Genomic DNA, 57,671 nt, shown 5'->3' on the forward strand with positions numbered 1-57,671 from the left:
GATTCAACGAATGTATAACATCATGTGCGGTAAGTCGTTTTCTATTATGAAGATGAACGCCTTTTCTTAAATAAAATGTCCAAACCTTTTCAGCGTCATTATATTGCCAGTGAAAAGCAAGTCTTGGCTCTATAGAATTTGTTTCCTCATTCACATATACGAGTGTATCAAAAATATGTTTAACCATATGACATTCTGAGCGCATCGTAGCGTAGACCGGATCTAAAGCGATGTCTAGATTCATTTGTACTTGCAACCGAAGGACATCTTTTCTTCCTTCAGGTGTCCGTTCTATTTGATGACCAAATATGGAGTCTACCCAAGCTTCATACTCTTTCTTTACTGATGGAAATTGTGAGCTGTAGCGTTCTACAAATGAGATTCCACTTTTCACATCCCCTTTTTTCGTTAGTTCTTTTCCTCTGTCTAAAATTAATATCATCGGTTGCTTTTGAAATATTAATTTAGAGCGATTCCCTCTCCCCCGCCCTGGAAACCAAGCGATCCAATTTAACTCTTCTAATTTTTTTATTATTAATTTACTATTACGCTCCGTACAAAATAATGTTTCTGCTATCATTTGTACGGTAACTTCTAATTGTTCTCCTTCTTGTCTACCTTTACCGTAGACACACCATAGTTCAATATATTGATTTAAAATAAACATCATAATCCCCCTAAAAGGTGAAAAATAACCCCTTTTGTTTCTACCCTTTTTCCACTTCTCCTTTCATCTTATCATTTCAATATAGAAAGGAGGAATTGATATTGAACAATCTCATACTACGTTATAATAAACCCATTATTATTAGACTATGCGGCGAATTATTAACCCGAACAACTGAATCTATGTTAGCTCTCATTATGATTATTTACGTTAATAAAATGTTAAACGGTAATATAATAATAACTATGCTCATTTTCGGACTACAACCTCTCTCAGACATTGTATTTACACTTATTGCTGGAGGAGTGACTGATAAATATGGGCGAAAGAAAATTATGTTACTCGGCTTATTGCTACAAGGCGTTGCAATCGGCGGCTTCGTCTTTGCTCAATCTGTTTTTATATTTGCTTTGCTTTACGTCATAAATGGGGTTGGCCGTTCCTTATATATTCCCGCTCAACGTGCACAAATTGCTGATTTAACAAAACAAAAACAACAAGCAGAAATTTTTGCTCTTTTGCATACGATGGCTGCAATTGGTTCCGTAATCGGTCCAATAATTGGTGCTATATTTTATCATACTCACCCTGAATATTTATTTATAATGCAAAGCATTACACTTATGGTATATGCAATAGTTGTATGGACGCAGCTTCCAGAAACCGCTCCAGTATTTACAAAGCCAAAGCAAAAAGTTGAAGTATCATCTTCAAAACAATTTGTAAGCAAGCATTACGCCGTTTTAGGACTTATGATTACTACACTCCCTATTAGCTTTTTTTATGCTCAAACTGAGACAAATTATCGCATTTTCGCTAAAGATATATTTCCAGATTTCGTATTCATGCTCGCTTTTATTTCAACATGCAAGGCTACAATGGAAATCTTCCTGCAAGTTTTCCTTGTAAAATGGTCTGAACGATTTTCTATGGCGAAAATTATTCTTATTTCTTACACCTGCTATACAATAGCTGCAATTGGCTACGGGATTTCAACAACAATCACGTCACTATTCTTCACATTACTCTTTTTAGTCATTGGGGAAAGTATCGCCTTAAACCATTTACTTCGATTCGTTTCAGAAATCGCTCCTACAGATAAGCGTGGATTGTATTTTTCAATTTACGGGTTACATTGGGATATATCTCGTACGTGCGGTCCTTTTATTGGTGCGGTTTTATTAAGTAAACTTAACGGTAGTATACTATTTTATATTTGTACTTGTTTCTTAATAATTGGGGGCATTATTCAAGCTCTTTTTGTTCAAAATTTAGAGCGTAATAAAATAAAAAAAGATATTTCAGAACATACTCCCCATGTTTTATAGGTTGCTTCCCTCATCCTTTTAACAGTAAAAAGAAGAATGTCACAAAAGTCTCGATGACCTTTGTGACATCCTTTCTTTATTACCCTGCCATTTTATTAATACTATCTTCAGGCGAAAATACCGAAATATGATTTATCTTACCAGTCGATTTTGGAATAATAAATTTTAGCTCAAACTGATTGTTTACTCTATATACATATATTTTATCTTCGCCATTTACTTTAATTGAAGCTGGTTTTCCTAATGCTTTCTCTATGTCTTGTAATGTAATTGATTTTAGTTCTGCATGATAGGAGCGTACATCAAAAACTTGTGATCCTTTATTAAAACCGAAGGAAACATTTTTATTTGTAAAAGTAGCATATATTCCATTTCCTGCTTGTTCCGTTTTATCTGCTTTCCCCCACGCTTTTTCTATTTCTTCAATATCTCCTGTATGAGCTGCGAACGGAACGTTAGGTACTTTTCCTTCTTTCGCTAATTCAAATAACTCTTTAACATAGTTAATTGATTTTTGATTTATTACTGTATCTTTCGGGCGTGAGTCAGTGTCTGATTTTGTTGATCCTTCACTATTTGATTTTGCATCAGGCTCTTTCTTTTCTTCAGAAGAATTATTCTGTTCATTTTTACTATTTTCTGATGTTCGGCTTGTTTCCTTTTGTTCATCGGTCCCTTTACATGCTGCTAATGCAAATAGGCACGTAAAAGCGAGAAATAACATAGCTATCTTTACATACACTTTCATATATTTCAGCCTCCTATTGTAATCCTATTCATTTTAATAACCAATCCATTACGCTACTTTTCAAATTATATTTGTTCCAAAAAGTAAATGCTTCACTTTCTCCTAGTGCTAGTACAACATCCTCTACAAAAGCTGTTCCTAAAAAATAACCAATTCGGTTGTATCCAAAGTATTGTCCGCCAGATAACCGGAACCACTCTTTCTCTTTTTCGAACGTCCATCCTTCTATATAATCTTCCAAAAAACGATTCTTTATTTGTTTTTCATTTTCTATATAGCATTGTAACCAACGTTCACCATCATTATTATATGAGTAGTACACTGATTCATTTACGCCTTTTATAATTTGCTTTGATAAATATGTTGCAACACCTTCACGATACAAAGTAACTGCCGCGTCAGTCCACTCAGCTTTTGTCCAATCCATTCCATCATTTTGTAACATAACATTATGATATATATGTCCTATTTCGTGAGCGACAATAACACGAAGGTGATTTACATCTGGAGATAATTTTTCTGCCGCAAAAAAGATGTCTCCAATAATTTCCCTTTCTACAAATGCATTAGAGCCAAAAGCTCCAACAAATAAATGAAACTTCATATTTACATCAAGATTATATTTATTATGATATTCATTCGTTATCTCTTGAATAATACTCGGTAATGTTTCTGCAATGATACGAATTTCTTCTATTTTTGCGGGATATCGTTTAATGGCATTAGAAACTCGTTCTCTCGTATGTGGACAATGATACTTAAAGTATTCTTCAAATATCTCTGGATGCGAAGTAAAGTATTGGTTGAGGACTGCTAATTCTACATCGTTACTTTCCCATAATTTTAAAAAACTTGGAATTGTATTATTTATCATTTTTTCCATCTCCTTATATATCCCTTCTCGCCATTTACACTGCAATCCTTCCTGAAACGTAGAAAAAGCAACAAAGAAAGATAAGTCTTCTTTGTTGCTTTTTCTGTTTAATCAAACCATTTATCACCATCAGAAATCCATTTACCATTATTCAAACCATAACATTCATCATAATAATAAAAAAAGCTGTCCATAATGGACAGCTTTACATATGTATTTTTACACTTCGATTGACTTACCATCTTCAACAATATGATAAAGTAAGTGAGCTAAATGATGAATTGGGCCATACTCTTCCTCTTCCTCATCTGTTTCACCGTGGAATTCAAGATCATTTAAGTATAGTGCTAAAAATTGATAGTATAGTTTTAAATCAAATCCGTAGCACGCAGTTGGCTCTTCATGATCCCCTTCGTATTGTAACATTAAGTATTGATCATTACCTTCTGCATCTTCTGCGTCAAAGAATACGAAGAATCCAACGTTTGTATCTAAATCAAATAGATGACGAGTGCCTTTTTCTGTTGCTTTATTGAAGTCCTCTTCACTTAATTTATGTACTGTTGTCGCTTTAGCATTATCTTCTTGATGGAAATTTACTGTAAATGTTTTCAATGCTGACACCTCCTGATTGTATAATACTAGCATAACATATAAAAAGGACTGCTTACAAATGTAAACAGTCCTTACATTCATTTTCGCATTGCTCGTAATAAGAAGCTTACGATGAAAATTAAAACGATCGCACCGATTAAAGCTGGAATAATTGCATATCCACCAATGACTGGACCAAAACTACCAAGTAATTTCGAACCAATCCATGAACCGATAATACCAGCAATAATATTACCAATTACACCACCAGGTACGTCCTTTCCAGTAATTAAGCTCGCAAGCCATCCTAATATACCACCGACGATTAAAGACCAAATCATATGATAACCTCCTTTATATTTTACCAATCAAAATATAATTAGAAACAATTGCTTACCATTAGTTATGTTACATTTTTCAATAGTTATTCATACAGATCAACTATTAGATTATTTCAAAATAATGAACGGCCAGTTTTTCGACTCGAGGTTGATGTTATTCGTAATACACATATTAAGGACAGTCAGGCTTTAATATTGTCCGCATAAACTCTTCTTTAAATGCAGGATAGTTAAAACCAACTGCAATTTTTTGAATTGGTCTATTATCAAATGTTGTTGGCTCGGCTATTTTTCTAAAGTCTGCCACACTTTGTCCTCTTGTTACGTCATTTGTCTTACTGATCCAAACTGCTGACTTTTTATATTCAAAAATATCATCATTAATAAAGGAAATGAACGGAAGTAAATCGTGAATCGGACTTCCAGCAATACCCGGGTATTCTTTTTTATAAAAGTTCTCATAATAAAAATCGATCATTGGTTTAATAAGCTTCGCCTGTCCTGTTCCTTCTTTATTAATAATATCCACCATTTCAGGAGTAATGAGGGCTGCTTGCGTTACATTTAACGGATAAATAGTCGCATTCTTTGCGTACTTCATCACAATATTTGCGGCGATTGGATCTCCATAAAAATTAGCTTCTGATACAGGAGTAACGTTACCAGGAAATAAAAACGCACCGCCCATAATATAATATGAACATACCTTATCCATTACATTTGGATATAATAAAAATAACGTTGCCAATGTTGTTAATCGTCCAGTCGCTACGATAATAATATCTTCTGGACAAGGCTCGATTAATTTAATTAACTCACAAAAATTTTCCCGTTTACAAATCCTCATATCAGGTGGAATAATTGGGCCTAGGCCGTGCTCCCCATGAATTTCAGGAAAGAACAAAGGTTCTTCAGCTGTCATTGGTCTAGCTGCACCCTCAATGATTTTCACTTCTGTAGCATAGTATCTTTCTAAAAAATACACATTTTCTGTTACGATTTCTCGCGATACATTCCCATATTCAGCAACAATACCTATAATATCTAATTTACATGTTTTATTTGCATAAATTAACGCAACAGCATCGTCAATACCAAAGTCTCCAAAAAAGATGATTTTCTTTTTAACTATCCTCACCCCTCTTCAACATAATCTACTATTATTATTATGTAAAAAAGACAAGGCTGTGAAACAGTGCAAACTAAAAAAGCCGCCTATTTATTGGCGACTTCAATCTTTTTATAAGATAAATATGCTAGTACATTTTTACTTGAATCGTATTTTGGATTATTTCCTTTTCTCGGTTCTCTCATATGTGTTTTTTCAAATCCAGGAATATCCGGCATTTTCTCCATAAATTCAAGCATTTCTTCTTCAGTTCCTTCAATACGTACGCGAATCATTATTACTTTTCCTCAATTCTCATTTTCTCTGTACTAAGTATAACGTACTTTGAAAAGACTGCAAGAAATTTATCTTTTTAATGTCGCGCTTTTTTTGCATACAAACAATGCCATTTCAGTATAAAACGAATTTATTTTATTATTTTCAATTTGAATATTAAAGAATTCTTGCATTTCAACTGGTGTTTTCATCATACACTCTATTAATTTCATACGTTTCTGCAAAGGTACATTCATCATATCGCACCACCAGTCAAATTCAAATTTCTTGTCAAAAGTAAGACATGACTGCATTTGCAAACCGTTTTTTTCTAACAAGGTAATCCATTCTGTTTTTTTCAGCGCTCGTTCATGACTCGGATCCCGCTTTTTTTCTATAAAATTATAAAATGTATCGTATTCATTATTTTCCGGTGAAACATTATCTATTAAAATAAACAATCCATTATGTTCTAACGTACGATTTACTTCATATATAAACTGTGGTGGATTCGTAAAATGATGTGCTGCAATTCGGCATGTAATCGTATCAAAAAAACCATCAGCATACGGTAAACTTTCAGCGTTTCCAGCAACAAAAGATACATGTTCATGTCCATTACTGATAATAAAATTTTTCGCATTCTCTAACATTTTTTCTGTTAAGTCTAAGGCAACTACTTCTTGAAACAATGGAGCTAATATATTCGCAACATGTCCACCGCCAGTAGCAATATCAAGAAGACGATTATTATGACGAGACTCAACTTGTTGAACTACATATTGTAAGTCTGGTCCATTAGCATGAATTTTACTTTTTACATATTTTTCCGCATTATTACCAAACTGTTGTTTCACAAGCTCTTCTTTACTCATTTTATCATCTTCTTTCTATCGTTATTTACATATAGAATTCATATAATAATTAAAGTTCTCTTTATGTATTTTCAAATCCTCTTTTCAGCTTACTTCTTATCATGCTGTCCTATCATCAATATAATATTAATTTTACGTTTTATTACGAAACAAAAAAGGCTACGGGAACTTGTCCCCTAACCTGACTAAATATTTATTACATTTTTACTTTTTCATATACATCTATATAATATAAATCCTCTTTCAACTTCATAATAACGTCTACTTCGTTATAAGTAGCCTCACGAGCATGTAAACCAAATTGATCCATACCAATCCATATCCATTCAGGTGTATGCTGTAGAACATCTATGTTAAAATAATCTAATTTAATAAGCTCCGATTTTATAAATTTATCTTTATTAGCGATTTGTTTATCCATTAAGCCGTATTCTTTTCCATTTTCAAGTAGCGATATAATTTTCCCTAAAATCGGATGTTCACGTATAATAAAATGATATTCCCTTTCGTCTACATTCGCCATAATTAAACGAGAATTAGATAAATCTAATCCCAAACTCGGCATATTTATTTTAATCACCTCCAATATTGATTTCATCTCCATCCTAACAAACAAATATTTAAATAATATTAATATAATGTAAAAATATAAAGGCTGATTTCCCTTTAGAAATCAGCCTTTATATTTTTATATCGTTTCTTTTTCCTCATTATTTCTAGAAACTAAATTTCCAATAGCATCTGCCGTTACTTCCACCACAAATTCACAAATACCTGCTACTACTTCTCCAATCACTTCATCCATCTTTTTACCCCCTTATTTTATGTAACCTATTTGTAGTATAGAAGAGATTGGTTATTTTTAACTATCGGAAAACGTGACAACAACATTACAGTTTTGTAAGCTTTTTTATTTTGTTTAGCTTCTATCCTTTGAAACTTCAAGTATGATTCATATGCATATAGGTCATCATAATATTAAGTAAATACTAATTTTGCTAGAGGAGGCGTGTAAAATATACTACGTAAAATTAATTAAAGGTCAATCCTTCTATGCTTTTGATCATCGTTTCTTAATGTCTGAAGAAGAAGAGGTTTCCGAGAAAGTTTATAATTACTTACGTCGTAATGAATTTTTCGAAGTACGTAAAGAAGAATATTCTGCTTAATTACAAAAAGCATCAAGAAAAATCTCACTTTATTGTAATATTTTCTTGATGCTTTTTTATGAATTACTCCTTTTAAATAATTATTGTCGACTCTATTAAAATATTCTATTATTTGTCCAAGCTATTTCATTGCCATTTTCATATTTTAGTATATGAGGAGGTGACGAATATGACTCATATCATTGATTACCAAGCTACTCAACCTATAAGTAAAACGGGTGAAACCACTTTTGCAATCCCAGCTTCTCCAAATAAAGCAATTCTAGCAAATTTGAAAGTAAGAATTTCAAGTAGAGATTCACGTAATAATCGCGTAGAATTAATCGCTACAATTGGTGTAGAAGGTATAACTGGGACTTCACAAGTTTTATTCCGAATTTTCCGTGATAACATTGAAATTTTTAATGCACAAGTAGGTATTGAATCTACAGATTCTGAACAATTCTACGTACAAACATTTCAAGCTATTGATCAAAACGTTAGCAGTGGAACACACGAATATTCATTAACTGTAGAAAACCTTACTAGTGGTGCAAGCGCAGAAGTTGTTGGTCCTCTATCTTTTAGCGCTTTAGCTATTGGACAAGAGCGTAAATACTGCTAAGTGAATCTAATGTTTAATTTTGCTATTGAGAAAAGCGAGACGTAATTATACGTTCTTGCTTTTTTTATTTTTGCGATATTTACCCCTACTTTCAGTTAGTTTTCAATCATCTCGTATTTACATTTTGATGCGCTTATTTTATCAATTAACGAATCGTTTTTTTGACAAATCAAAAAAATTGAAATCCACTCATGAAACACGTAATATAGACTCTGACTCTAAAAAAGTTCGTTATAAATTATACATAAAATAAGGAGGTTTTATATACGAGTTTTTCATTTTAAAAGACGGAGAGGTTTTATATTATGTGGCGTAATAAAAATGTTTGGATTGTTTTAATTGGGGAGTTTATTGCTGGTTTAGGGTTATGGCTTGGTATTCTTGGCAATCTGGAATTTATGCAAAAATATGTCCCTTCTGATTTCATGAAATCAGTTATATTATTTATCGGACTATTAGCTGGTGTTCTAGTGGGGCCTATGGCTGGTCGCATTATTGATCAGTATGAAAAGAAAAAAGTTCTTCTTTATGCCGGGTTTGGTCGTGTTATTAGTGTTATTTTTATGTTTTTCGCTATCCAATTTGAAAGTATCGCCTTTATGATTGCATTTATGGTTGCTCTTCAAATTTCAGCAGCATTTTATTTCCCTGCATTACAATCTGTAATCCCACTTATCGTACGTGAGCATGAGTTATTACAGATGAACGGTGTACATATGAATGTAGGTACAATCGCTCGTATTGCAGGTACTTCACTAGGTGGAATTCTTTTAGTTGTAATGAGTTTACAGTATATGTATGCCTTCTCAATGGCAGCGTACGCTTTATTATTCCTCTCAACTTTCTTCCTACAATTCGAAGATAAGAAATCAACAACACCAAGTAAACAAGCTGCAAAAGATAATAGCTTTATGGAAGTATTTCGTATATTAAAAGGAATTCCTATTGCTTTTACAGCACTTATATTAAGTATTATCCCTCTATTATTTATAGCTGGATTTAATTTAATGGTAATCAACATTAGTGAAATGCAACATGATCCAACGATTAAAGGCTTTATATATACCATTGAAGGTATCGCATTTATGTTAGGTGCTTTCGTTATTAAACGTTTATCTGACCATTTCAAACCTGAAAAGTTACTATATTTCTTCGCAGTTTGTACCGCTTTTGCACATCTATCATTGTTCTTTAGCGATATAAAATGGATGTCTCTTACATCATTTGGTTTATTTGGTTTTAGTGTCGGTTGCTTCTTCCCTATTATGTCGACAATTTTCCAAACGAAAGTGGAAAAAAGCTATCACGGCCGTCTATTCTCATTCCGTAATATGTTTGAGAGAGTTATGTTCCAAATTGTCTTACTTGGCACAGGCTTCTTCTTAGATACAATCGGATTGCAATATATGGTTCTCATTTTCGGTGTTATTTCATTATTAATTATTTTCATTTCTTTATCTAAACAGAAACAATATGAAAAACAGCCTTCGCAATCTGCGAATTTATAACATAAACAAAGACGCATGGATCCTATTAGATTAATCCATGCGTCTTTGTTATATAAAAACTTTTTTATTACGCTTATTGTAATTATTTAAAGGAGTACCCCTTTCGCTTTTGAATACAGTATACTAACATGATATATAGGGGGTTCGCAATTGTCTGATGGTATGCAGTTATTTATTATCTTTATTTTTGTATTAGCTCTGTTTAGCATCATAAACTTTTTAGCTATTTCCTTATCTGGACATAGCATAGACTATAGTACTCGGCATAAATCTGACTTTACACTAGATTCATGCTTTTTCAATTCCTTCTAAATTTTTATATGAAATTAAATAATTCTTTATAAAAATTTAAACTTTATTTATTACAATATTCCTATCGTATTCGCACGTTTATTGAAAGTAAAAAGAAAGGAGTACAAAATGAAAAAGGTTCTATTAATTATTCCATTATTCATTATACTACTTAGCGGATGTAGCAATAATGACATATACGGTACTTGGGAAGTCGTTGACAACAAAAATGGTCTTTGTCCTGTATCGTATAAATTTGAAACAGTTGTAAAAGAAGAAAAGAAAGAAAAAATTATTCAATATTTAGTAGAGATGCAAACAACAAAGAAAAAAGAAGATTTATACAAAGGCTCATTTGTAAAGGATTCTAATGTGTATCACATTGATTATGGTAACTCATTTACATCAGATCAAACTATAAAAGTTGTCGATGATAGATTAAATGTATACTTTTATGCAGTGGAAAGATTATGTACATATAAAAAGAAATGATGACACTTCATATGAGACGCAGAAATTATTTTCTGCGTTATTTTGTATTCCTCCTTATTATCCTCCCTCTAAATTTGTCAATCATTTTAATTTTCATAAAAAAATGATAAAATGTACTCATGTGTTTTCAGAATAATTAAAAACGCAGAAAGAAAACACTGTTTTTAGGAGGGGTTTTGATGACTTACACGTTAGCAACTAGAATGAAAGCATTCCAATCTTCTATATTTAGTGAATTAGGGGCCTATAAAAAAGAAAAGATTGCAGCAGGCCACAAAATGATTGATTTAAGTATCGGGAATCCTGATATGCCGCCTGCTGACTTCGTAAGAGAAGAAATGGTACATACAGCAAGTGATAAAGAAAGCTATGGATACACATTAAGTGGTATTCAAGAATTTCACGAAGCTGTAACTGAATATTACAACAACACTCATAACGTTAAATTAAATGCAGATAAAGAAGTTTTATTATTAATGGGTTCACAAGACGGACTCGTTCATTTACCTATGGTTTATGCAAATCCGGGAGATATTATATTAGTTCCGGATCCAGGATATACAGCTTATGAAACTGGAATTCAAATGGCTGGTGCAACATCTTACTACATGCCATTAAAGAAAGAAAATGATTTCTTACCTAACTTAGAGCTAATTCCTGAAGAAATTGCCGATCAAGCGAAGATGATGATTTTAAACTTCCCAGGGAATCCGGTTCCAGCAATGGCTCATGCAGATTTCTTTAAAGAGGTAATTGCATTCGCGAAAAAGCATAACATTATTGTTGTCCATGATTTTGCTTATGCTGAATTTTATTTTGATGGCAATAAACCAATTAGCTTCCTCTCTGTACCTGGTGCTAAAGAAGTTGGAGTAGAAATCAACTCTTTATCAAAAAGTTATAGTTTAGCAGGTAGCCGTATTGGATATATGATTGGAAACGAAGAAATTGTTCGTGCACTTACTCAATTTAAATCAAATACAGATTATGGTGTGTTTTTACCAATTCAAAAAGCGGCATCAGCGGCACTAAGAAATGGCGCTACGTTTTGTGAGAAAAATCGCGGTATTTATCAAGAACGTAGAGATACTTTAGTTGATGGATTCCGAACATTTGGTTGGAATATTGATAAACCAGCTGGTAGTATGTTCGTCTGGGCCGAAATTCCGAAAGGCTGGACTTCTATAGATTTCGCTTATGCATTAATGGATCGTGCGAATGTCGTTGTTACACCAGGTCATGCATTTGGACCACATGGAGAAGGCTTTGTACGTATTGCACTTGTTCAAGATAAAGAAGTGTTACAACAAGTTGTTGAAAACATTAGAAATAGCGGTATTTTTTCTCTTGAAAAAGTAAATGAATTAGTTAAGAATTAATGATAACTCCCCTGCTTCACTGTAGCAGGGCTATTATTTGTTGGAGGTACTTTCATATGCATATTCAAGACACTCTTCCTCATCGTTATCCTTTTTTAATGATTGATAAAGTAACAAATGTAAAACATGGTGAATCCGTTACGGGATATAAATTGATTTCAAATAATGAGTGGTTTATAAATGATAATCAAAAACATATGCCTCATATGTTAATTGTAGAAGCACTTGCTCAGCTTAGTGCATTTGTACATGCGATTGGCTCTGAAGGACTAGGCTTCCTCTCCTCATTAGATGGGGTTGAATTCCACGGAAAAGCATATCCCGGTGATAAACTGGATTTACATTATGAGCTAACTCGTAATCGCCGAGGTTTTATTCTAGGCAACGGCACCGCAACTGTTAATAATCAACCGATTGTAGCGATAGAAAAGCTATTAATATATCAAGCAGAATAGAGACGATGTAATTCGTCAGGATATCTCCCTCCTACAAATTCGTCTCACCAACATGAACAGAGTAAACAAATTACTTGGATAGGAGCAGGAAAATGGAAAGTACGATCGGTATCGATGCTGGAGGAACATTAACGAAAATTGCTTATTTGAACGAACAAAAGCAATTAGCTTTTGAAAAATTTTATTCAAATGAACAAGATAAAATAATAGATTGGCTTAAGAAAAGCACTCGTATAAAACAAATATGTATTACAGGTGGTAAAGCAAAACAATTACAGCAACTACTTTCCCCCTCATATAAAATAGTAGAACTAAACGAATTTGAAGCTACTCTTGTAGGTGTACGATACATATTAAAAGAAGAGAAATATGATATAAATAACTTCATTTTAACAAATATTGGTACAGGTACTTCCATTCATTACGTGTATAATGACAAATATGTTCGTGCCGGTGGAACCGGTGTTGGTGGTGGTACTATTATGGGGCTTTCAAAATTGTTAACAAATATAGATCATTTTGAAGATGTGATTCCTTTAACAAAATTAGGTTCTAGAACAGATTTAGATATTACGGTTGGAGATATTTATGGTGGTATTCTCTCTCCTATTGATAATAGCTTAACTGCTAGCAATTTTGGTAAAGCCGCTATTTCGGAATCAAAATATAATAGCTCAGACATACTTGCTACTGTGCAAGGACTTGTCGGTGAAGTTGTTACTGCATTAAGTCTTCAATTCGCCGAAACAAAAAACATAAACCATATTATTTATATTGGTTCGACTCTATGTAATAACGTACACCTTCAAAATATTATTAGTAGCTACACTAAATATCAAAATAAAATACCTATTTTTTTACAAGATGGTGGTAATAGCGGTGCGATTGGTGCTTTACTTCATGTTACGAATAAAAAAAGCTGACTTTTGTCAGCTTTTTTGCAACGGTACTTCAAATTCTATAATTGATTCCCCATTCTCTCCAATTCGCTCTACACTAACTCTATCAACTATACATTGTAACTTTTCAGGGAAATTATGAATATCCTTAGCTACTTCAGCAGCTAACTCAGTACGTTCTTTTCTCCCGACTGTTACATGCGGTATATACGGAATATCTTCTTTCAAAAATTGTAATAAGGCTCCTGTATATAGCAAGTCATGTAGTTCTTCTATTTGTTTTTGCCCCTTTTCAACTCGTAAAAATAAATATTCCCCTTCACCCGAAATTTGATTCGCAAATTCTATTTCTATCTCTTGTATCCCTTTTGATAATTTTAAAATATGTAATTTCAGCTCATCATTTGAAATCGAGCTTTCAAATGGGAATACAACTGTAATATGCGGTGGGATTAAGCCAAATAAAGGATCATGTTTTTTCCTAATGTTCTCTATTTCATTAATAGACATGTCGTTTAGAAAAAGTAAAATTGTACGCATTTTTATATCCCCTACTTTCTCTTTTTATATTCATCATATTGTATGGTAACTTGCACTTCAACAAATGATTTCAATTACATATAAAAAGAAAAAACTTCTCAAAAGAAAAGTTTTTTCTTATAAAGCATGATTACTATTTTCCCGCCAAACTTTCCTAAACTTTATATAACAAGCAATTCTCCAAGGGATAATATACGAGACAGCAACAACATAAAATAATAAACCAATTGTTTGTTGATCTAAGTCAACAATATATTGTCTTGAACCGTATCTCAAAACAACAAGTGCAATAAAAGTAATTAAAAAAGCTGCACTTTTTTTCGTATAAATATTCCCATCATCTCTTCGTTCATAATTTGTTAAAACTATAAGTGGTACGGCGAAAAGAACTCCAATGAATGCTGCTATTATAACTTGTAAGATAGCTGGATGCACGGGACCAAAAAACCATAAAACACCCGGTGTTAAAAATAGTAATGGCCACAAAATACGTAGCCCAGTTCCCTTTATAGGTTTATACATAGATCGATAACGACGCCAGAATATTATTAGTGCAATGCATAAAAAAACTGTAATGAGTGAAGATGTGTCTCCCATTTGCTACCCTTCTCTCTATAATAATCTAATACTATTTTAAATCGTTTTTTCGAATGATACTTTTCGAATAAATATACTACTAGTTATGATATAAAGAACAGTTAATCCAATTGAAATAACAGTAAAATATGGAATATCTACTGAGGATACATCACTCGTAAATAATAAACTGGTTACTCCCGCCTCTCCATAAAGCACACTATTTGTTGATAAGAAAAGTGTTCCACCAATCATAAGACCAATCCACTTAAATCGTTGCTTAAAAACTACTACCACTTGAAAGAAACATGCTGTTGTAACATAAAATAAAAATTGCAAAATAAATTGTTGTACCGATTGCTCCCAAAAATTAGCACTTACTACGTTATATTTTAAATCTTGTAAAAGCATAACTTGAAGAAATGAAAATAATGCAGATTGAAGTACAATGTAACAAATTGCTCCGATAAAATATTGTATTCTCGTTACACCGAATGAAACAGCTAAACGAAATAGCTCATCTTGTATGATGAAAACACTCCCTACTATAAATAACATAATTGCTATTGAAGGGTTATTTATAATTTTGGGTAAATAACCCATGTTCGCTCCATTTAAATGAGCAGCATTTAACGTCCCTTTTATTAATAAAGCTACAATCCAAAATATTATAATTGCTTTATAATGAAAATTTATATGTAACTTCAACTGCTTCATTAACATCGTCATTTCACTTCACCACCCGTTATGTGTATAAATAGTTTTTGTAATGTAATTCTATCAATTACTAAATCTTCTTTTTCAAGAGAGTAATAATCTTCATTAGAAAGTTCTTCCCATATAACCGCAATCCCCTTATTTCCATAAACTTCTCGATTTATTACTTTTTTATTGATTGAAAACTCATCTACTTTATCTTTTTTCCCTGAAATAACATGAGCTTGTTGCAATAAATCTTCTACCGATGATTGAACAACTAGTTTTCCTTCTTTTATGATGATTACATCTTCAATAACATGGGTTACTTCTTCTACTAGATGTGTTGATAATATAATTGTTCGTGGATACTCACCGTACTCTTCTAGTAGTAAACTATAAAACAACTCTCGATGTGCTGCATCCAAACCTGTAGTCGGTTCATCAAAAATTGTTATAGGTGCCCTACTTGCTAACCCTTGAATAATGCCGACGACTGTTTGCATGCCATGTGATAATTTATGATATTTCACTGTCATATTAAGCTGAAATTTATCAGCGAGTTCTTCAGCGTACTTTCCATCCCAGTTTTTATAAAACATGTTGCACATCTTAAAAATTTCTTTTACTTTAAAACTTAGATGTGCTTCTTCTTTCACTCTAACAAAACAAATATTTTGCATTGCTTTACTATTTTCAAAAACATGTTCGCCAAATATTGATATACTTCCACTACTTGAAGTAATTTGGCCTGCAAGTAAATTTAATAGTGTCGTTTTTCCTCCCCCGTTTCTACCGAGCAAACCATATATTTTATGCTCTTCCAATGAAATCGTTACTTCATTTACTGCTATTTTCTTTTTATATTTTTTCGTTACGGCTTTTGTTTCAAGTGCAATCATCCCTATTTCCCCTCCTTCGTAATTTTTTGAATCATATCCATCAATTCATTTTTGGATATTTCTAGTACTTTTGCTTCTTCCCACACTTTAGGTAAATATTCAGTCATAAAAGTATTTTGTCTTTTTTTAAGTACGACTTCTTTCGCTCCCTTTGCAACAAACATCCCAATCCCTCTCTTTTTATATAGAATCCCTTCATCCACTAATACATTTACCCCTTTAGCTGCAGTAGCTGGATTTATTTGTAACATCTTCGCAAATTGATTTGTTGATGGAACTTGTTCTTCTTCAAGTAATATGTCTTTTAAAATATCAGATTCAATCGTTTCTGCAATTTGTAAGTATATTAATTTATTTTGCTCCAGAGTAGGTTTCACAATTTCACCACCTTAGGTTCTTAGGTTCATTACTTATGTAATTAACCATATCACATCAAATTATTTATTTCCATAAATTTCTTTTACAAAAAAAGAGAGTCATTCGTTTAAGAATGGCTCTCTTTCTAAAATGTTGAAGTTTCAACTCTTGTTCTCAAATTCTTTTCATTTATTCCATTTTGACAAAAGTTAAATTGTTGTTCCGTTATGGACTTTGTACGATCTACTACTTGCCCTAAATGATAACTTGTATGCTCCACTAAATGTAATAAGCTATGAAGATCCATATGCTTTTTTTCTTCGCATGCTTGTAAATATGCTTTTCCCCATTCATCAAATACTTCTTCAACGTACTGTAGCAAAACTTCAGAACTTTGTCGTTTTACTGGAAAATACTCCTCGATTCCCTTTTCCAAAACTATATTTGGATCTTTATAACGACTAGTATTTCTCTGTATATGTTCACAAATATGCAGTACGATTCCACCAATTGAATTAATAGAGTCCCCTTGTTTCCACAAATCTTCTTCATTAATGAGCCTTATTGCATGTACTAGCTTAGGTAAATAATGATCCTGCATTCTATGATAGATAATTTTGTATACTAATTCCACCTTTTCTCCTCCTATCATTTCAACTACTGCACTGGATATTTAACAAATATAGATTTCCGAAACTCTTTATCATTTATAAGCATTGTAATTTTTTCATTATTATCGTTAAGGAACTTTACTACTTTCTTTTTATCCCATTTATCATTTTCTTTTGGAAAATCATCAAATTTTTCATACAAGATTGATAGTATATCTTCTCTTTTTATCGTGAAATTTTTATTTTCTACTTGAAACTCGTAACTTTTCGCATTTGGTACTAAAATCGCTAGATAAATAACGTTAAAGAGAAAATTCTTCTCCATTGTGTCCTTGCCATCAAACCAATACGTCTCAACCATGTCTTCTGTCAGAGTTCCATTTGCACCATAGTTTACCTTTATACTTTCATTCTCCAAACTAATACTTTGAAATGTATCACCACCGGGTAAATGATTAACAATTGCAACTACATCTGAGTTATTACCAACGTATGTCCAAGCATATTTCTTAAAGTCACTAGGTTCAACATCAGATATTTCTTTTATTCTTTCTCCGCTAGAACAAGCAGTAATACATAAAAAAATTGTTAGCATAACAACTACGTTACGATGCATATATTTCATTTAGCATCCCCCATTTTATCGATATTTCGTTCATTACAATACTTCTTTCCAAAACCCTTTAAAATATACGCATTTTAATCAAAATTAAAAATTTTCAATTTTTATGTTTACAATTATCCATTAATTGTATATACTTACTAACGTAAGAAAAAATTCTAAAAGGAGGTCGAAGAAAATGATGAAATTACAATTACATGCTTTAACTTTAGCGTTAACTGCACCTTTGTTTTTCGGACAATTAAATATGAATTCGACCACCCTAATGGAGAATTGAAAATCGCACTTTATTTCTATTAATTCATAAATTCGCCACAGGAGGTCGTATACTTTCCTGTGGCTTTTTGACGCCCAGCCATAGGAGAACTATATCTTCCTGTGGCTTTTTTGTGCGATTTTTTAGCCTCTTGTATTATTTTTTAAAGAAAGGAGCAACATTCGATGACTATTAGCGTATTGTTTTTAAGTATTACGATTCAAAGAAATACAATTTCCAAAGATGAAATTTTTCATAATGAGCAAATTGAAAAAGCTATGAATGATGTTAAGGAGCGCCAAGCGCTTTATTGTGATCACCTGTAATTCCTTTTCGAAAGGAGGAATTCATTTATGACTTTTCATATTTTCTTTTTTACAACTGTACTTCAGAAAAACACTTTATCTGAAGATGAAATCATTCGTAAACAACAATTAAAACAACTGACTGATAAAATGACTGACATTAAAAGTTCATACTATACGCAAATGTATTAAAAATATATTTTAAAGGAGCAATACCTTCATGAAATTTAAAGCATTCTTTTTAACAATCACCATTCAAAAACGTAAGCTTTCACAGAATGAGATTTTGCGTGAGCAACACATTCAAACTATTATGGACGAAGTGAAAGAGCACCAAGCTTCTTATTACAGCCGTCTTTTCTAAATAACTTTTAAAGGAGCATTATCCTAATGAAATTTAAAGCATTCTTTTTAACGATTACCATTCAAAAGCGTAAGCTTTCACAGCAAGAAATTTTGCGTGAGCAACACATTCAAACTATTATGGGCGAACTGAAAGAGCGTCAAGCCTCTTATTATAGCCGTCTTTTCTAAATAACTTTTAAAGGGGAAAAAACAAATGAAATTTAAAGTATTCTTTTTAACGATCACCATTCAAAAAACTAAGTTCTCAGACAGTGAGATATTGCATGACCATCAAATTAATAAAGCTATGGAGGATGTAAAAGAACGTCAAAGTCACTACTGTAGCCATCTATAATTCCTTTCGAAAGGAGGAATGTATCATGAAGTTTCACCTATTCTTTTTAACAATTACAATTCAGAAAAAGAACCTTTCTGAAGCTGAATTAAAACAAGAAGAACAATATAAAGAGATTATGGACGAAATTCGAGATCGTAGAAGCAAGTACTACTCTCATCTATAATCCTTTAAAAATATAAAATTTGAAAGGGGTCGATTATGATGTTGCTAGCACGCTGTAAGGAAATGATTTGGATAGTTCAGAGGGATTCCACATAGTTTTATAGAGGCTATATCATACAAGTTTATCGTTATATTTGATATGTAATAAATATATAATAAAAGTTTATGCATACACTTTTTTACATTGATTAACAAACAAAAGATACACCACTTAAAAAGCGGTGTATCTTTCTCAACTTATACTATTTTCGATTACTTCGTTTCGTCTTAAACAATCTCACTAAGTTCGATACAACTGTTTTTGTTACTGCATAAACTGGTACTGCCAAAATCATTCCGATAATTCCCGCAAAGTTACCTACCCCTAAAATTAAAATAATAATTGTTAACGGATGGATATTTAATTTTGAACTCATAATACGCGGTGAAATGATGTTACTTTCAAACTGTTGTACAATTGTTACGATAATAATTACGTACAACGCTTGCATCGGAGATACGAACAGACCTACAATAACAGCTGGTGCTGCACCGATAAATGGACCTAGGTTAGGAATGATATTTGTAAATGCTGCTATAATTCCTAAAACGAAAGCGTACGGTAAATCGATAATTAAATAACCGATAAAAGTAAAAGCACCTACAAATATACAAACGAGCGCTTGCCCTTGAATATATGCAGATAATGTTTCGTTCGTTTCCTTAATGATACGAAGTCCTTCTTCACGGTAAGACTCAGGTAATAGACTAACTGCTTTCCCTGGAAACGCATGTCCATCTTTAAACATATAAAATAAAATAAACGGTACTGTGAAGATAACTAATGCAACGTTTGTGATAATACCAAATAAAGCCGTTGCACTCGACGTAATCGTGTTTGGTATATCCTTTAAGTATTCAATCGCGTTTTTCTCAATTGTTTCAATGGAAACGTAGTTTTGTGTAGATAACCATTCAAATAATCTGTGATGGGATAAATCTTGTATGTATAGTTTTCCCTCTTTAATATAACCGGGCATATTTTTTACTAAATCCATTAACTGTTGCGAGATCGTTGGAACAACTACCCCAACTCCAACTGCAGTTAATGTTATAATAAAAAGATATAACAGTAAAATCGCTAAATTTCTAGGTACTTTTTTATTCTCCAAAAAGACTAACAATGGGTTAAATATGAAGTATAAAAATAACGCGATTAAGATTGGGAAAAACAACGTTGATATGAAGATACCAATCGGTTGAAATAGAAACGATATTTTTGTGCAAATAAATATGATCGCTACAACCATTAGCACTTCTAATGTCCAAAAGTGCACTTTCGATTTCAAAAAAACGTCCTCCTTTAAACTAGCACTTCTCTTCATTGTACCAAAATAAGCACGAATTTCACATAATATTTTCCTTTACAATATTCCAAAATACCAATAAATACACTACAATGAGATTACATACAAATTTGCAGGTAAAGGTGATAAAAATGACACAATGCATCATATGCAGAAAAGATACGAAAGAACTTAGTGAACAATATGTCATCCCCGAAATATTATGTGGATATTATTTCACAAACTCAATTTGTGATACTTGCCACGAACAAATGACAACAAATATTGATCGCCCCTTAATTCGGCATAAATTAAGTCAATTTAAGATTGAGCAAATGAAAAAACAAATTGATTCTCCGCTCTATACGAATGAACATGGTGAGGAACTTGCGGCTGCTGAGACAGATGTTGTTGAAGTAAGTGATGAAATACTTTATTCCAATGCATTAATTATGAAACTATGTAAAAAGCACGATATTTCGCTACATAATGAAATTTGGAAAGAAGAACGTGTAACGAAAGTTGCTAGCTCTATTCAACGTGAATTACTTTTAGATAACCGTAAATACAAAATGAGTGTATTAAAAACAGCTTATACTTTCGCTGTCCAAGCTGTTGATGGCTATTTTGAAGATCCAGATGCGATTGTTATTTCAAACATTCTATCAAATGCCGATTTTATGGAATTAAAAGAAAAAAGTATAGTTCGCGATTTAAGTAAAAGTTCTTTATGGAATACATTAAATACAAATAGCGAGAACCATTACTTTATTTTATTAAGTGATAAAGATGGCCTGTTCTGTTTCATTCGTCTATTTGATATATTTGACGTTGTCGTTCATTTATCAGAAAAGAGATATGAACTTTCATCTCCAATTGTCGGCGTAAATGATGTAAATAGGCAGGAATTTTATGTCCAAACTTTAAAACAGTATATGGATGGGCTATTTAAAGAAAAAAAACCTACTATTTAATCGAAACCAGAACATACGGTCTCCTTTCTTGATGAAAAGACACTGTGTTATAATAAGTATGAAAAGAACAATACAATCACATAAACCAATTATTAATTGTAAATAAATAAAAAAGACCAGTGTGCGGCTACACACTAGTCCACGTAACTTAGCAGATTGGATTGTTCATTTATCCTATTTGTTTCTTACAAACAAAACAACCCACATTCTATTGGCATAGGTGGGTTGTTATTTTTTGAGCTTGTCTATTAAAACGACGACGAACGTTAACAATGCAACGAGAAACAGTCCACCCTGCAGTAGCAACGCTATTTCACTCACGTATTATCACCCCCCTCCTATTTGGAGAAGTGATAATTGAACAACCAACCGTACCTTAAGTTACTATTTAATTTTACCATATTTTCTAATAGTTTACGACGAAAACCCGCAAGTGAAATACTTGCGAGTTTTTTATCCCGTATTAACAGGCAGTAAACAAAATGAAGCAAAACATAGGTGAAACTGCCTGTTAATGACCGATTGGTTCAACTTTATTTCTCACTATTTTTTTAATACATATGCATCAGCTATCATTTCACCAACAATTTTATTTTCTTGTTTCTTCTCGTCTTTCAATAAAGGAAATAACAGTTCTGCCACTTCATATGCCTCTTCTAAATGGGGGTATCCTGATAATACAAACGTATCAATTCCTAACGCTTCATATTCTTTTATTCTTTCTGCTACTGTATGCGGATCTCCAACAAGCGCAGTGCCAGCACCACCTCTTACAAGCCCAATTCCAGCCCATAAGTTAGGACTTATCTCTAACGACTCTCTCGTTCCTTTATTTAAATGTGTCATTCGTTTTTGTCCAACTGAATCATATCTTGCAAATGTTTTTTGAGCGAGCTCAATTGATTCATTATCTACATATTGAATCAACCTTTCAGCCTCTTTCCATGCTTCTTCTTCTGTCTCTCTTACAATTACGTGTAGTCTAATACCAAATCGTACGTTACGCCCCTTCTCTTCCGCAAGTTTTTTTACTTCATCTATTTTCTCTTTCACTTGCTCTGGTGGTTCTCCCCAAGTTAAATATACATCACTATGTTCAGCCGCAACTTCTTTACCTGCAGCGGACGATCCGCCAAAATAAATTGGTGGATACGGTGTTTGAACCGGAGGAAATACAACTTTACTCTCCGTAACTTTAATATGTTTTCCTTCTAAAGAGATTGTTTCACCTTGTAATACTGACTTCCAAACCTTTAAAAATTCATCTGCAACTTCATATCTTTCATCATGTTCAAGATACAATCCATCACCTTGCAATTCAACAGGATCTCCTCCAGCAACTACATTAATAAGTAATCTCCCATCTGAAATTCTATCAAATGTAGATGCCATCCTCGCTGCAACTGTCGGTGACATTAACCCTGGTCTAACTGCTACTAAAAATTTTAATTTCTCTGTCTCAGCCGCAAGAGCTGATGCTAATACCCATGGATCTTCACAACCTTGACCCGTTGGAAGTAACACACCAGTAAATCCTAAATAATCAGCTGCCTGTGCAACTTGTTTATAATAACCATATTCAGCTGCTCTTCCTCGTTTTGTCGTTCCTAAATATCGACCATCTCCATAAGCTGGAATAAACCATAACAATTCCATACTATTACACACCCCTTAATTGTTTTGAAAAACCTACTAAAACACTCTATATAAATTACCCCTAATAATTTATATGCTAATTCCCTGTCTCTCCTTTAAAATTATCTCGCCATCTTAAAAACTTCACTTCTAGTAAACGTACGAGTGAATCAGAAAACTTTCCAACGAATGCAAAAATAATAATGCCGACAAATACGATATCTGTATTTGAAAATTGCCTTGCATCCATAATCATATAGCCGATACCTTCTGTAGACCCCATAAGTTCTGCTACTACTAAACTCACCCATGCAACTCCTAATGATAATCTTGCTCCGAGTAATAGGTTCGGCAATGCTGCTGGTAAAATTAATTTTGTAATTAATTTTCTTTTACTAAACTCTAGCACTCTCGCAACATCGAATAACTTTAAATCTACACCTCGTATCCCTAAAAACGCGTTTACGTATAGAGGAAAAAATGCACCGTCCGCAATTAATAATACTTTCGATGTTTCTCCAAAACCGAACCATAATACGAAAAGTGGCGCAACAGCTAAATGAGGTACAGTTCTTAACATTTGTACAGATGGATCTAAATATTGCTCACTTCTCGTTGAAAATCCAACAATCGTTCCTAAAATAATTCCTAAACTCCCGCCGATAAAGAAACCAGCCGCAGCCCTAAATACACTGATACTTAAATGACCGAATAACTCTCCTGTTTTAATAAGTTCTTGAAAAGCTAGTAATATATCTAATGGCGTTGGTAAAACTGTTTTAGAAACTAAATCGAATACGCCGGCTAACTGCCAAATAATTAATACGATAATCGGTATAGTAATCGCTCTTACTAGCACTTTTACATTCGTCTTTCGCACTTTCTTTACATTGTTTTTGCCAATCGTTATACTCACCCTTTTCATAACAGCTTTCGTATTCTCCAATTTACAAAACCTCTTTTCATTTCGCCTTTAATGCTTTTTCTACGAAAGAATTATCTACAACTTTATCTGTTTTGATTTCTTTCTTTATAGAGCCGAGCTTATATTGAAAATCCGCTGTCTTTTGCTGTTCGGCTATTATTTCTTTCGTTACCGGAACTAAAATTGGTTTGTCGTGATCAAACACTTCTTTTACAATTTCTTCATCTATCTTCTTTGTAGAAGTATATATTTTTATCGCTTCATCTAAGTTTGACTCTTGCCATACACGTGCTTTTTCATAAACTTTAAGGAATTTCTCAACTAATTCTGGATGTTCCTTCGCAAATTTTGTTCTCGTAATTAAAAACTCTGGTGAAGAAACATTTAATCGTTCACCATCTGCAATAACCTTTGCCCCTTTATTTAACGTATGTAGTGAAATGAAGGGATCCCAAATGGCCCATGCATCTACTGATCCGGATTCAAATGCCGGCTGCGCTTCATCTGGTTGCAGTTGAATGACATTTACATCTTTCGCATTTATACCTTCTTTTTCTAATGCTCGATATAATAAATTAAATGCGCTACTTCCTTTTGCTACTGCAATTTTTTTACCTTTTAAATCTTTTACACTCGTAATCTTGCTATCTTTTTGTACAAGAATCCCTGTTCCTTTTCTCGCATAACTTGTATTAGCAATTTCAGTAAATTCAATACCTGCAGCTTGCGCTGAAATAACTGGGGAGTTCCCCACTTCACCAAAATCCAACCGATTTGATGCGATTGCCTCAAAATAAGGAGGTCCGCTTTGAAACTCTGTCCATTTCACCTTAACCCCTTCTTTTTTAAACTCCTCTTCAAACCATCCTTTTTTTTGTGCTAATAATAGCGGGCTTAATCCTTGCTGTATACCAATTTGTATTGTTACATCTTCTTTCTTACTACTCACTGTACTTTTTTCACAACCTAATAGAAACAAAGATATAACTAACGCAAAAGAAAGAACCTTACATTTTTTATACATATATAATCCACCCTTTTCCTATATACTTGTTTGAATCAGTCCCCCGTGTTCAAACTGATGTAGCACCTTCGTTCGAAGTTGTTGGAACGATTGAGAAGTTTTATTTCGTGGATAAGGCAAACTATTTTCAATAACTTTATGTATTTTCCCAGGTTTTGCACTCATGATGATAATTCGGTTTGAAAGATATATCGCCTCGTCTATATCATGAGTAACAAATATCATTGTCGTTTTCTTTTGTTCCCAAATGTTCAGCAGCACTTCTTGCAAATGACTTCGAGTAAAAGCATCCAGTGCCCCAAATGGTTCATCAAGTAATAATACATTCGGATCTCTTAATAAAGCCCTCGCAATCGCAACACGTTGTGACATTCCGCCTGAAATTTCTTTCGGATATGATTTTTCAAAACCATCCAATCGAACGATTTCAACCCATTCCTTTACCTTGTCTTTTACATACTTATCTTTTAACGACAGATCTGCAGCAATATTTTCTTCAACTGTTAACCACGGAAATAAACGATGTTCTTGAAAAATAAAACCTTGTTTTTTACTCGGTTTTACAATTTGCTCCCCATCGATGATAACTTCACCTTCAAATTCGTTATCTAACCCCGCAACAATTTTCAAAAGCGTACTTTTCCCACAACCACTCGGTCCGATTACAGTGACAAAATCACCTTTCTCTAATTGAAAATTAATATCTTCTAATACTTGAACCGTACCAGTTTGTTTCGAAAAATATTTTGATACCCCATCAATTGAAACAGTCACTTCTTCCCCTCCTTGAAATGATTCATTTAAATGAATAGATTCAGCATTTGTATAATAAAAAAACCAAAGGCATTTTATCAATAGATAAAATGCCTTTGGTTTCTCCAATCAGCAATACGTTATAGAATTAACTACATATTATACAAATATTTCCGATAAGTCAACTAGGTTTTAATGAACGATATTTATTTTTTTATAAAGAGTCGCAGTTTCTGAAATGATTTTTGGAAGTGATTCTTGAATTGTGTTTTTGACTGTATGAAGAGCCTTTTCTACATACCCGTCTTCAAATTGTTCTAACGACTTAGGTAATTCATCCTCATCCAATATAAAAAATTCTCCACTTGGAAGTATCATAATATCAAGGATTAAATCTTCAAAGGATACCACTTCATCCGTTATACATGTATTCTTTACAATATTAAAATACGAACCTAGATACCCCCCATCCTGATCTCTCCAAACGTATAAATTATATGGACGATTTCCCCAGTAATATGCAACTGTATAACTTCCTTTCGGGATTGTTAACTTCTTATCGTTTGCTGCCATTGTAAAAGAATACTGTACTTCATGATATAAAATAATTTTGTCCTGCTGCGCTTCTATTAGTAAACAAGCATGATCTATAGTTGTACCATCATATCGGATTTTTCTTTCAATAATTTCAATGTCTGACGTACGTAAGCAACTCATTTTTTATTTCCCCTTTTATTTTAGTTCTTTCATTATATCCCTTTATATTTCCATTAAGAAAGCGTTCAGTCAATTCATTCATTTTTTTAAGTTAATATTTATATAATCTCATGTTCTACTTCACAAAAAAGCCCCTTCTAAATTAGAAGGAACTCCAATAGTATTATTTATGCTTCAACTTCTCTATAACCGCATCATAAAACTTCCGTTCCTCATCAACATCTAAGTGAACACGACTTACTGTTTTAGAAAATCCATATAACAATTGTGCTTTCACTGGCTCTTTGAGTATTATTTCAAATGTTGGAGGTTCCTTTATAAATTCCATCACCGTTGCGTCAAGAACCTCTTTCTCTTTTTTTAAAAGTTCTCCTTTATAAAACGTAATCTTATCAATTTGTGTAAACGGTATAATGATTTTCTTCCCTAATCCAATTTGAATAATTATTTTTTCTTCCGTAACAATAATTGGGTTTTTACGCATTGCTTGTATTTCAGCTAAAAAATAAAACATTGCATATACGTTTAAAATAAGTAACACCCATGCTACTACTGGATTCCATTGATGAAACAAATAATGAAAACCGATACTTTCTATTAAGGTCGCATGGATGATCATGATATATACACCTATTGCACCAGTCTTTTTGTGATATGAGTATACGTATTCACCTTCTGGTACTTTTACGCGCCACGATAAAAATGCATAGTAGATTAACTTACACTCTGTTACAATGATATCTACTAATTTATTTCTTTTTATAGTCACATCAAACGCTGCATCAATTGCATAAGAGAATGAAGAATACTCTCTTTTATACTCTTTATATTTTTCTATTATGTTAGGTAGCATTTTAACAATTTTATATAGAAGGAATAATTCTACGCATACAAATGCGATTTCTCCCACCACTATAATATAAGAAACGTATGAAAAAGCTTGAAAATAATCACTTGGAATAATAAATCTTGCAAATATATAACCAGCTATTACGACAGGAAATATATACGTTAACGAGTATCTTTTTCGAATAATAAAGAAATACGTAATGACCGGAATTACAATCATACAATCTAACAAAGAACCAAGCACTACTTCTTTCGGAGCAGCTGGTACAATTGGAAGGGCATACAATACATAGTTTGATAATAAGATGAAAGATATTAATCCAAACCAGATACCTTTTCGCCTTCGTGATAATGCGATATTCATACGTTCACCCTCTTATTTAAAAACCTCATCTAAATGGTCTTTATAAAATGAAATAGCACGCTCAAACTCTTTTACTTCCTCAACTTTTACGACTGTTTCAAGTAATAATTTCATCGCGGATTCATGATCATTTACGTTATATTTTGCTAATGATAAAAATACTTTCATTGGATCGTTCTCTGGAAATTTCTTCACCCCAGCTTCTAATACTGCAATCGCCTTTTCATACTCCCCTATACAACGATATGTACTCCCTAAACCAATATAAGCACCACAAAGTGATTCACCATCAAGTCCATTTGCGATTGCCTGTTCATAATACGGCATAGCCTCTGTTTCAAGCCCCATTACATCATGTATCCAGGCGCATTGATACAGTACTTCTGCATCCTTCGTAAAATTTGTTAATCCTATAAGTATCTCTTTGGACTGCGCATATTTCTTTTCATTTCTTAACTTAATAGCTTGCTTTAATAAATGTTCCATAGAATTCACTCCTCACCAATTATTTTATGTATCCATCTTAAATGGTTAACATTTGTGTAAAAGTAAAATTCCCATAAATTAAAGTTTCGCTTACCTATATATACTATGCGGATTCACTCTTATCCAAATACTTAAAATTATAAAGCAGTAATGTGATTACATAGTACTTCTAACCTTTTGACAATTTCTTTCGCCGTTTCATCTTTCCCATTACATAACTTCCCTTTACCGTCCTGTCCAATTACGTAGTGCACCGCTCCGCGTGAATATAAAGAATGTGGTGAATTTGCAATCATTACATTTGCCTTAGATTCTTTCATTCTATTTTTCGCTCTTTCAAACAATTCTTCTTCATTTACATCACTTTCAAGTTTAAAGCCAACGAGTACGGTTTCTGGATCCCACTCTTTTATTTGCTTTAATACTTTTGGAGCCTTTTGAAAATGAATAATTGGCGCTATATCACTTGAAATTTTCCCTTTCATATCAAGAACATTACCATCTTGATCACAAATTTTGTCTACAACCCAATCTGATCCAGCCGCTGCCATAATGACCGCATCGACTTTTTCATGTGTAATTATACTTTTCATTTTATCTTGTAAATCAACAATTCCTTCAAACGGGTGTAATTCTAATTGATTGTTTACATCGTTCGGTTTCTCAGCGAAATAACCGTGTAAATATATAACATGTGCTCCTTTACTTATAAATTCTTCCGCGATTATTCTACCAATTGTTCCTTTTGCCATATTCGTATGACCACGCACTTGGTCCCATTTTTCTAAACAACCACCACTCGTAATTAATACCTTTTTCCCCTTCATTGTAACCATCCCTTACTGATTTTTCTTACGAAACCATTCTGTTCCAAAGTCAACGATATCTCGTTGCTTCATAAGACGGCACGTTGCATTTCCTATTTTTCCATTTGTTACAGTTCCTTTTCGCTCAAACTCTACACCGATTTCTACAAACTTATCAGAATCGTAATCCATATCAACAAACTCTTTCCATACTCTTGCACCATTCTCTATAATTGGTGCCCCTACTTTTATTAACTCACATGCACCAGTACGTACTTCAGATAAATGTACAGACGTATTGGAATCATATCCAACACCAATTAATAATATGTATCCGTCTAAATCGTATATTTTTCTTAATGGAGATTCCTCTCCTAAACTCATTGATAGCGACTGATTCATCGTTATTTCTTCTGCATGTTTTCCCCATGCAGCAAAACTTCCTAATGGATGGTTGCTACGTACTACATTCGGATATGTACGAAAACATTCAACTACTTTTCCCATTGCCCTTGTTGGTGTTATATGTGGCTCAAAAGCCGGGACGTTATCTCGAATAATTTGCCACCATTCTTCAGGTACAGGTGGTCTTGACCAATGTTTCGGATCAGATAAATCCGAAGATTGAGTTGGCATAATAATTGTTCCCTCTTCCGTAATCACTTTCATTAACGCCTCTACTACCGCAACGGCTCCGCCAGATACCCAGCCAATAGAACTGAGCGAAGAATGCACAATAACCGTCATTCCTTTTTCTAACCCTAATTCTCTTAAATCATTTGTAATTGTTTTGATTGTATTTGGCAATTGTGTACTTGCCACTATGTCATTCATTTTCACGATTGTTCCCCCATTTTTTTAAAACTAATACATACATATATTATCATATTTTTCTTAATTTTTAACTTAATCATTTCTGTCACTAGAAAAAAGGGTATATATTCACATGCATAATAATTAAGTGACTATATATTGATCTCAAATAACAAAAGCAGATAAATAAAAAAACTTTCTTCTCTTTTCTACTATTTGAACTAATTTGCTTAATTGCATACGTTTTTTCAGTATGTAGCAAAATAATAGTGATACGTTAAAACAATACAAACACTATATAAACGAAAGAGCCCATCACAACTGATAAGCTCTTCCGTTTCATTTACCCTTCAATTGTAACCCCTGTAAACATCGATAAGTTTCCCGTTATTTTCTCGCCTACACGTAAAAATAACCCTGCGGCTCTCCCGCTAATACAGTGTGAACCAATTAATAGTTTACCAGTATACGGACCATCCCATGTGTCAATTGTATAGTCAGGCATTTCTATGTATTGCTGATATATTTTCCGTTGTTCAAAGTAATACTCTGTTTTATCTTCAGCTAATAGTTCATCATTTTCGTATATAGATACCCCTCCGCCTTCACGGCCATATAAAGGTTTAGAAACATATGATTCATTTCTTTCTATAAACGGTTTATTTGTAAAATATGTTGGTAAGAAGTAGTTCTGAATGATTTCTCGATCTTCTTTCTCAAAGAAAACTCCTTCTTCGAACAGTTGCCAAATTAATGCGAGTACACTTTTATTTTGCATAAGAAAAGCAGCAGGTGGATTAATAATTTTCACTCTTCCTTGCGCTATATGATCTAAAAACTGGAGTCCAATTCTTTTCCCATTTTTATCGGTATCTGAAACTAAATATTCAATTGGATATAGTCTATATAAATAATGAATTCGTTCACCATTTGGCGTATATATACCATCATCTGCAACAACGATATCTTGTATACCTATATAATCCGTTGGTTGATCTAAACAATAGCTTCTTAAAAATTGAACTGTTTGATGATCTTCATCGTGCCAATCATAACTAGTAAAATATATCGTCTCTATAGGACTGATATTATAGTCATGTTTAATTTGTTCCCACGCCTGCACAATATGCTCTTCTATATGGTTCGGGTGGTTCACATCATGATAACGGCACAACACTTCATTTGCGACTGATGGCTCTAAATAACCTGTTGGTGTATCACAATTTACTTCTATTAACTTTATATCTTCACCATTTACGATAAAGTCAAACCTTGTAAAATATGAAAACAAACCAGTATGTTCCATTCTCGCAATTTCCCACGTTTCAGCAGGAAATCCTAGTGTTTGAAAATCTTCTGTCGTATTGACAATATATTGATACGTTTTATATAACACATACATAACTTCCTCTGTCACTTTTGAAATAGCAGTATAAGTTTTTACTGGCATACGATACATACCTGTTGCCATATATTGATTCCATTCTTCATTTTCTAATAGACTCGGCCATGTAAAACCATTCCGACCAGCCTCTTCCGCAAGTGAAAACCATACTTTCATATACTCTTTCTGCTCTTTTTCTGTATACATGATCCTATTATCCTTTCGTATTATGATCCGGCTGGCGCTTTTGCGTTTCCAATTCCACTTGAACCAGAATTCACTTTCGGCGTTTGAGTCGTAGATGATTTCGGCGTATTTGTATCTGGCGTCACTTTATTTGAAGAATTGGGCTGTTGTTTGTTTAAATCTACTTTATTGGAAGAATTATTGTTGTTACTGTTAGTTTCGCCGTAATACCCTCCACCACCACTGCCACCAGTTCTACTTTGGTCTTTTTCACGATATGGAATAATATTATTTGCATACGGTTTCTTCATTATATTTGGTTTTGCTGTATAATTCATATTTGAAGTTCTGCTTGCTAATAAATATCCTGCTACGAATGGAAGTATCGGTAAATGTGAATTTTCATGATACGATGAAAATGATGGATTCATTTCTTTACATAACTCATCATTTTCTACATTTTCATTAGTAGGCGTTTTATCATTACAATTTAAAGTTTCTTGTTCATTTCCTTGTTTTCCACCATCTGTTTTAACAGCAGTACTTTCTTGTTGAGCAGTATCTTCTTCATAATCGCCACATCCAGTTAATAAAAAAGATGATACCCCTATTGAAGTAGCAATTTTTATAAATTTACTTTTATCCATTCTCATGTGTTATACACCTAATTTCTTTTATCTATATTTTTCCAGATACCTTTATTATATAATGTAAATCTTACTTTTTTCAAACTATACCTTAGATGTACATTTGCATATTTTTATACTATTTTTCCATGTAACAATGAAACCTTTCAATCCCCGGATATTTTTCTCCTAAACTTTTAACTTGAAAACCAATTTTTTTATAAAATTCTACTGCCTCATCATCTGTCTCAGCCTGAAGATACGTCAATTGATGCATTCTTGATACTTCCTTTATCATTTGCAACGCAATTCCTTTATGACGATATTGCGGGACGACTGCTATGTGGCATACTCTCGCTTTATTTGCTCCGATTATTTCAATACCTATACAAGCCTCTTCTTCATATCTGTACAAAGTCCCTTTATTACTCTCATAATATAAAACTGCTTTCTTTAAGCTAATTTCACTTGGCCCGACTGCATACTGTAACACATTTAAAATTGGATTTTTCTCAATTTGTTCCACGCGTTGCAAATTCATTTCTACATCCCTTTCCATGAAAAAAGATTAGCTCTTTCTATAAAGAGCTAATCTCATTACGCCGTTATTTTTTCTTCTTTTTTCACAACGACCGCTACATAACTATGTAGTATCATTCCGACAATAACAAGACTCATTCCGATCCAAGATAAAGATAACGGAATTGGCGCAGATAGTAAGATAAGCTCTCCTACTAGCGCAAATAAAACTTCACCGGACTGTGTTGCTTCTACTGTTGCTAGTTTTTGTGGATCATCTTTTACAAGATCTGTCGCAAAGAAGAATAGTACTGTCGCGATTAAACCAGAACTAACTGCTACAATAAAACATTGGAAAACTTGGCTACTTGACGGTAATCCGCCTGTTGATACTTCATAACCAGATAGTAAAAACCAAAATGGTAAACTTGCTAATGTCATACCGAGAACTCGCTGGAATACGTCTAATTCACCTTTACAAACTTGCATCATTTTTCGATTTCCAAGAGGATACGCAAACGCTGCAATGAGTACAGGAACTACACATAAAACGGTTTCTCGAATTCCTAATGAAGAAGCATGTTCTACTTGCATGAGTACAACACCGCATAAAATAACCCCAGACATAACTAATTCCTTCATTGGAAGTTTTTTATGTAATGGATCTACTGCAAAAAATGGTGTTAACAAAATTCCTGCGACAATCGTAATTTGCCAAGTTGATGCAACAAGCCAACCAGGTCCAAAAGATCCGGCAAAACTAAGTGGTGCATAGAAAAGACCAAATCCAACGATACTCCATACTAACCATTCTTTCGGATTATTTTTCATATATTGAAAGAGTTGCTTTAAGTTCCCTCTATACATGACAATAAGTAAAAGCATCGGAACCATAAAGTAGTAACGTAATGAAGCACTCCAAATCCAGCTTCCACCTTCTAAGTCCATCGCCCGGTTTAAAACGAAGGTAAAGGCAAAGAAAAATGATGCCAATATCCCTACTGCAATAGCTTTCATTATAAAACCCCTTGTTTAGTTTCTTCTTATACTATACAACAAATTAAATATAATTAAAATTCGAAATCTTTATCTCGCATCTATTCTAGCTCTATATAGTTTTCTTAACTGACTAATATGAGCTTGATGGTACCGATTATGATCGGCTATATGCCATATTCCCCACCTTATAGTCGCAGTTTCTCCCTTCTCATAAAAAACTTCCCTAGTTAAATCATTTTCTGTTAGTTTCATACACTCCTCATAAAACATATGTTGCACCTCTTCATAATCTTGCATTAATTGTTGTAACGTCTGTTTTTTTAAACTTGGCAGTTCTCCTACTTCATTTAACATAGGTCCGTATTTATTTTCAAGCACGAGTGGAACTGCTTCTCCTTTTAAGCGATACACCCAATGTAAATCAACAACTGCTAAATGTTGAAGTAGTTGCCCGATGCTATTTTCATTATTTTCTGATCCTTTAAAAGACAATTCCTTCTTATCAATACCTTCTACCAACTTTTGCAATCGTTTATATGTATCTGTAACCATCGCATACAAAATTGCCACTTGCGGGTTCATATTTTTTTCTAAATGGAGATCTTTCATACTAAACTCCCTCTATTAAAAGAACAACACCATATGTTCATCATCACTATACACACCATTCATCTTTATAGCTCTCTTTTCAATCCCATAAGTTTTAAAGCCCATTGATTCATACAATTTTTTTGCTGGTTCGTTTGTATATACAACACCTAAGTTCAATTGTTCTAAGCTCATTTCTCTTGCTCTTTCAATTGCCTTACGTATTAACTCACGTGCAAGACCACTTCTTCGATTGCTTGCATCTACATACATCGCAACGATATGACCTTTATGTTTATACGCCTCTTTCTCTTCTGTTAGTAAAGTAACCACTCCAACTAATTGATTCTTTTCATTAAAAGCACCGAATGTACAGCTAGTAGTAGCTGTTAAATTATTTTCCACTCGCTTAATAGGATTTTCTTGACGAATCGCCTCTTCATAAGTTGTTACAAATGCCTCTGGATTTACTTGTAATGCCTGTAAACGTAACTCCCAATATTGTTTTGCATCTTCTTTCGTAAGTAATCGAATCATATTTCTCCAGCCCCTTTAAGTTAACATAATATTTTTATAAACTACTATTTATAGATTCATATTCTTCTCTTAACATACTATAACGATAACGATGAATGAACTTTCCTTGACGTAATCGATCATTTCTCATTAATCCTTCACAAACAAAACCAGCCTTTTCATAACTCTTTCTAGCTTGAAAATTATCTTCATCTACACGTAGCCAAACTTTTTCTAATTCAAATTCAAAGAATGCTAGGTGTAACATACTATATAGGGCTGCTATTCCATATCCTTTACCCCAGTATTCTTTATTACCAATTGCGATTCCCAGTTCTGCATTTTTATTTGTTTTATCAAAGTTTTTAAGATCTACCCACCCAATATGTATGCCGTTTTCTGTAGTGATAGCTCTTTGTTCATAACCATTTTTTCGATTTATACATGCTTCAATCCACTTTTTCGTATCTTCACGAGTGAACGGTGGATATTGATCCGGTACAACTAAATGATTTGTCACTTCTTTATCTAATGACCATTGATATCGTTCTTCTATATCATCTAGTGTCAGTTCTCTTAATTGAACGATTGGTACATTCATTATGCCATCCCCTTTTTATTTTCCTATAGAAAACCCTTCGAATATTCTTCCTCCATACTGTTCTAGCGTTTTTTCTACAAAAGTAATTAAGTTTCTTTTCTCACCCGTTGTATAAAAATGATCGAACGCCTCTACAAATTGATCTGCGTACTGTTCATCATATTTTCTAAGTACCCTTATAAACCATTTTGAACTTCCAAGCCATTTCCCATTTACTCTTAATATATATTCATGTAATAAATCAGCTAATAAATTTGCGATAAACAATTCTTCTTCTCTTTTTGATGCACCAATAAAATCGTCCAAAGTATCCGTAATAAAATACCGTTTTTGCTTCATCATTTCTTCAGTCCATATAGCTGGCCCTTTATTTAGTAAATCATTCGCTTCTCTTTTTAATTTCTCAACAATTTCATTTTCTCCTTTTAATACAATCCCCTCTGAAACTAATTGTGGTAACGAAGGTCTCCCTCGGTCACAATCCATTTTAAAAAAGGTTTTACACGTTTCAAAATTATGTACAAACACTTCAACAGGCCATCCATTACTATAGAAAGATTCTCTATAACAAGACGGTAAATTTTGATCAACTATAACAATGTCCAGATCAGATGTTTTTGTCGCTTCTCCTCTTACAACGCTTCCTCCCAGTAAAGCTACATCACAATTCGGAAATTGTGATGTAATTATGCGTTGTGCTGCTTCCATTGGTTTCATAACCGTTCCCCTTTTCTTATTTCACTTTCTTTTTTTTAGCTCTTTCTCTCGCCTTTTGTATATACGGTTCTGCTTCTGGTGTTTTGCATGACGTTGCCCCGTGATCAACTTGTACTTTCCCAATTTCACGTGCAATTTCAATCGCTTTTCTCTCTAAGTCTTCATTACGAATTCCTATCGCGATTAAAGCACTATTCATCGCTTCTTTTTTTCTATTTTTTTCATTATGTATATTTGCTTTAATCTCTTCTAGATACGGAGTGAAGAATTCATCATGTAACGTTTTATTTTTAATCGCTATATTTGCTAATAGAGACCATCCTGCTCTTCCAATCCATTCATCATCGGACTTTGTCCATTCTTCCATTCTTTCTATCGCGATTGGCGACGTACAAATAGCCGTCATCAAAACGTCCATTAAACAATAATAATCAACTTCCTGTACCCATTTGTTTAGCTGTTCTGTCGTAACTTTCTTTGGTTCTAAAATCATTGTTGCTAAAGTCATTGCATCCATATTTTTTGTTTTCCATAATGAAATTGCTAAATCATGATCTTTTTTTATCTTCTTTTTTAACAATTTTAAATTGGCAAAACTAACTCCGAATAGTGGCTCTTTCGCTCCGTGGTTTTTATACGTTTTACGATTTTGTCCTGTTCCATATTCCTCTAGTTGCCGCATTACTTCTTCAAGTAACATATGCCCACCTCTTTATCTTTTATGTTGACTTCATATATGCATGTACGATATATTCTACATTACTTTTTGGTTTTCCTATATTTATTTTTTAAAATACGGTATGTGAAATTTTAAAGTTGCTACAGATAACTAAAACAACCACGAAAAGCCTGTACATTTTACATATACAGGTTTTCATTTCATCAATTTCCCAAATTATAAGAAATAGAATATGAAAGAACTTTTATTTATTCGATTTTCTCTATATTTGTTGTAAGCTCTTTACATCTGACCACTCTTCTATAGACACTGCGTCCAGAAAAACTGTAACTACATTAAAATTCGTACCTTTTTCTTTTCCAATTTGTTTAGCAGCTAATAAATTCGCTGCCGCAGACGTTCCTATTTTCATACCTGTTTCATTATAAAAACGTGCCATTTCATACAAAAAGAGCTTCTTTATTCAAATGCGTTCATAAGCACAATTCTCCAACTATCTGGATCCTCTATTGTGGCCCCTTTCTCTATCCAATACGGATTTTCTGGTTCTACCTCATGATAGCCCATATTACTTAATCGATTCACTATTTTTTCAATTTCATCTTTATTAGGCATATAAAAAACTAGTAAATTATCTTTTGTCGGCGCCGGACATGGACTTCCATTAACATGCGTTGTAAACTCCAAATGATACTTGGCATCCGGTACTCCAAACATAACTCCATCATATCCTTCATGATTGTGAAATTCTCCTATACGCTTTAATCCTAACCCCGTCTCATAAAAACTTATAACTTCTTCAAATTTATCTGTTGGTCTTGCCATTCTAAATTGAACCCAATTCTTCATGCAAATCTCCTCCTTTTCATTTTCCAAAGCTTTATAGTAATTATTATAAGTTACATATATTTCCTTTCAAATCCCTCATTAGTGTGAGAACTACCTAAGTTGAAAGACCTATTAGTTTATAAATAGTAGGTCTTTAGTATTAAATTCATATAAAAGTAGTTATATAAATATTGAGATGAAATAAATAGTTCTTCCGATAATATCAAATGTTCCCCAGACCAAAATTTAATTTTTTTCTATACCAATATTTTAATAGAAAACAAAAATATTCGAATCAATAATTGGAATGAAAATGAAATGCTACGAAAGTATGATTAGTCCCTTTTCATTTTGATATCGATTCCCCTAAAAACCACCTACATCATTATTAGAAGAACCAAATTTGATTCTTGAAAATTTTCATAATAAACATTAAAATCACCCTGTTTTTTCAAGACTGCAATTGATACAAAATCTTGCATATTTTTGAACAAACTTTTTTGCACTTGTAAAAAAGTTTTTTTGCAATTACCTCCCTATAATTGCTAATATAGTAGAGTAGAACTTTTATAGAGAGAAGGAAAATTATGCACAATGGAATTCGAATGACAACTTTAGTAAAAAGGGCTATGTTGATTTGCGCGGGGGTATTATTTACATACGAAGCGGCTTTAGGATCAGCACATATTGCTCTAGCAAGTACAGAGGATGAAGCAAAATCTGTTCAACTTGTAAGTGAAATTCAATCATCTCTTGCACCGAAAGAAGCTCCAAAACAATATAACGGGAAAGTTAGAAAAGTCGCTTATTTAACATTTGATGATGGTCCTGGAAAATACACAGCCGAGCTTTTAGATATGTTAAAGAGAGAAAATGCAAAAGCAACATTTTTCCTAATTGGTTCAAACGTAAAAGCACTCCCTGATCTTGTAAAACGTGAAGATGCTGAAGGCCACTACGTTGGGATGCACAGTATGACTCATAACTACAAGAAACTTTACACAGAAGGTCATTACGTAGATGAAATGAAGGAAGATCAAGGCTTAATCGCTGGTGTTCTAGGCAAATCACCAGTATTAACTCGTCCATCTTACGGCTCAATGCCAGGATTAAACGAAGCTCTTCGCAACAAAGTTGTCGAAAACGGATTAAAAGTTTGGGATTGGACAATTGACTCTTTAGACTGGACATACAGTAAAATGCCTGTTGATGCTGCATCAGCTAAAATTGTGCAAAACGTTGTAAATGGAGCTAACAAGCCAACAGAAGTTATTCTTATGCATGACATTCATCCACAATCGGTTAAAGCAGTACCTGGAATTATTAAAGGGTTGAAAGAAAAAGGATATGAATTAGAAAGTTATAGTGAGAACGAACACTTCCCATTAAACTTCTGGCATGATAACCGTATGTAATGAAAAAGACTTGATTTCCTCTAGTAGGTTATTGAGTCTTTTTTTATCGCATTGGGTATTACTTCTCGTATATTCAATTCAACTCCCTCCTTCCCTTATATCCATAGAAATTAAGAATCACATTAATTTAACTTAAAAACATGTCATGTTATACTATAGGCTAGTTTAAATGAGTAGGTGTCACATGATAGTATATACAGTTCAAACTGAAGCAGCATGGAAACAATTTAAAAAACTTGGTTATTTAGAAGGAAGTAAAGAAAACATCGATCCCGATTTTATATATTCATACGATTGGATGGTACGTGTAGCTAAAAAAAGATTACTCTACTATGAAGGTAACTATCCTATTTGGGTCTGGGAAGCAAATAATTATCCAGATCGAAATGCTAAAGCCTGGGGTAGAGAAAATTCAAAAATGGTAATTTTAACACTTGATGTGCCGAATGAATGGGTACTATGGAGTGATATTAGTTACTGGTGTTGTGCCATGACTGCTAGCTCTATGTATTTTCATCAAACAAATAAACGAACATTAGAAGACTGGTTTACTTTTATGGATGAAGAGTACAGATTAATATTCGACTTCGACTATTTATTATCTCATCCTGATTGGTATAAAGGTAAAGAGGCTTCATTAGAAAAACAAGGTGTTATCGGCAAAATCCCCCTTTCCTTTGTAAAAAAAGTCAGACGTTTTCGTGCTAAGGGAGATAAATCTATTAATGAAATCAGAAGTGATAACTGGCATAATAGAAAAGAAAATCGTATCAAAAAGATGAATCGAAAATTAAGAAAAAGAAACGACAAGCAAAAAAAATTGCAAAAGCGACTTATACGGAATTAAAACATATATATCAAAATACAGTAAGAAATTATGGATTGAGTATACAAATTCAATCCTATTTTTTATATTATCAACACTTTAGCACATATTACTCTTAAGGAGTGATGTGTATATGGATTTTCTTTCAACCGAATATTTGTCTGCCTTACTTGCCATCATTGTAATTGATTTAGTGTTAGCCGGTGATAATGCCATTGTAATTGGGTTAGCAGCAAGGCGATTACCGAAAGATCAGCAAAAGAAAGTTATTATTTGGGGAACTATCGGGGCAATCGCGATTAGAGCCCTCGCTACTTTAGTTGTCGTTTGGTTATTAAAAATACCAGGGCTACTTCTAATTGGTGGTGTACTCCTTATATGGATCGCTTACAAATTAATTGCTGAAGGTAAAGATCATGATATTAAGGCAGAAGAAGGATTTTGGTCTGCTATTAAAACCATTATTATAGCTGATGCATTAATGGGAATTGATAATGTTCTCGCTGTTGCAGGAGCTGCGCATGGTAATTTTTCTTTAGTAGTCATCGGACTATTAGTATCTATTCCAGTAGTAGTATGGGGCAGTACCTTAATTTTAAAATGGGTGGATAGATTCCCTGTCATCATTACGATTGGAGCAGCTGTTTTAGCTTATACTGCTGCGAAAATGATTGTAGATGAGAAATGGTTCGCTGGATTTTTCGAAAGTAATCCTTTCATAAAATGGGCATTTATCATTATTATCATTGCCGGTGTAGTATTCTTTGGAAAGATGAAACAAAAAACAAAAAACGAAAGATAATTCTATATAATGACAACGTTATATGTACAAACAAAAGCGCTACTCAAATGAGTAGCGCTCTTTAATATTTATTTCGTTTCCCCGTCTTCAGTCGTCTTTACCTTCGTTTTATTTTTATCACGATGGTTATAGTTGTACTTCGAACGATCTACTGGTGTAAAACCTTCCGGTGTGTAGAATCGTAATAAGTCTCCGTTTACGACTTGGTCAGAGTATTTTAGTGATTTTTGAACCATTTGTTCATTTTGTTTTATTTCGTCTGTTAATTCAACAGCGTTACCAGTCACTGTATCATAGTATTTGCCGTTTAGTGCAGTCACTGTTGGACTTACGTAGTTACCGTTACGGAATGGAACGACTTGTTTATGCTCTGGTGATAATAAATCTGATCCGAACTGGACATAATTTTTCGTATCTGTACCTAGTAAGTGTAATAGTGTCGGAAGAACATCAATTTCTCCGCCGTATTGATGTTGTACGCCGCCCTTCACTCCTGGAACACGAATGATTAATGGTACACGTTGCAGTTGTGCATTTTCAAATGAGTTCATTTCTTTACCCATTATTTGTGACATTGCTGCGCCATGATTATCAGAAATACCGTAATGATCACCGTACATAACGATAATTGAGTTATCGTATAAACCAGATTGTTTCAAGTAATCCAAGAATCCTTTTACAGACTCATCTAAATAACGTGCTGTTTGGAAATACGTATCTACGGAAGAGTCACCTGTTTTAGCTGGTTCAATCGTCGCTTCCTCTTTATCAATTGGATAAGGGAAATGGTTTGATAGCGTAATGAACTTCGTATAGAACGGTTGTTTCAATGTTTGTAATAATGGTATAGATTCGTTAAAGAACGGTTTATCTTTTAATCCATAGTTTACTACATCTTTTTCATTCATATCATAGTATGACGCATCAAAGAATTTATTGAAACCAAATGATTTATAAATATCATCACGGTTCCAGAACGTTTTGTAATTACCGTGGAATACAGCTGATGTGTATCCTTGTTGACCTAAAATAGCTGGTGCTGATTGATACGTGTTATGAGCTTTATTTGTAAAAACAGATCCTTGTGGTAATCCAAACATTGAGTTTTCTAACATGAACTCCGCATCAGATGTTTTACCTTGTCCTGTTTGATGGAAGAAGTTATCAAAGTATAACGTATTCGCATCTTTTGTAAATGAGTTTAAGAACGGTGTAACTTCTTGCCCATTTAATTTATAATCAATTAAAAAGTTTTGGAATGATTCTAAATGAATATAAATTACGTTCATTCCTTTTCCTTTACCAAAGTACTCAGGATTTGGACTTGCATATGTTGATGCAAGATAATTTCTAACTTCTGTCATATTATCTCCATCAGCTAACGCTCGTTCTGTTGATGCTTTCGCACTTTGAATGCCATCATAAATCGTATAGTTGTATGCCCCTAAATATTTCACAATATAATTACGGTCAAATGTTCTTGTTAATAATTCAGGACGATCGGATTCTGCAAGACCTAAATTAATGCTGAATAATAAAATACCTGCTACAAATACTAGTGATAATTTATGTTTCGCAACACGAATTGGTTTTGGATTTGCAAATTTTGTTGCAACTAAAACGATTAAAATGATTGTATCTAAGAAATATAGTGGATCATATGCGTGTAGCAATGCAAAAATACTACCACCTAAATCTCCAAAGTTATTCGTTTGTGTTAATGTCGGGAACGTAATAAAGTCACTGAAAAAGCGATAATATACTACGTTTGCGTATAACAGTATAGACATTAACAAATTAATAACAATTAACCAAATGTAAGCACGTTTCCCCTTTGCGAATAATGCGAGCCCTAAAAATAAAACTGCTGAGCTTAACGGGTTGAAAAACAGTAAAAACTTTTGGATTGTGTTGGATATCCCTAAATTAAATTCTGTCACATATGCTGCGTATGTTTTTAACCAGAATAAAATAATGGCAAACACGAAAAATCCAAAGTGATTGCTTAACACTCGCTTACTCTTTAATAGTAATTGTTTCATCTCTCCACCTCTTTTGATCATCCAAGGCTTATTTTTTTATAAGTCTGTCTCTATTCAATTTTTTATCTTCAAATAGATTTTGTTTGTTTAACTAAATGAAGAATATTAGTAATTATAATTTGAAGCTAGTATTTATTCAACTATTTCTTTCTAGACATTTTGACCTTGGTTTCTATTTAATAAAATAAATTTGTAACATTTTCTGTTTTCTCCCAAGTCTCATCCACTAATTATGACTCCACATACTATAAACCTTTATTCACTGCTTCGCAAATAAATATGTCTCCAGTTCTGGAACATTAATGTAATATAATGAAATTCACAATAGATAGCATTTGTTTTTTTCGGTGTATATTAAATCTCTTAATGTATTTCAAGTTTATTCATACTTCAGCCATTCCTCTATATGTAACTTCAAAATGTCTTTCCTTCTCTAAAGTTATTTTTGAATAATTATTCATAATTCATAAAATCAAAGATTATAAAAAACCTCGCTCTCATAAAGAGAGCGAGGTTTTTCATCATTTATTATTGACCTTTGTACATTGCTTCTACTTGTTTTTGAAGTTCTTCATTTTCTAAGAACTCATCGTAAGTAGCCTCTTTATCGATTACACCGTTTGGCGTTACTTCGATAATGCGGTTTGCAATTGTTTGTATGAACTGATGGTCATGAGATGTGAATAACATTGTACCTTTAAATGCGATTAAACCGTTGTTTAATGCAGTGATAGACTCAAGGTCTAAGTGGTTCGTTGGATCGTCAAGTGTGATTACGTTCGCACCACTTAACATCATTTTAGATAACATACAACGAACTTTTTCGCCTCCAGATAATACAGAAACTTTCTTCTTAACTTCTTCACCTGAGAATAACATACGGCCTAAGAAACCACGTAAGAAGCTTTCTGACTCATCTTGTGGAGAGAATTGGCGTAACCAATCAACTAGGTTGGAGTCACTGTTCTCAAAGTATTTAGAGTTATCTCTTGGGAAGTAAGATTGAGATGTTGTAACGCCCCATTTGAATGAACCGCTATCTGGCTCCATTTCACCCATAAGGATTTTGAATAATGTTGTCATCGCAATATCGTTACGACCGATAAATGCAACTTTATCACCTTTATTTAAAGTAAAGTACACATTATCTAACACTTTTTCACCATCAATTGTTTTAGAAAGACCTTCAACAGTTAATAAGTCATTTCCTATTTCACGCTCAGGTGTAAAGCCAACAAATGGGTAACGACGTGACGATGGTCTAATATCATCTAATGTAATTTTATCTAATAATTTTTTACGAGAAGTTGCTTGTTTCGCTTTAGATGCGTTTGAGCTAAAGCGTGCAATGAAGTTTTGTAACTCTTTTACTTTCTCTTCTTTTTTCTTATTAGCATCTTGTGTTAATTTTAAAGCTAATTGGCTTGACTCATACCAGAAGTCATAGTTACCAACATAAAGTTGAATTTTACCGAAATCAAGATCAGCCATGTGCGTACAAACTTTATTTAAGAAGTGACGGTCATGGGATACAACGATTACTGTATTTTCAAAGTTCATTAAGAAGTTTTCTAACCATTGAATCGCTTTTAAGTCCAAGTGGTTGGTAGGCTCATCTAGTAATAGAATGTCAGGTTTACCGAATAATGCTTGAGCAAGTAATACTTTTACTTTCTCTGCCCCAGTTAATTCTGACAATTTCTTATCATGAACATCTTCACCAATACCTAAACCTTTAAGAAGGATTGCAGCTTCTGATTCTGCTTCCCAACCGTTTAGCTCAGCGAACTCACCTTCAAGTTCAGCAGCACGCATACCATCTTCATCACTAAAGTCTTCTTTCATGTAAATGGCATTTTTCTCTTGCATTACTTTGTAAAGTTGCGTGTGACCCATAATTACTGTTTCTAATACTGGGAACTCTTCATATTCGAAGTGGTTCTGTTTTAATACTGCTAGACGCTCACCTGGCGTAATATGTATATCACCTGTTGATTGTTCAATTTCTCCAGATAAAATCTTTAGAAATGTTGATTTACCCGCACCGTTTGCTCCGATTAAACCGTAGCAGTTACCTGGCGTGAATTTTATGTTAACATCTTCAAATAATTTGCGATCCGCGAAACGCAAACTAACGTTACTTACTGTAATCATTTGTGTCCTCCTACTAATACCGCTTATTTCAGCGTTTTCTCACCGATTGTCTTAAAAAATCGCATATTACGACTCAATTATTGTAGACTATAGCTATTATATAGTAGAAGATGGATGAATAGCAACGGTTGATTGCTATTCATCCATCTTCTACCTTGAATAAAATGTTTGTTTTTCACGAAACAATATTATATAGAAGCAAATTTCACAATTTAAAGAGGAGTTATTTTGAACAAAATATTTATAATTGGAGCATAATGTTTATCGCTCACTTCCTATACAAATAAATGGCGAAATGAAAGATGAAAAGTTTGCAAAATATAAAGACGTGATGGAAAAGTTTATTAAATAAGAAGAATCCCCTTTTAAAAGGGGATTCTTCTTATTTTCTTTTACTTAATTTCTTCGTATAATTCTTCATTTTACTCGTTAATCCTATTAAAGCAGGTAGTAATATTGGCATCACAATGATAGCTAGTAGTAACAGTGCAACACCAACAACAGATGCTACTTGTATAAGCGTCAATACACCTGAAGGGATTAATGCAGCAAATGTACCAACTAGAATCAGTGCCGCTGATAATACGACTCCCCCTATGTGACGAGATGCATTTACAATTTTCGTCGCTGGGTCCCCTTCTAACTCATTGTATCTCATCATTACAAAAATACTATAATCCACTCCTAAAGCGACAATCATTATGAAACTAAAGAATGGAACATTCCAGCTTAATGAATCTACATGTAAAACATGCGTACTAATTTGTTCACTTATGCCAAGTGATGCAAAATAAGCTAATATTAAAGATCCAATAATAAAGATTGTATTTAAAAATGACCGTGTAATAACGATTAATACAATCGCAATTCCAATTAACATAATTGTAGCTGTACGTAAGAAATCTTGGCCTGTTACTTCTTTTAAATCAACGTTTCTAGCTGTTGTGCCGCCGATTGCTTTTTTCACCGATTTTAATTCTGTACCATTTAACGTACCGTCTATCGTTTTATTAATTTCTTCAATGATTGGCATCGCTTCTTTTGAATACGGATTTACGTCTAAAATGATTGTCATTTTAGCAGTCTTTCTATCATGTGACATGTACGTATTCAATGCTTTTTGGAAATCTTCTCCCTCTAAAATTTCTTTTGGGATATAAAATTTCTCAGAGCTTTTTGATTCATTTAGTTCTCCTAAATATTTTTGAGCATCTCCTAGGCCGTTACTTACCTTTTCAAGCCCTTCTGTACTTTTAGATAATCCTGATTGTAATTGCCCCATCTGTTCTTGCAAGTCTTTCAGCCCGGTTAATAGCTGACCTTGCCCGTCGTTTATTTTTGTTAATCCGGTTTGTAACTCAGATGACTTGTTCGCAATTTGTTTTGAACCTGTAGCACCTTCATTTAATCCATTTTTAAGATCAGCTGCTCCTTTTTGTAACTTAGTAACTCCATCGCTCATGCCTTTTAAGCCGTTATCCACTTTCGATAACGCTTGATTCGCTTCTTTAAATGAACCCATTGCCGCTTTATGTTGCGTTGCTAATTTATTTAATTCATTTGAAAGCTCACCTAATTGCTTTTGAGCCTCTTTAGCGATCCCTATCGTTTGCAGTATGTTCGGATCATTTGCTAATTCTGGTTTCGTTTGAATGAAATTCGTCATTAACATTTCAATTTGTTCATAGCCTTTTTTCGCACCATCAATCGCTTGAGAAATACTTCCGAAGTATTGATCGTAGGAACTTAAACCTTTTTCTAACTGCGAATAACCAGCATGAAGTTGTGAAGTTGCATTAGATAATACACTAATATTTTCATTTACTGAAGTTAACCCACTCTCAATTTGCTGCGCACCTTGTGCTCCGTCATTTATGCCATTTGAAAGTTGATCTAAAGCTGTTCCTAATGCTGTTACACCACTTTTCGCTTCCGTTGTTCCATCAATTAATTTTTGAACGTTTGCAAGACTATTTGAATCTTTACTACCCATTTTATCTTTCGCAGTAGTTAATCCATCATTAATTTCCTTTATACCACCATTGGCATCTCCTAATCCTGTATTTAGTTCTCCCGCTTGTTTATTTATATATAGTTCTTTTATCCTTTCACCGGTTGGACGCGTCGGTGAATATACTTCTGAAACACCTTTCACTTTCAAAATCTTATCAGTTAGTTCGTCTAAAGTTTGAAGCGAACTCGCCTCATCTAACTTGTTATCTGATTGAATGACTAACGTACTTGGTGAAGAAAAACCTGGTGGAAAATGCTCTTCTATTACGTTAATCCCCATTTTCGACTCATATTTATTATCTACTTCAAATAAATCATTGTAATTTAGTGTGTTAGAGTATTTCATTACGAAAGGAATCGATATCACAAATACAATGATTAAAGCGACAAATGGTCTTGCTACTGAGTTTTTCGCAAGAAATCCCCATAATCGACTATCCTCATGACCTTTAAATGTTTTAACTGGATAAAACATTCCTTTTCCTAAAAGCACCATGAAAAATGGATTTAACGTAGTTAATACGAGTAATAATACTGCGACACCAATTGCTACTGCTGAAGTAGATTGATATAATTTAAAACTCGCTAAAGCAAGAGATGCAAAGCCGATTAGTACTGCTATCCCGCTATATAAAACGGTTTTCCCTGCTGATTTAAACGTTTCTTTCGTAGCCAAAAATGCATTTTCTTGTTTACTTAATTCTTCTTTAAATCTTGTATATAATAAAATGTTATAGTCTGTTCCAACTCCAAACAGGACAACAACTACAAACACTTGTGTAAAGTTAGAAAACGGAAAATTAAATTGATCTACTAGATGGGCAATAATCCCCATTGAAACTAAATATGATACACCCACTGTAAGAAGAGATACAATTGGAACAATTGGTGAACGAAATACAATGATTAATACAACTAGAATGAAAATGATAGAAATAGCTTCTGTCTTCTTCACTCCCTCTTGAGAGGAAGTAAGAAAATCACCCGCTATTAAATCACTTCCTGTTAAGTACGTTTTTACCCCTTTCGTTTGCACTTTTTTATGAAGCTCATTTGCAACTTTTGATATTTCACCATTTTTTTTATCTACAGAGATTTGCGTTAAAATGGTCGTATTGTCTTTAGATATCAATTGTTTTTCCAAATCTTTATTATCTAAATGTGAAACAACTTCCTTAATTCCTAATTGCTCTTTTTCATTTTGTAAAGCATGGATTGTTTTTACGATTTCCTCTTTTTGCTCAGTTGTTAAAGCTGTTTTACTTCCACTATTAAAAACAGCTATAATTTCATACTTTTCAGTCCCGCCTTTATCCATCTCTTTTATCATCTTGTCAGCAATACTACTTTGTTCTGTATTAGGAATCGTAATGCGCCCTTTTTCTTTCACTAATTTATCCATATTAGGCATCGTTATGATCATTGTAATAGTAATAACTATCCATAATAGAAAAGATAAACTTCTCCAATTTTTCAGCTTACTCATTTTAATCATCTCCCGTTTTGAAAATTTAAAGGGAATGAATATTCATTCCTATCCTTTTAAAAATACTTTTTTCGGAATGAACGTTCATTCCTATCATTCTATTACATTATTTTTTAAATTCTATTAAACTACCTTTTCCGGAATGAATGTTCATTCCTATTGTTACACAAATATCCTCTCCTACTCTGATGTTTTAAATATATTCAGGAATGAATATTCATTCCTATACTTATTAGCTATAGAATCAAATGATTCTAATAGCGTTCCAAGAACTTTCTTCCAATTCTTTTACTAATTCTTTTGAGTATTCTAATTGCCCTGTTGCAATTACCTTCGTTAGTTTTTCTAGCGGTTGATATACAATAATAATTAAAGCAACTGGAGGCAATGGACGAAGAAAACCTTTTGCGATTCCTTCTTCAATAATATTCATAAAGAAGCCTATAAAATCGTCAAATATTTTCTTACTCTGTTCGTCAAGAAAATAACTATCGCAGTGAGAATTTGTAAATAAAAAAGCGTCCACATTGTTTCTCGCAAATTCAAATAAACGGTTGTACGTATGACTAAACTGTTCACGGATATTTGCTTCAACAGGAAAATCCGTTTTTATCATTTCAGAAAGCTCTAACATACTTTTTGAAAATAATGAGTTAACAAGCGCCTCTTTATTTTCAAAGTAGCGATAAATAGTACCCGCACCGACCTTTGCTTTTTCAGCGATCATTGGAATTGTCGTACCATCGTAACCACGCTCTGCGAAAAGTTGCATCGCAGCATCAAAAATATCCTCTTGTTTGTTTTTAGCCATTTTTTTCCACCTCTATTTTCAGGAATGAAAATTCATTCCGTTTTTAATTATAAATTACAGGGAATAAAAGTCAAGTGCGTGACAAAGTATGGTTGCGTTTTAGTGAAAAAATTATATCAACGATTATTAGAATATATCAGCGATTCTCAGGATATATCGGCGCATCTCCAATTATATCAGCGATTTTCAAAATATATCGACTTACCGACAAAAACCGACAACCAAAGAGAAAGCTGTCCCAAAATTTGATTTTGGACAGCCCTATTTTTTAAAAGAAATCATAAATAAATGCTTCTCGTACCGGAACTATATCCTCAAACGCTCGTATTTCCTCTTCACTTCCGCTAATGAATTCTAATTCCTTCAGTTGTAACGGACGTTTATAGCCAAACATTATTGTAGATAATGCGTTTATATCTAGCTTAATTCCTTTATCTATTGTTTCCTCTTTCATAATTGTTATTTCATGATTTGCAAGCCTCACCGATACGTTATTCCACGGTGCAAATGAATCGGTAATATGTAAAATTAGTTCTTGCTGTGCATTGTTCCAATTCAACTCATATTTTTTTAAGAACTGCTCCACATCTACAATTCTGCCCATAAAATATGGCTTTATTTCTGCTTTCACGCGTGGCTCTTTTAGTGTATATAATAACGGTTCATTTTCACTTACTGTCATTTCAAGTTCTTTAATCATAGAATCATGCTGGCAAATAAAGTTCCACAGACCATTTCGCGCTTCATTATGCAGTGGAACAAATTCCTCTACTGTCATTTTGTTTTTTTCAATTTTATATAACATGTAGCCAGCTGCCGTTTTATTTTTATCGGAATAAATCGCTAATGTTAAATCATCATAAACAGCTTGTAACCACCATTTTTCATCGCGAACTAGCATACCGGAAAAACGTTCTGCAAATGTTTCATAAATCTTTTCGACCTCTTCTGGGTGATTTTCTTTATTGAAACGTTTTACAGTACCATTTACTTGTTTTTTCATAACTAAATCACTCTTTGTCATATGACATACAAAGAGATTCGCACAAAGTTCCCAGCCGTATTTACGGTAAAATGAAACAGCAAATGGATGTAGCATTGATACTGTATATCCGTCATTTTTCATCGTTTGAAGTGAGTGTTGAAGCAATTCTTTTACATACCCGCTTCTTCTATACTCTGGATACGTCGCTACCCCTGCAACGCCTCCCATTTTAAATTTTTCTTTGCCTATGTATATATGAAACGGAATAAGATGCAGTTTTGCTGCTAAATCTTTCCCTTCCATAATACCGTATATTTCATGACTTTCTTTCATCTTTGTAAGTTGTTGTTGCAATCTTTCCTCATCAACTTTATATTGAAAAGCGTATTCCGATAAGCGTAATGCTTCGCTAAATCTATCTTCTTTTAATCGTATAACGTTCATATATTTCTCCTCCATTCCTTGTTTGAATTGTACCATAATTCTCAATATTCCAGTGCGGTGAATGAAATTATATGAACTTAACGACACGAATTCAATATAAAAAGCAGATACATCCCGTATCTGCTTTTTATCATTTTATTTGGCTAACTTTTGAAGTTCTTCGAAGAATGTAGGATATGATACGCCTACTGCTTCTGCGTCTTCAATTGTTGTTTTTCCTTCTGCTAGACAGCCGGCAATTGCAAGCATCATTCCGATGCGGTGATCACCGTAACTATTTACTGTATTGCCTTTTAATGCTGATTTCCCGTAAATAATCATCCCGTCATCAGTTGCTTCTATGCGTGCTCCTAGTTTCGTTAACTCCGCAACGACTGTATCGATACGGTTCGTTTCTTTTACTTTTAATTCGTGAGCATCTTTAATTACTGTAATTCCTTCTGCTTGCGTTGCCGCTAAGGCGATAACAGGAATTTCATCGATTAATCTTGGAATAATATCTCCGCCAATTTCAATTCCTTTTAATGAAGATGTTTCGATCGTAACGTTTGCTGCTGGTTCTGATGATCCTTCGTTAATTGGCTCTACAGTGAACGTAGCACCCATTTTCTCTAAAATATCAATAATACCTGTACGAGTTGGGTTCATCCCTACATTTTGTAATACTAGTTTACTATTTGGAATAATTGCGCCTGCTACTAAGAAAAATGCTGCTGATGATACGTCACCTGGTACTTGAACGTCTGTCGCTGTTAACTTCTGTCCACCTGCAAGTTTCACTGTTTTTCCCTCGCGAGTTACGTTAACACCAAATGCTTCAAGCATTCTTTCCGTATGATCACGTGAAATATGTGGTTCTGTAACAGCTGTTACACCTTCTGCACGAAGACCTGCAAGTAAAATAGCTGACTTTACTTGCGCACTCGCTACAGGTGAAGTGTATTCAATTGCTTTTAAATCTCCACCACGTATTGTTAACGGTGTAAACGTCCCTTCTTCACGGCCATCAATGTTTGCACCCATTTGTTTTAATGGATTTGTAACACGTTTCATCGGTCTTTTTGCGATAGATGCATCACCTTGTACGCAAGAGAAAAATGGTGTATTTGCCAAAATTCCAGACATTAAACGTATTGTTGTACCAGAATTACCAACATCTAATACAGCTTTCGGTTCTTGTAAGCCTTCTAATCCTTTACCAACTACAGTGACTTCATCACCGTTTTGCACGATTTCTACTCCCATTTCTTTAAAGCAAGAAATTGTACTTAAACAGTCTGCACCGGGCAAGAAACCTTTAATTGTTGTTTTTCCTTCTGCAATTGCGCCGAACATGACAGCGCGGTGTGAAATGGATTTATCTCCTGGAATTGTAATAATACCATTTAATCCGTTATTAACAGGTTCTATTGTTCTTTCCTTCATGTTTTCACCTTCTCATTTAAATTGTTTCATAAGTTTGGTATTTTTCTTCTCTAAGCGCTAGCTTTGCTTTCATACGATCTTCTTCTCTTTGGAAGCTAATACGTAATACCCCAAGCAACCCTTCACGTGCTTCTAATATTTGCAAGTTCGTAATACTAATTTCTTCACGTGCCAAAATACTCGTAATATGAGCCAATGCCCCTACTTTATCTAAAACATCGACGTATAAGTCGTGATAGGCAGGAATTGCCCCTCTCTTTCGTACTGGTAAAGAGTCACGGTATTCTTTCGCGTCTGCAAAATAGTTTTGGATCTCGCCTGCATCTCCGGTAGAAACTGTATCATATAAATCTTCCATTTCAGAGATCCACTCTTTTAATAATACCATTAAATGCTCGCGATTTTGCTTAACAATATCACTCCACATTTTTGGGCTACTGGATGCGATACGTGTAATGTCTTTAAACCCTCCGGCAGCTAGTTGATGAATGAGTGGATTATCTCCTGCATGTTTCTCCACTTGCTTTACTAATCCAGCTGCGATAAGATGCGGAAAATGACTAACGATCCCTGTTACATAATCATGTTCCTCTGTATTTAGAACGAGAAAATGAGATCCTGTTCCTTGTAACCAACACTTCAGTTCTTCCACATGTTCATTTGGCACATGATTCATCGGCGTTAAAATATAAAATGCATTTTCAAATAAATGTGCTTTTGCACTTTCAACTCCCGTTTTATGAGAACCTGCCATCGGATGTCCACCAATGAAAGATACTTCCTTTGAAAATAAAGCTTCCGCTTCATTCATGATCGTCCCTTTTGTACTACCAACATCTGTTACAATAACATCTTCTCGTAAATGAAATGACGCTAATTTGTGTAATAACTTCTTCGTTTCTTCAACTGGAGAAGCAAACACAATTAAATGCGCCTCTTCACATGCATGCTGTAAATCTACTGCTACTTCATCTACTACATGTAATTCTTTTGCACGCTCTACTTGTTCTTGAAATATATCATAACCTGTTATCGTTACATCGTGCTCTTTCTTAATTGCTAATGCGAGAGAGCCTCCGATTAAACCAGTTCCAATTAAAACTACATTTTTACGCATTTTCCTCATCTCGAGACTTTCTTTTTTTATTTTCAAAGTGTTGTTTTAACACTAAAATCACTCCTTCATTTTGCTCCCTTGTTCCGACTGTAATACGGATACCATTTGGGAACGGACGAATAATAAATCCTGCGTGTGCACAAGCTTCATAAATCTCCCCAGCATTCCCAACTGGCAAGAAGATGAAATTTGTTTGCGATGGATAAAACGGAATTTCATTTTCCCTACAAAAGCTTTCGTATTGTTGTAATCCCTCTGTATTCACACGAACTATTTCCTCAATAAACTCGTCATCACCAAAAGCAATCGTCGCTGCTTTTTGCGCTAATGAAGATACGTTAAATGGCAAACGTACGACATTTAATTTCTCGATTAGCTCTTCCTGTCCAATTGCATATCCAACGCGGAAAGAAGCTAATCCGTACGCTTTAGAAAATGTTCTAAGTACAAGAATGTTTTTATGTTTTTCTAAAAGCGGTAATGTCTCTGGGAAATCCTTTGCTGTTACGTATTCATAGTACGCTTCATCAATGACAATTAACGTATTTTCACTAATACCTTCTATAAATTGAGTCAATTTTCGATCATTCACATATGTGCCTGTCGGGTTGTTCGGATTACAAATCCATACGATTTTCGTCTTATTATTTATTGCTGACGAAATTTCGTCTAAATCGTATACACCGTTATTTAAAGGGATTTCTTTCACTTCACAACCTTCAATAATTGCATGATGACGGTACTGCGGGAATGTTGCACCAGCCGTTACGATGTTATCTCCTGCTTTAAGTACTGCACGGCTTATTATTTGAATGACTTCATCTAAACCACTACCGCAAAGTATTTGTTCCATTTGAACATGTAACTTATTTGCAATTGTTTGACGGAGTGCTGTAGCACCTCCGTCAGGATATAAAGCATGTTCCAACCACGATTTTTGCAACTCATCTAAAACACGTGGTGAGCAGCCGAATGGATTTTCATTTGATGCTAATTTGACAAATGAATGATCTCCGTACACTTCTTTCATTTGTTCAGGTGATTTACCTGGTTTATATGGTTGTAATGATGATAGTTGATCTTTTACTTGCATGTTAAAACCACCTTTTTATTAAAATTCTTTTGCGTATTTATTATGTTGCGTAATGTTTTGCTGAATTAAATCCATACGATCTTTTCCGAATTGTTCGACTAGTGCATGTGCAAGTTCCCATGCTACAACAGATTCAGCTACTACACCTGCTGCTGGTACTGCACAACTATCAGATCTTTCAATACTTGCTTGGAATGCTTCTTTCGTATCAATGTCAACACTTGCTAACGGTTTATATAATGTAGGTATTGGCTTCATAACACCTCTTACGACAATTGGCATTCCTGTTGTCATACCGCCTTCTAAACCGCCGGCATTATTCGTTTTTCTCGTGTATCCATTTTCTTCATCCCATAATATTTCATCGTGTACTTTACTTCCTGGCTGTCTTGCTGCTTCAAAACCAACGCCAATTTCAGCACCTTTAAATGCATTAATACTCATAATTGCACCAGCAAGTTTTGCATCTAATTTACGATCGTAATGAACGTAACTACCAACGCCAATTGGCATACCTTCTGCAATGACTTCAACAATACCGCCGATTGAATCCCCACTACTTTTAGCGTTATCTATTGCATCCATCATCTCTTGTTCTACTTCTTTATCTAAACATCGAACTGGTGAATTTTCAGTAATCGTTTGAATTTCTTCTATTGGTAAGTTTGAAATTCGTTTCGCTTGTACCCCACCAATTTCAAGAACATGCCCTGCAATTTCTACGCCTAATTCTTTCAAAATCTGTTTCGCAACTGCACCAGCAGCTACACGAACTGTCGTTTCTCTTGCAGATGAGCGCTCTAATACGTTTCTTATATCACGATGTCCATATTTAATTGCACCGTTTAAATCTGCATGTCCTGGACGTGGTTTTGTAATTGTACGTTTCATATCTTTACTTTCTTTTTCCGAAATTGGCTCTGCACCCATTACTTTCGTCCAATGTTTGAAATCATCATTTTTAACGATTAACGTTATTGGTGAGCCAAGTGTCATCCCATGACGAACACCACTTACAATTTCAACTGTATCAGTTTCTATTTGCATGCGTCTTCCGCGTCCGTGCCCTTTTTGTCTTCTTAATAATTCTTTATTAATATGTTCCGATGTTAATGTTAAACCTGCTGGTACACCTTCTAAAATAACTGTTAACTGTGGTCCATGTGATTCTCCAGCTGTAATGTATCTCATTTCTCTTGCCCCTTTACTATTTTTTTGTACAAAAAAGTCCCTACTGAGCGCTCAGTAGGGACGATGTTTATCGCGGTACCACCCTAGTTGTAGACAACTATCGTCTACCTCTCTTCTTCTGTAACGATCGTTTGACCGTCTTTCCCTCCAAAAGTTGGCGGAAAAGATGCTCCAAGGCTGTAATTCATGCTTACCTTTGTACTGATTCACACCGACCATCAGCTCTCTTTAACAGTGAGATAAGCACTACTGTTTCCTCTTCAGCGCATATATGATATGGAATTAAGATAATTTATTTTTGAAACCTTTTAACTCATCCATGAATCTATGGAATTCTGGAATATCCATTTGTTGTGCAGAATCTGATAATGCAACCGCTGGGTCTGGGTGTACTTCAGCCATTACTGCATCTGCGCCAATTGCAAGTGCTGCTTTCGCTGTTGGTAATAATAAATCTCTGCGTCCAGTTGAATGCGTTACGTCAACGATTACTGGTAAATGTGTTTCTTTCTTTAAAATCGGTACTGCTGAAATGTCTAATGTGTTACGTGTCGCTCTTTCGTATGTGCGGATACCACGCTCACATAGAATAATTTGGTCGTTACCTTGTGCAATGATGTACTCAGCTGCGTTAATGAACTCATCAATTGTTGCTGCTAATCCACGTTTTAATAATACTGGCTTGTTAACTTTACCTACAGCTCGTAATAAATCGAAGTTTTGCATGTTACGTGCACCAACTTGAATTACATCAACGTAGTCTAATGCCATTTCAACATCGTTCGGATTTAAGATTTCACTAATGATCGCTAGGTCGAACTCATCTGCTACTTGGCGTAAAATTTGTAATCCTTCTACTCCCAAACCTTGGAAGTCGTATGGAGATGTTCTTGGTTTGAAAGCACCACCGCGCATTAATTTTAGACCTTGGTCTTTCATCGCTTGCCCTACTTGGCGAACTTGCTCTAAGCTTTCTACCGCACAAGGTCCCATGATGAACGTTTGTGTTCCGTTTCCAATCAATTCACCTTTCACATTAACGATTGTATTTTCTTGTTTCTTTTTACGTGATACTAGTAATGCTTTACGGTTATCATCTTCTTGTAATTCTAAGCTAGCTTTGAAGATTGTTTTGAAAATGTGTTGAACTGTTGACGTTTCGAATGGTCCTTCGTTATGCTCTGCGATCATATCAAGTACTTCACGCTCACGTACTGGATCAAAACGTTTCGTACCTTGTACTTGCTTTTGCTCCCCAATTTTTTGAACGATTTCACCACGTTTGTTTAAAAGGTGTAATAGTTGTAAGTTAATTTCATCTACCTGTTTACGTAATTGATCTAATTCATGATTTGCCATTTGGAAATCCTCCTCTAATGTTTTAAAAGTATAGTAAGAGAATGAAAAATTCTCTATTTTCTGAACTGATAAATTATACAAAATTTAAGTGGAATCGATACCTCTTCTTATTTTAAACGAATACTTACTATAAGGACACTATCAACTCAATCAAAACCCACTTTTTTGTACAAAAAATCCCTACTGATCCAATCAGTAGGGACGATATTTATCGCGGTACCACCCTAGTTGTAGACTTATTTCGTCTACCTCTCTTCATTTTTAACGATCATCTGACCGTCTTTCCCTTCATAAAGACAATACTATCTTTACTACGAAAAAGATGCTCTAGGACTGTAATTCGCTCTTGTTTTTGTACTGGTTCGCACCAACCACCAGCTCTCTGTTACAGGGAAACAACAACTACTGCTTTTCCTTTCAACGCATATATATTTAATTTTCAAGTTAGACCACTAAAATACAAAAAGTCCCTACTGAATAAATCAGTAGGGACGATATTTATCGCGGTACCACCCTAGTTGTAGACTAACTTTCCGTCTACCTCTCTTCACTGTTAACGATCAATTGACCGCTTTTTCTTCATAAAGACAATACTATCTTTACTACGAAAAAGATGCTCCAAGACTGTAATTCATGATTATCCCTGTACTGGTTCACACCAACCACCAGCTCTCTGTTACAGTAAGACTAACCACTACTGTGATCTCTTCATTGCACTTTGTTTATTCAAATGTTTTTGAAATTGAATAAGTATGATTCGTATTATAGAACGCTTTTCAAAACACTGTCAACAACTTTTTATATTTTTTTTGAAATTCCACTTCCACCCTACATTTCTTCTTGTAAATTCTCCATA

66 protein-coding genes, 1 pseudogene and 3 other annotated features (2 of these 70 only partly in view) are annotated in these 57,671 nt (G+C 33.8%); of the genes and pseudogenes, 18 read left to right on the forward strand and 49 right to left on the reverse strand.

All coding sequences use genetic code 11. From position 1 onward, the window contains the following. Positions 1–667, reverse strand: partial view of an ABC transporter substrate-binding protein gene (locus ACLBWW_RS13785; RefSeq protein ID WP_447614081.1) — the 5' end (the start) only. Its footprint begins 1,070 nt before the window's first position; the window shows 667 of its 1,737 coding nt (coding positions 1–667); it begins with the start codon at positions 665–667; its stop codon lies beyond the left edge, outside the window. Between the two features lie 101 nt (positions 668–768). Between ACLBWW_RS13785 and ACLBWW_RS13790 the strand changes: the two genes are divergently transcribed. Beyond that, positions 769–1,995, forward strand: a complete 1,227-nt coding sequence (locus tag ACLBWW_RS13790) for an MDR family MFS transporter (RefSeq protein ID WP_447614082.1) — start codon at positions 769–771, stop codon at positions 1,993–1,995. A 79-nt stretch (positions 1,996–2,074) separates the two neighbouring features. Here ACLBWW_RS13790 and ACLBWW_RS13795 read toward each other — a convergent pair whose 3' ends face one another. The 8 genes from ACLBWW_RS13795 to ACLBWW_RS13830 all read right to left on the reverse strand — a co-directional run bounded on the left by ACLBWW_RS13795 (position 2,075) and on the right by ACLBWW_RS13830 (position 7,376). Further along, positions 2,075–2,743 (reverse strand): YjgB family protein, encoded by a 669-nt coding sequence (locus tag ACLBWW_RS13795; RefSeq protein ID WP_098132734.1) that lies wholly within the window; start codon positions 2,741–2,743, stop codon positions 2,075–2,077. 28 nt (positions 2,744–2,771) lie between these two features. Next, positions 2,772–3,617 carry an aminopeptidase gene (locus ACLBWW_RS13800; RefSeq protein ID WP_048547501.1) on the reverse strand — a complete coding sequence of 282 codons (846 nt, stop codon included), beginning with the start codon at positions 3,615–3,617 and terminating at the stop codon, positions 2,772–2,774. A gap of 219 nt (positions 3,618–3,836) precedes the next feature. Next, positions 3,837–4,232, reverse strand: a complete 396-nt coding sequence (locus tag ACLBWW_RS13805; RefSeq protein WP_000847586.1) for a hypothetical protein — start codon at positions 4,230–4,232, stop codon at positions 3,837–3,839. Between the two features lie 77 nt (positions 4,233–4,309). Next, positions 4,310–4,552: a GlsB/YeaQ/YmgE family stress response membrane protein gene (locus ACLBWW_RS13810; RefSeq protein ID WP_000638305.1), complete on the reverse strand. Its 243-nt coding sequence runs from the start codon at positions 4,550–4,552 to the stop codon at positions 4,310–4,312. A gap of 172 nt (positions 4,553–4,724) precedes the next feature. Next, entirely contained in the window at positions 4,725–5,690 is a 966-nt protein-coding gene (locus ACLBWW_RS13815; RefSeq protein ID WP_447614083.1) for a nucleoside hydrolase, read from the reverse strand. A gap of 77 nt (positions 5,691–5,767) precedes the next feature. After that, positions 5,768–5,956, reverse strand: a complete 189-nt coding sequence (locus ACLBWW_RS13820; protein WP_000621879.1) for a DUF3970 family protein — start codon at positions 5,954–5,956, stop codon at positions 5,768–5,770. A gap of 69 nt (positions 5,957–6,025) precedes the next feature. Beyond that, complete coding sequence (locus ACLBWW_RS13825) at positions 6,026–6,811, reverse strand: class I SAM-dependent methyltransferase (RefSeq protein ID WP_447614084.1); 786 nt, start codon at positions 6,809–6,811, stop codon at positions 6,026–6,028. A 196-nt stretch (positions 6,812–7,007) separates the two neighbouring features. Next, entirely contained in the window at positions 7,008–7,376 is a 369-nt protein-coding gene (locus tag ACLBWW_RS13830) for a hypothetical protein (RefSeq protein ID WP_048547509.1), read from the reverse strand. 451 nt (positions 7,377–7,827) lie between these two features. Between ACLBWW_RS13830 and ACLBWW_RS13835 the strand changes: the two genes are divergently transcribed. The 7 genes from ACLBWW_RS13835 to coaW all read left to right on the forward strand — a co-directional run bounded on the left by ACLBWW_RS13835 (position 7,828) and on the right by coaW (position 13,632). Further along, positions 7,828–7,980: a YqbF domain-containing protein gene (locus ACLBWW_RS13835; protein ID WP_071680000.1), complete on the forward strand. Its 153-nt coding sequence runs from the start codon at positions 7,828–7,830 to the stop codon at positions 7,978–7,980. Positions 7,981–8,149: 169 nt separating this feature from the next. Continuing rightward, positions 8,150–8,584, forward strand: coding sequence for an exosporium protein ExsC (gene exsC / locus ACLBWW_RS13840; protein ID WP_447614085.1), 435 nt, complete (start codon positions 8,150–8,152; stop codon positions 8,582–8,584). A 305-nt stretch (positions 8,585–8,889) separates the two neighbouring features. Further along, entirely contained in the window at positions 8,890–10,092 is a 1,203-nt protein-coding gene (locus ACLBWW_RS13845; RefSeq protein WP_000269246.1) for an MFS transporter, read from the forward strand. A gap of 420 nt (positions 10,093–10,512) precedes the next feature. Continuing rightward, positions 10,513–10,875 carry a hypothetical protein gene (locus tag ACLBWW_RS13850; RefSeq protein WP_098067995.1) on the forward strand — a complete coding sequence of 121 codons (363 nt, stop codon included), beginning with the start codon at positions 10,513–10,515 and terminating at the stop codon, positions 10,873–10,875. Positions 10,876–11,054: 179 nt separating this feature from the next. Next, positions 11,055–12,254, forward strand: a complete 1,200-nt coding sequence (locus tag ACLBWW_RS13855) for an LL-diaminopimelate aminotransferase (RefSeq protein WP_048547515.1) — start codon at positions 11,055–11,057, stop codon at positions 12,252–12,254. Positions 12,255–12,310: 56 nt separating this feature from the next. Continuing rightward, positions 12,311–12,709: a 3-hydroxyacyl-ACP dehydratase FabZ family protein gene (locus ACLBWW_RS13860; protein WP_048547516.1), complete on the forward strand. Its 399-nt coding sequence runs from the start codon at positions 12,311–12,313 to the stop codon at positions 12,707–12,709. Between the two features lie 92 nt (positions 12,710–12,801). Continuing rightward, positions 12,802–13,632, forward strand: coding sequence for a type II pantothenate kinase (gene coaW, locus ACLBWW_RS13865; protein WP_048547518.1), 831 nt, complete (start codon positions 12,802–12,804; stop codon positions 13,630–13,632). 6 nt (positions 13,633–13,638) lie between these two features. Here coaW and ACLBWW_RS13870 read toward each other — a convergent pair whose 3' ends face one another. The 7 genes from ACLBWW_RS13870 to ACLBWW_RS13900 all read right to left on the reverse strand — a co-directional run bounded on the left by ACLBWW_RS13870 (position 13,639) and on the right by ACLBWW_RS13900 (position 17,915). Beyond that, positions 13,639–14,148 (reverse strand): 2'-5' RNA ligase family protein, encoded by a 510-nt coding sequence (locus ACLBWW_RS13870; RefSeq protein ID WP_088608854.1) that lies wholly within the window; start codon positions 14,146–14,148, stop codon positions 13,639–13,641. 117 nt (positions 14,149–14,265) lie between these two features. Continuing rightward, positions 14,266–14,745 carry a CcdC family protein gene (locus tag ACLBWW_RS13875; RefSeq protein ID WP_048547522.1) on the reverse strand — a complete coding sequence of 160 codons (480 nt, stop codon included), beginning with the start codon at positions 14,743–14,745 and terminating at the stop codon, positions 14,266–14,268. A 36-nt stretch (positions 14,746–14,781) separates the two neighbouring features. Then, positions 14,782–15,453 (reverse strand): DUF4052 family protein, encoded by a 672-nt coding sequence (locus ACLBWW_RS13880; RefSeq protein WP_098152544.1) that lies wholly within the window; start codon positions 15,451–15,453, stop codon positions 14,782–14,784. Beyond that, positions 15,450–16,322, reverse strand: a complete 873-nt coding sequence (locus ACLBWW_RS13885; RefSeq protein WP_048547525.1) for an ATP-binding cassette domain-containing protein — start codon at positions 16,320–16,322, stop codon at positions 15,450–15,452. Before ACLBWW_RS13885 ends, ACLBWW_RS13880 begins: the two co-directional genes overlap by 4 nt. Positions 16,323–16,324: 2 nt before the next feature. Continuing rightward, positions 16,325–16,699 (reverse strand): GntR family transcriptional regulator, encoded by a 375-nt coding sequence (locus ACLBWW_RS13890; RefSeq protein WP_048547526.1) that lies wholly within the window; start codon positions 16,697–16,699, stop codon positions 16,325–16,327. 125 nt (positions 16,700–16,824) lie between these two features. Beyond that, on the reverse strand, positions 16,825–17,313 hold the full coding sequence (locus tag ACLBWW_RS13895) for a DinB family protein (RefSeq protein ID WP_048547528.1): 489 nt from the start codon (positions 17,311–17,313) through the stop codon (positions 16,825–16,827). Between the two features lie 23 nt (positions 17,314–17,336). Beyond that, positions 17,337–17,915 carry a DUF4825 domain-containing protein gene (locus ACLBWW_RS13900; RefSeq protein WP_048547530.1) on the reverse strand — a complete coding sequence of 193 codons (579 nt, stop codon included), beginning with the start codon at positions 17,913–17,915 and terminating at the stop codon, positions 17,337–17,339. Positions 17,916–18,353: 438 nt separating this feature from the next. Between ACLBWW_RS13900 and ACLBWW_RS13905 the strand changes: the two genes are divergently transcribed. From ACLBWW_RS13905 to ACLBWW_RS13930, 6 genes are read left to right on the forward strand one after another with little or no spacing between them, the layout of a single operon-like run. Further along, positions 18,354–18,494, forward strand: a complete 141-nt coding sequence (locus tag ACLBWW_RS13905; RefSeq protein ID WP_000156189.1) for a YrzI family small protein — start codon at positions 18,354–18,356, stop codon at positions 18,492–18,494. A 27-nt stretch (positions 18,495–18,521) separates the two neighbouring features. Continuing rightward, a complete protein-coding gene (locus ACLBWW_RS13910; protein ID WP_000142721.1) occupies positions 18,522–18,665 on the forward strand; it encodes a YrzI family small protein in 144 nt (47 codons plus the stop codon). A 28-nt stretch (positions 18,666–18,693) separates the two neighbouring features. Beyond that, entirely contained in the window at positions 18,694–18,837 is a 144-nt protein-coding gene (locus ACLBWW_RS13915; protein ID WP_000668975.1) for a YrzI family small protein, read from the forward strand. Between the two features lie 26 nt (positions 18,838–18,863). Further along, a complete protein-coding gene (locus tag ACLBWW_RS13920; protein WP_098079287.1) occupies positions 18,864–19,007 on the forward strand; it encodes a YrzI family small protein in 144 nt (47 codons plus the stop codon). A 25-nt stretch (positions 19,008–19,032) separates the two neighbouring features. After that, positions 19,033–19,173 carry a YrzI family small protein gene (locus ACLBWW_RS13925; RefSeq protein ID WP_000669812.1) on the forward strand — a complete coding sequence of 47 codons (141 nt, stop codon included), beginning with the start codon at positions 19,033–19,035 and terminating at the stop codon, positions 19,171–19,173. Between the two features lie 25 nt (positions 19,174–19,198). Next, positions 19,199–19,339 (forward strand): YrzI family small protein, encoded by a 141-nt coding sequence (locus tag ACLBWW_RS13930; protein WP_000668503.1) that lies wholly within the window; start codon positions 19,199–19,201, stop codon positions 19,337–19,339. A 241-nt stretch (positions 19,340–19,580) separates the two neighbouring features. Here the strand turns inward: ACLBWW_RS13930 and ACLBWW_RS13935 are convergent, their stop codons facing one another. Next, positions 19,581–20,666 carry an AI-2E family transporter gene (locus ACLBWW_RS13935; RefSeq protein WP_000837880.1) on the reverse strand — a complete coding sequence of 362 codons (1,086 nt, stop codon included), beginning with the start codon at positions 20,664–20,666 and terminating at the stop codon, positions 19,581–19,583. Positions 20,667–20,815: 149 nt separating this feature from the next. Between ACLBWW_RS13935 and ACLBWW_RS13940 the strand changes: the two genes are divergently transcribed. Then, positions 20,816–21,637 (forward strand): HNH endonuclease, encoded by an 822-nt coding sequence (locus ACLBWW_RS13940; RefSeq protein WP_000189705.1) that lies wholly within the window; start codon positions 20,816–20,818, stop codon positions 21,635–21,637. Between the two features lie 228 nt (positions 21,638–21,865). Here the strand turns inward: ACLBWW_RS13940 and ACLBWW_RS13945 are convergent, their stop codons facing one another. The 21 genes and pseudogenes from ACLBWW_RS13945 to ACLBWW_RS14045 all read right to left on the reverse strand — a co-directional run bounded on the left by ACLBWW_RS13945 (position 21,866) and on the right by ACLBWW_RS14045 (position 37,673). Next, positions 21,866–21,958, reverse strand: coding sequence for a putative holin-like toxin (locus ACLBWW_RS13945; RefSeq protein ID WP_001289320.1), 93 nt, complete (start codon positions 21,956–21,958; stop codon positions 21,866–21,868). Positions 21,959–22,180: 222 nt separating this feature from the next. Continuing rightward, entirely contained in the window at positions 22,181–23,293 is a 1,113-nt protein-coding gene (gene ssuD / locus ACLBWW_RS13950; protein WP_447614086.1) for an FMNH2-dependent alkanesulfonate monooxygenase, read from the reverse strand. A 76-nt stretch (positions 23,294–23,369) separates the two neighbouring features. Further along, positions 23,370–24,218 (reverse strand): ABC transporter permease, encoded by an 849-nt coding sequence (locus tag ACLBWW_RS13955; RefSeq protein WP_098221200.1) that lies wholly within the window; start codon positions 24,216–24,218, stop codon positions 23,370–23,372. A gap of 16 nt (positions 24,219–24,234) precedes the next feature. Further along, positions 24,235–25,221, reverse strand: coding sequence for an aliphatic sulfonate ABC transporter substrate-binding protein (locus ACLBWW_RS13960; RefSeq protein ID WP_098221199.1), 987 nt, complete (start codon positions 25,219–25,221; stop codon positions 24,235–24,237). 18 nt (positions 25,222–25,239) lie between these two features. Continuing rightward, positions 25,240–25,995 carry an ABC transporter ATP-binding protein gene (locus tag ACLBWW_RS13965; RefSeq protein ID WP_060487137.1) on the reverse strand — a complete coding sequence of 252 codons (756 nt, stop codon included), beginning with the start codon at positions 25,993–25,995 and terminating at the stop codon, positions 25,240–25,242. A 171-nt stretch (positions 25,996–26,166) separates the two neighbouring features. After that, positions 26,167–26,691, reverse strand: a complete 525-nt coding sequence (locus tag ACLBWW_RS13970) for a DUF402 domain-containing protein (protein WP_098047762.1) — start codon at positions 26,689–26,691, stop codon at positions 26,167–26,169. 163 nt (positions 26,692–26,854) lie between these two features. Beyond that, positions 26,855–27,904, reverse strand: coding sequence for a hypothetical protein (locus ACLBWW_RS13975; protein WP_098633674.1), 1,050 nt, complete (start codon positions 27,902–27,904; stop codon positions 26,855–26,857). A 12-nt stretch (positions 27,905–27,916) separates the two neighbouring features. Continuing rightward, complete coding sequence (locus tag ACLBWW_RS13980) at positions 27,917–28,390, reverse strand: tetratricopeptide repeat protein (RefSeq protein WP_116443014.1); 474 nt, start codon at positions 28,388–28,390, stop codon at positions 27,917–27,919. A 137-nt stretch (positions 28,391–28,527) separates the two neighbouring features. After that, positions 28,528–29,217 (reverse strand): phosphopantothenoylcysteine decarboxylase domain-containing protein, encoded by a 690-nt coding sequence (locus ACLBWW_RS13985; RefSeq protein ID WP_098047765.1) that lies wholly within the window; start codon positions 29,215–29,217, stop codon positions 28,528–28,530. 12 nt (positions 29,218–29,229) lie between these two features. Further along, on the reverse strand, positions 29,230–30,030 hold the full coding sequence (aacC, locus tag ACLBWW_RS13990) for a BA2930 family N-acetyltransferase (RefSeq protein ID WP_131233603.1): 801 nt from the start codon (positions 30,028–30,030) through the stop codon (positions 29,230–29,232). 322 nt (positions 30,031–30,352) lie between these two features. Continuing rightward, a complete protein-coding gene (locus ACLBWW_RS13995; RefSeq protein ID WP_098079257.1) occupies positions 30,353–31,600 on the reverse strand; it encodes a glutathionylspermidine synthase family protein in 1,248 nt (415 codons plus the stop codon). A gap of 20 nt (positions 31,601–31,620) precedes the next feature. Further along, positions 31,621–32,232, reverse strand: coding sequence for a hypothetical protein (locus tag ACLBWW_RS14000; RefSeq protein WP_447614087.1), 612 nt, complete (start codon positions 32,230–32,232; stop codon positions 31,621–31,623). Positions 32,233–32,344: 112 nt separating this feature from the next. Then, complete coding sequence (locus ACLBWW_RS14005; RefSeq protein ID WP_048547884.1) at positions 32,345–32,746, reverse strand: GNAT family N-acetyltransferase; 402 nt, start codon at positions 32,744–32,746, stop codon at positions 32,345–32,347. A 56-nt stretch (positions 32,747–32,802) separates the two neighbouring features. Beyond that, complete coding sequence (locus ACLBWW_RS14010; protein ID WP_048547552.1) at positions 32,803–33,741, reverse strand: DMT family transporter; 939 nt, start codon at positions 33,739–33,741, stop codon at positions 32,803–32,805. 69 nt (positions 33,742–33,810) lie between these two features. Then, on the reverse strand, positions 33,811–34,332 hold the full coding sequence (locus ACLBWW_RS14015; RefSeq protein ID WP_048547553.1) for a DinB family protein: 522 nt from the start codon (positions 34,330–34,332) through the stop codon (positions 33,811–33,813). A gap of 15 nt (positions 34,333–34,347) precedes the next feature. Next, positions 34,348–34,848, reverse strand: a complete 501-nt coding sequence (locus ACLBWW_RS14020) for a GNAT family N-acetyltransferase (RefSeq protein WP_048547554.1) — start codon at positions 34,846–34,848, stop codon at positions 34,348–34,350. A gap of 34 nt (positions 34,849–34,882) precedes the next feature. Then, positions 34,883–35,428: a GNAT family N-acetyltransferase gene (locus ACLBWW_RS14025; RefSeq protein WP_048547556.1), complete on the reverse strand. Its 546-nt coding sequence runs from the start codon at positions 35,426–35,428 to the stop codon at positions 34,883–34,885. Positions 35,429–35,443: 15 nt separating this feature from the next. Then, positions 35,444–36,145 carry a nucleotidyltransferase domain-containing protein gene (locus ACLBWW_RS14030; RefSeq protein WP_048547557.1) on the reverse strand — a complete coding sequence of 234 codons (702 nt, stop codon included), beginning with the start codon at positions 36,143–36,145 and terminating at the stop codon, positions 35,444–35,446. 16 nt (positions 36,146–36,161) lie between these two features. After that, positions 36,162–36,845, reverse strand: coding sequence for a DNA alkylation repair protein (locus tag ACLBWW_RS14035; RefSeq protein ID WP_048547560.1), 684 nt, complete (start codon positions 36,843–36,845; stop codon positions 36,162–36,164). Positions 36,846–37,086: 241 nt separating this feature from the next. Continuing rightward, a pseudogene (locus tag ACLBWW_RS14040) lies at positions 37,087–37,272 on the reverse strand (cysteine synthase family protein); the annotation flags it as partial. A gap of 11 nt (positions 37,273–37,283) precedes the next feature. Continuing rightward, positions 37,284–37,673, reverse strand: coding sequence for a VOC family protein (locus tag ACLBWW_RS14045; RefSeq protein WP_447614088.1), 390 nt, complete (start codon positions 37,671–37,673; stop codon positions 37,284–37,286). Between the two features lie 566 nt (positions 37,674–38,239). Between ACLBWW_RS14045 and ACLBWW_RS14050 the strand changes: the two genes are divergently transcribed. From ACLBWW_RS14050 to ACLBWW_RS14060, 3 genes are all read left to right on the forward strand, one after another. Further along, positions 38,240–39,067, forward strand: a complete 828-nt coding sequence (locus ACLBWW_RS14050; RefSeq protein WP_447614089.1) for a peptidoglycan-N-acetylglucosamine deacetylase — start codon at positions 38,240–38,242, stop codon at positions 39,065–39,067. A gap of 184 nt (positions 39,068–39,251) precedes the next feature. Next, positions 39,252–39,914 carry a DUF3841 domain-containing protein gene (locus tag ACLBWW_RS14055; protein ID WP_048547565.1) on the forward strand — a complete coding sequence of 221 codons (663 nt, stop codon included), beginning with the start codon at positions 39,252–39,254 and terminating at the stop codon, positions 39,912–39,914. Between the two features lie 112 nt (positions 39,915–40,026). Next, a complete protein-coding gene (locus ACLBWW_RS14060) occupies positions 40,027–40,695 on the forward strand; it encodes a TerC family protein (protein WP_048547566.1) in 669 nt (222 codons plus the stop codon). A gap of 68 nt (positions 40,696–40,763) precedes the next feature. Here the strand turns inward: ACLBWW_RS14060 and ACLBWW_RS14065 are convergent, their stop codons facing one another. The 11 genes from ACLBWW_RS14065 to ACLBWW_RS14115 all read right to left on the reverse strand — a co-directional run. Further along, positions 40,764–42,737, reverse strand: a complete 1,974-nt coding sequence (locus tag ACLBWW_RS14065; RefSeq protein WP_048547568.1) for an LTA synthase family protein — start codon at positions 42,735–42,737, stop codon at positions 40,764–40,766. 528 nt (positions 42,738–43,265) lie between these two features. Next, positions 43,266–44,891 (reverse strand): ABC-F family ATP-binding cassette domain-containing protein, encoded by a 1,626-nt coding sequence (locus tag ACLBWW_RS14070; protein ID WP_048547569.1) that lies wholly within the window; start codon positions 44,889–44,891, stop codon positions 43,266–43,268. Between the two features lie 382 nt (positions 44,892–45,273). Then, complete coding sequence (locus tag ACLBWW_RS14075; RefSeq protein WP_048547571.1) at positions 45,274–48,390, reverse strand: MMPL family transporter; 3,117 nt, start codon at positions 48,388–48,390, stop codon at positions 45,274–45,276. Between the two features lie 244 nt (positions 48,391–48,634). Beyond that, on the reverse strand, positions 48,635–49,201 hold the full coding sequence (locus ACLBWW_RS14080) for a TetR/AcrR family transcriptional regulator (RefSeq protein WP_048547573.1): 567 nt from the start codon (positions 49,199–49,201) through the stop codon (positions 48,635–48,637). Positions 49,202–49,469: 268 nt separating this feature from the next. Continuing rightward, positions 49,470–50,630, reverse strand: coding sequence for a GNAT family N-acetyltransferase (locus ACLBWW_RS14085; protein WP_048547575.1), 1,161 nt, complete (start codon positions 50,628–50,630; stop codon positions 49,470–49,472). 135 nt (positions 50,631–50,765) lie between these two features. Then, positions 50,766–52,055 (reverse strand): 3-phosphoshikimate 1-carboxyvinyltransferase, encoded by a 1,290-nt coding sequence (aroA, locus tag ACLBWW_RS14090; protein ID WP_048547577.1) that lies wholly within the window; start codon positions 52,053–52,055, stop codon positions 50,766–50,768. Positions 52,056–52,071: 16 nt separating this feature from the next. Continuing rightward, positions 52,072–53,172 (reverse strand): prephenate dehydrogenase, encoded by a 1,101-nt coding sequence (gene tyrA / locus ACLBWW_RS14095; RefSeq protein ID WP_048547887.1) that lies wholly within the window; start codon positions 53,170–53,172, stop codon positions 52,072–52,074. Beyond that, positions 53,165–54,265, reverse strand: a complete 1,101-nt coding sequence (gene hisC / locus ACLBWW_RS14100) for a histidinol-phosphate transaminase (protein WP_048547578.1) — start codon at positions 54,263–54,265, stop codon at positions 53,165–53,167. Before hisC ends, tyrA begins: the two co-directional genes overlap by 8 nt. Positions 54,266–54,283: 18 nt before the next feature. Continuing rightward, positions 54,284–55,456, reverse strand: a complete 1,173-nt coding sequence (aroC, locus tag ACLBWW_RS14105) for a chorismate synthase (protein WP_048547580.1) — start codon at positions 55,454–55,456, stop codon at positions 54,284–54,286. A gap of 53 nt (positions 55,457–55,509) precedes the next feature. Next, positions 55,510–55,729, reverse strand: a binding site (T-box leader). Positions 55,730–55,738: 9 nt separating this feature from the next. After that, a complete protein-coding gene (locus ACLBWW_RS14110) occupies positions 55,739–56,815 on the reverse strand; it encodes a bifunctional 3-deoxy-7-phosphoheptulonate synthase/chorismate mutase (RefSeq protein ID WP_001273578.1) in 1,077 nt (358 codons plus the stop codon). Between the two features lie 194 nt (positions 56,816–57,009). Continuing rightward, positions 57,010–57,245 (reverse strand) — a binding site (T-box leader). Positions 57,246–57,299: 54 nt separating this feature from the next. Then, positions 57,300–57,536, reverse strand: a binding site (T-box leader). Positions 57,537–57,643: 107 nt separating this feature from the next. After that, positions 57,644–57,671 carry the final stretch of a DUF4020 domain-containing protein gene (locus ACLBWW_RS14115; RefSeq protein WP_048547582.1) on the reverse strand. Its footprint extends 3,452 nt past the window's final position, so the window shows 28 of its 3,480 coding nt (coding positions 3,453–3,480); its start codon lies beyond the right edge, outside the window; it ends in the stop codon at positions 57,644–57,646.

Source organism: Bacillus sp. M5A3_1b, from assembly GCF_053345335.1.

Bases quoted from the DNA above. Each gene is read 5' to 3' on its own strand.
- ACLBWW_RS13795 (WP_098132734.1), bottom strand. From the start codon at position 2,743: ATGAAAGTGTATGTAAAGATAGCTATGTTATTTCTCGCTTTTACGTGC.
- ACLBWW_RS13800 (WP_048547501.1), bottom strand. From the start codon at position 3,617: ATGATAAATAATACAATTCCAAGTTTTTTAAAATTATGGGAAAGTAAC.
- ACLBWW_RS13810 (WP_000638305.1), bottom strand. From the start codon at position 4,552: ATGATTTGGTCTTTAATCGTCGGTGGTATATTAGGATGGCTTGCGAGC.
- ACLBWW_RS13820 (WP_000621879.1), bottom strand. From the start codon at position 5,956: ATGATTCGCGTACGTATTGAAGGAACTGAAGAAGAAATGCTTGAATTT.
- ACLBWW_RS13825 (WP_447614084.1), bottom strand. From the start codon at position 6,811: ATGAGTAAAGAAGAGCTTGTGAAACAACAGTTTGGTAATAATGCGGAA.
- ACLBWW_RS13830 (WP_048547509.1), bottom strand. From the start codon at position 7,376: ATGCCGAGTTTGGGATTAGATTTATCTAATTCTCGTTTAATTATGGCG.
- exsC (WP_447614085.1), top strand. From the start codon at position 8,150: ATGACTCATATCATTGATTACCAAGCTACTCAACCTATAAGTAAAACG.
- ACLBWW_RS13845 (WP_000269246.1), top strand. From the start codon at position 8,890: ATGTGGCGTAATAAAAATGTTTGGATTGTTTTAATTGGGGAGTTTATT.
- ACLBWW_RS13850 (WP_098067995.1), top strand. From the start codon at position 10,513: ATGAAAAAGGTTCTATTAATTATTCCATTATTCATTATACTACTTAGC.
- ACLBWW_RS13855 (WP_048547515.1), top strand. From the start codon at position 11,055: ATGACTTACACGTTAGCAACTAGAATGAAAGCATTCCAATCTTCTATA.
- ACLBWW_RS13860 (WP_048547516.1), top strand. From the start codon at position 12,311: ATGCATATTCAAGACACTCTTCCTCATCGTTATCCTTTTTTAATGATT.
- coaW (WP_048547518.1), top strand. From the start codon at position 12,802: ATGGAAAGTACGATCGGTATCGATGCTGGAGGAACATTAACGAAAATT.
- ACLBWW_RS13870 (WP_088608854.1), bottom strand. From the start codon at position 14,148: ATGCGTACAATTTTACTTTTTCTAAACGACATGTCTATTAATGAAATA.
- ACLBWW_RS13875 (WP_048547522.1), bottom strand. From the start codon at position 14,745: ATGGGAGACACATCTTCACTCATTACAGTTTTTTTATGCATTGCACTA.
- ACLBWW_RS13880 (WP_098152544.1), bottom strand. From the start codon at position 15,453: ATGACGATGTTAATGAAGCAGTTGAAGTTACATATAAATTTTCATTAT.
- ACLBWW_RS13885 (WP_048547525.1), bottom strand. From the start codon at position 16,322: ATGATTGCACTTGAAACAAAAGCCGTAACGAAAAAATATAAAAAGAAA.
- ACLBWW_RS13900 (WP_048547530.1), bottom strand. From the start codon at position 17,915: ATGAAATATATGCATCGTAACGTAGTTGTTATGCTAACAATTTTTTTA.
- ACLBWW_RS13905 (WP_000156189.1), top strand. From the start codon at position 18,354: ATGACTATTAGCGTATTGTTTTTAAGTATTACGATTCAAAGAAATACA.
- ACLBWW_RS13910 (WP_000142721.1), top strand. From the start codon at position 18,522: ATGACTTTTCATATTTTCTTTTTTACAACTGTACTTCAGAAAAACACT.
- ACLBWW_RS13915 (WP_000668975.1), top strand. From the start codon at position 18,694: ATGAAATTTAAAGCATTCTTTTTAACAATCACCATTCAAAAACGTAAG.
- ACLBWW_RS13920 (WP_098079287.1), top strand. From the start codon at position 18,864: ATGAAATTTAAAGCATTCTTTTTAACGATTACCATTCAAAAGCGTAAG.
- ACLBWW_RS13925 (WP_000669812.1), top strand. From the start codon at position 19,033: ATGAAATTTAAAGTATTCTTTTTAACGATCACCATTCAAAAAACTAAG.
- ACLBWW_RS13930 (WP_000668503.1), top strand. From the start codon at position 19,199: ATGAAGTTTCACCTATTCTTTTTAACAATTACAATTCAGAAAAAGAAC.
- ACLBWW_RS13940 (WP_000189705.1), top strand. From the start codon at position 20,816: ATGACACAATGCATCATATGCAGAAAAGATACGAAAGAACTTAGTGAA.
- ssuD (WP_447614086.1), bottom strand. From the start codon at position 23,293: ATGGAATTGTTATGGTTTATTCCAGCTTATGGAGATGGTCGATATTTA.
- ACLBWW_RS13960 (WP_098221199.1), bottom strand. From the start codon at position 25,221: ATGTATAAAAAATGTAAGGTTCTTTCTTTTGCGTTAGTTATATCTTTG.
- ACLBWW_RS13970 (WP_098047762.1), bottom strand. From the start codon at position 26,691: ATGAGTTGCTTACGTACGTCAGACATTGAAATTATTGAAAGAAAAATC.
- ACLBWW_RS13975 (WP_098633674.1), bottom strand. From the start codon at position 27,904: ATGAATATCGCATTATCACGAAGGCGAAAAGGTATCTGGTTTGGATTA.
- ACLBWW_RS13980 (WP_116443014.1), bottom strand. From the start codon at position 28,390: ATGGAACATTTATTAAAGCAAGCTATTAAGTTAAGAAATGAAAAGAAA.
- ACLBWW_RS13985 (WP_098047765.1), bottom strand. From the start codon at position 29,217: ATGAAGGGGAAAAAGGTATTAATTACGAGTGGTGGTTGTTTAGAAAAA.
- aacC (WP_131233603.1), bottom strand. From the start codon at position 30,030: ATGAATGACATAGTGGCAAGTACACAATTGCCAAATACAATCAAAACA.
- ACLBWW_RS13995 (WP_098079257.1), bottom strand. From the start codon at position 31,600: ATGTATACAGAAAAAGAGCAGAAAGAGTATATGAAAGTATGGTTTTCA.
- ACLBWW_RS14000 (WP_447614087.1), bottom strand. From the start codon at position 32,232: ATGAGAATGGATAAAAGTAAATTTATAAAAATTGCTACTTCAATAGGG.
- ACLBWW_RS14005 (WP_048547884.1), bottom strand. From the start codon at position 32,746: ATGAATTTGCAACGCGTGGAACAAATTGAGAAAAATCCAATTTTAAAT.
- ACLBWW_RS14010 (WP_048547552.1), bottom strand. From the start codon at position 33,741: ATGAAAGCTATTGCAGTAGGGATATTGGCATCATTTTTCTTTGCCTTT.
- ACLBWW_RS14015 (WP_048547553.1), bottom strand. From the start codon at position 34,332: ATGAAAGATCTCCATTTAGAAAAAAATATGAACCCGCAAGTGGCAATT.
- ACLBWW_RS14020 (WP_048547554.1), bottom strand. From the start codon at position 34,848: ATGATTCGATTACTTACGAAAGAAGATGCAAAACAATATTGGGAGTTA.
- ACLBWW_RS14025 (WP_048547556.1), bottom strand. From the start codon at position 35,428: ATGAATGTACCAATCGTTCAATTAAGAGAACTGACACTAGATGATATA.
- ACLBWW_RS14030 (WP_048547557.1), bottom strand. From the start codon at position 36,145: ATGAAACCAATGGAAGCAGCACAACGCATAATTACATCACAATTTCCG.
- ACLBWW_RS14035 (WP_048547560.1), bottom strand. From the start codon at position 36,845: ATGTTACTTGAAGAAGTAATGCGGCAACTAGAGGAATATGGAACAGGA.
- ACLBWW_RS14045 (WP_447614088.1), bottom strand. From the start codon at position 37,673: ATGAAGAATTGGGTTCAATTTAGAATGGCAAGACCAACAGATAAATTT.
- ACLBWW_RS14050 (WP_447614089.1), top strand. From the start codon at position 38,240: ATGCACAATGGAATTCGAATGACAACTTTAGTAAAAAGGGCTATGTTG.
- ACLBWW_RS14055 (WP_048547565.1), top strand. From the start codon at position 39,252: ATGATAGTATATACAGTTCAAACTGAAGCAGCATGGAAACAATTTAAA.
- ACLBWW_RS14060 (WP_048547566.1), top strand. From the start codon at position 40,027: ATGGATTTTCTTTCAACCGAATATTTGTCTGCCTTACTTGCCATCATT.
- ACLBWW_RS14065 (WP_048547568.1), bottom strand. From the start codon at position 42,737: ATGAAACAATTACTATTAAAGAGTAAGCGAGTGTTAAGCAATCACTTT.
- ACLBWW_RS14070 (WP_048547569.1), bottom strand. From the start codon at position 44,891: ATGATTACAGTAAGTAACGTTAGTTTGCGTTTCGCGGATCGCAAATTA.
- ACLBWW_RS14075 (WP_048547571.1), bottom strand. From the start codon at position 48,390: ATGAGTAAGCTGAAAAATTGGAGAAGTTTATCTTTTCTATTATGGATA.
- ACLBWW_RS14080 (WP_048547573.1), bottom strand. From the start codon at position 49,201: ATGGCTAAAAACAAACAAGAGGATATTTTTGATGCTGCGATGCAACTT.
- ACLBWW_RS14085 (WP_048547575.1), bottom strand. From the start codon at position 50,630: ATGAACGTTATACGATTAAAAGAAGATAGATTTAGCGAAGCATTACGC.
- aroA (WP_048547577.1), bottom strand. From the start codon at position 52,055: ATGAAGGAAAGAACAATAGAACCTGTTAATAACGGATTAAATGGTATT.
- tyrA (WP_048547887.1), bottom strand. From the start codon at position 53,172: ATGCGTAAAAATGTAGTTTTAATTGGAACTGGTTTAATCGGAGGCTCT.
- hisC (WP_048547578.1), bottom strand. From the start codon at position 54,265: ATGCAAGTAAAAGATCAACTATCATCATTACAACCATATAAACCAGGT.
- aroC (WP_048547580.1), bottom strand. From the start codon at position 55,456: ATGAGATACATTACAGCTGGAGAATCACATGGACCACAGTTAACAGTT.
- ACLBWW_RS14110 (WP_001273578.1), bottom strand. From the start codon at position 56,815: ATGGCAAATCATGAATTAGATCAATTACGTAAACAGGTAGATGAAATT.